Raw genomic sequence first — 55,015 nt, forward strand, 5'->3', positions numbered from 1 at the left:
GGAGATAGCTGGTTCTCCCCGAAATAGCTTTAGGGCTAGCCTCGGAATGAGAGTCTTGGAGGTAGAGCACTGATTGGGCTAGGGGCCCTCACCGGGTTACCGAACTCAGTCAAACTCCGAATGCCAATGACTTATGTCCGGGAGTCAGACGGTGAGTGCTAAGATCCATCGTCAAAAGGGAAACAGCCCAGACCATCAGCTAAGGTCCCCAAGTATACGTTAAGTGGGAAACGATGTGGACTTGCCCAGACAACCAGGATGTTCGCTTAGAAGCAGCCCAACCCTTGGGACCTACTTCAGCCCCAGGATGCGATGAGCCGACATCGAGGTGCCAAACCTCCCCGTCGATGTGGACTCTTGGGGGAGATAAGCCTGTTATCCCCAGGGTAGCTTTTATCCGTTGAGCGATGGCCCTTCCATGCGGAACCACCGGTTCACTAAGCCCGACTTTCGTCCCTGCTCGACTTGTAGGTCTCGCGGTCAAGCTCCCTTCTGCCTTTACACTCTACGAATGATTTCCGACCATTCTGAGGTAACCTTTGGGCGCCTCCGTTACCTTTTAGGAGGCGTCCGCCCCAGTCAAACTGCCCACCTGGCATGGTCCTCTCGCCCGATGAGGGCGACGAGTTAGAAACTCCGTACATCAAGGGTGGTATCCCACCGACAGCTCCACAGAGGCTGGCGCCCCTGCTTCTCAGCTTCCCACTTATCCTGTACATGATGCACAAAGTTCCAATACCAGGCTACAGTAAAGCTCCATGGGGTCTTTCCGTCTTGTCGCGGGTAACCTGCATCTTCACAGGTATTATGATTTCACCGGGTCTCTTGCCGAGACAGCGCCCAAGTCGTTACGCCTTTCGTGCGGGTCGGAACTTACCCGACAAGGAATTTCGCTACCTTAGGACCGTTATAGTTACGGCCGCCGTTTACTGGGGCTTCGGTTCAAAGCTTCGCTTGCGCTAACTCATCCCCTTAACCTTCCAGCACCGGGCAGGTTAAGGGGATGAGTTAGCGCAAGCGAAGCTTTGAACCGAAGCCCCAGTAAACGGCGGCCGTAACTATAACGGTCCTAAGGTAGCGAAATTCCTTGTCGGGTAAGTTCCGACCCGCACGAAAGGCGTAACGACTTGGGCGCTGTCTCGGCAAGAGACCCGGTGAAATCATAATACCTGTGAAGATGCAGGTTACCCGCGACAAGACGGAAAGACCCCATGGAGCTTTACTGTAGCTTGGTATTGGAACTTTGTGCATCATGTACAGGATATGTGGGAAGCTGAGAAGCAGGGGCGCCAGCCTCTGTGGAGCTGTCGGTGGGATACCACCCTTGATGTACTGAGTTTCTAACTCGTCGCCCTCATCGGGCGAGAGGACGATGCCAGGTGGGCAGTTTGACTGGGGCGGTCGCCTCCTAAAAGGTAACGGAGGCGCCCAAAGGTTCCCTCAGAATGGTCGGAAATCATTCGTAGAGTGTAAAGGCAGAAGGGAGCTTGACTGCGAGACCTACAAGTCGAGCAGGGACGAAAGTCGGGCTTAGTGATCCGGTGGTTCCGCATGGAAGGGCCATCGCTCAACGGATAAAAGCTACCCTGGGGATAACAGGCTTATCTCCCCCAAGAGTCCACATCGACGGGGAGGTTTGGCACCTCGATGTCGGCTCATCGTATCCTGGGGCTGAAGTAGGTCCCAAGGGTTGGGCTGTTCGCCCATTAAAGTGGTACGCGAGCTGGGTTCAGAACGTCGTGAGACAGTTCGGTCCCTATCTGTCGCGGGCGCAGGAAGTTTGAGGAGAGCTGTCCTTAGTACGAGAGGACCGGGATGGACGCACCTCTGGTGCACCAGTTGTCACGCCAGTGGCATAGCTGGGTAGCTATGTGCGGACGGGATAAGCGCTGAAAGCATCTAAGCGTGAAGCCCCCCTTAAGATGAGATTTCCCACAGTGTTAAGCTGGTAAGACCCCTCATAGACGATGAGGTTGATAGGTTCGGTGTGGAAGCGCGGCAACGCGTGGAGCTGACGAATACTAATCGGTCGAGGACTTATCCACACATTTCTTAGCAAACATGCGTATTCAGTTTTGAAGGAATAAGTCCTTCCATATTCCTCGGTAGCTCAGTTGGTAGAGCAATCGGCTGTTAACCGATCGGTCGGCGGTTCGAGTCCGTCCCGAGGAGCCATCCATTTGCTCCTGTAGCTCAGTCGGTAGAGCGTTTCCATGGTAAGGAAGAGGTCGCAGGTTCGATTCCTGTCGGGAGCACCAGAAATGATTATGAACATGGCCCGTTGGTGAAGCGGTTTAACACAGCAGCCTTTCACGCTGTCATACAGGGGTTCGAATCCCCTACGGGTCACTTATACACCCAACTAGTTGTTGGGGTCCCCGCAAAGTACTCGGTGTTGCTAAAACGCAATCTCTTCACTTTGTGGGGTACTTTGGAGGCTTAGCTCAGCTGGGAGAGCATCTGCCTTACAAGCAGAGGGTCGGCGGTTCGATCCCGTCAGCCTCCACCACTAATCACATATGGATGGTCAGCAAAACGCACCTCATTCTGTGGCAACGCTGACAATGGATCGTCCAAATCGTCGCGGGATGGAGCAGCTCGGTAGCTCGTCGGGCTCATAACCCGAAGGTCGCAGGTTCAAATCCTGCTCCCGCAACCAAATTTTCTCTAGTCCTACCTCCTGGTCATGTAGAAATGAAGTGTCCAGCAGGTACAACATATATGGAGCTGTGGTGAAGTTGGAGTTCACGCCGGTCTGTCACACCGGAGGTCGCGGGTTCGAGTCCCGTCAGCTCCGCCATCTTTTACAAGGTGGCCTCCTTCATGAAAATGTAAAATGTTTTAGTGGAAATAAAAAACATTGATTTTTCATGAAAGATATGCCATAATTTAATAGTATGCCGGTATAGCTCAATTGGTAGAGCACCTGACTTGTAATCAGGGGGTTGTGGGTTCAAGTCCTATTGCCGGCACCACTTACTGGGGAGATAGCGAAGTGGCTAAACGCGGCAGACTGTAAATCTGTTCCCTCAGGGTTCGGCGGTTCGAATCCGTCTCTCCCCACCAGTATTTCGAGCCATTAGCTCAGTTGGTAGAGCATCTGACTTTTAATCAGAGGGTCGAAGGTTCGAGTCCTTCATGGCTCACCAGTATTTTTGACAAGTAGATATGCGGTCGTGGCGGAATTGGCAGACGCGCTAGATTCAGGTTCTAGTGGTGGCAACACCGTGGAGGTTCAAGTCCTCTCGACCGCACCATTCAATCAAAAAACGAAGCCTTGTAGTGTATTTCAAGCATTGTACGGGGATTTCACAGCTTATCAAAATGCGGACGTAGCTCAATTGGTAGAGCGTCGCCTTGCCAAGGCGAAGGTCGCGGGTTCGAGACCCGTCGTCCGCTCCATAAATGTTCTCGGGTCTCTCACCCGTTCCGGGTTTACCCCTCACAGAACAACAAGGAAGCACGTCACAGGCTCTTCTGATCTGGCTTGGCAGGTAGCGTATCGACGCAGCAGCGCCAGGAAGAAGCGAGACTTGTCGTACATTCCGTTTACCATGTGCCCTTAGCTCAGCCGGATAGAGCGTTTGACTACGAATCAAAAGGTCGGGAGTTCGAATCTCTCAGGGCACGCTTTTTACAGTCGGGAAGTAGCTCAGCTTGGTAGAGTACTTGGCTTGGGACCAAGGGGTCGCAGGTTCGAATCCTGTCTTCCCGACCATGATTTGCCCAAAGATTCGTAACGAAATTGCCGGGGTGGCGGAATGGGCAGACGCAACAGACTTAAAATCTGTCGGGAGTTTCTCCCGTACCGGTTCAAGTCCGGTCCTCGGCACCATATAAGTCAGATGCGGGTGTAGTTCAATGGTAGAACTCCAGCCTTCCAAGCTGGTCGCGTGGGTTCGATTCCCATCACCCGCTCCATACACAAAAAGCAGGGAACCAATCGGCTCTCTGCTTTTTTGCAATAAAAAAGATGATTCAGCTCGAAACAGCGCTTGCGGCCAAGCTTGGGCAGAACCGTTTGGCCGAGGCAAAAGCGACGCAAGAACAAAAGCAAGGAGGACGCACACACAGAAAAAGACCTGTGAGACGAGGCGGCGATATCGCTTCAGCCTTGCCACAGGTCCTTTTGCACGCGGGCGCGAAAGCGAGTGTGCAAGCGTGTGCGTATAGGCCCAGCCCCAAGCTCGCTAATTCGCCCAAGCCCAATAGGAAACGCCCGCAAACGGGGCTTAAGAGCACGAACGTTTTCATCATCTATAGAGGGACAGACTGCTGCATAAAACAGATGTCGAAAGCTGTCTGACGTTTTCAGTGGTAGAAACATATGTTTTCGTGTACAGTAAGGCTAAGGTCGCTTACCGAACGAATAGGTAACGGATCTCTTGCATTGCCTCCTGAATCTCAGGAGGCTTTTTTGCGCGGAGAAGCGGAGAAAATGAATGCTTTCACGTAGATACCGCTGCCTGGACGGCTGCTTCTTCTGGCGATAAAATCGGCAGCGACACGACGAAACGGGTACGATTTTCGTTGGAATCACAATGGATGGTGCCATTATGTTTCTCGATAATGTTTTTGCAGATAGACAGACCGATGCCTGTCCCATTTTGCTTGGTCGTAAAGAACGGTTGGAACAAAATCTCGACAATGTCGGGAGGAATCATTTCTCCGTTGTTTTCCACGCTCAAATAGAGCCAGCCATCCGAAGCGGTGGCAATGACGTGGATGTACTTGTCTGTTCGATTTTGCACAGCGTCGATCGCATTGTTCAACAGATTGACGACGACCTGCTTTAAGCCTTCCTCATAACAAGCCAGGGCGCAGGAGTGGACTTGTTTTTCAAAGCGTATGTTTTCTCCTACCAGTCGCGGAGTAATGAGCGTTTCTACTTCGGCGAGCAGTTGCTCAACTTGGACAGTTTTGAAAATTTCATCTAAAATCGGTTTTTTGGAGAAGCTGAGAAAACCTGTTATTTGCCGGTGCAAATTTTCGAATTCATGCATCACGACTTGAATGTACGTCTGCAGTTGTGCCTGCTCCTGCGTAGACTCGCTAATCAGCTTGAGAAAGCCTTCAATCGCGCACAGCGGATTGCGCAGCTCATGCGCCATGTTGGCGGCGATTTTCCCCAGCATGGTCAGTTTGTCATTGTGCAGGTAGGAAATCGTTTCTTCCTTTTGCACGAGCTCCTTGTTTATCATCTGCTCGAAATGATAGACAGCCCAGAACACACTCTCATCCATCGCCTTCCCCAGTTGTCGCTCCAGATAGTGCATCTCCTGCGGAGAGAGGGACCATTGTTGCAGTTCAGGCTGAAGCACGCGCCAAAAGACATTTCGATACAACTGATACGTACGCAAAATGGAGGAAAAGGGGAACTCCTGCGAACGCAGCCACTCTCCCATATCCAGTGCCCAGTTCTGCATGTCCTGATCTACGTCTTCCACCAGATAACGGGCTAAGAGCACAGTTCGTTTCTCCGCAAAATCACGAGGAATGGTTACAGGAATTTCCATACTGCGAACAATTTCCTGTAACCATATCGTAGTAATTCTTGGAGCCAAATCTAAAATTTTCCGTGAAACGTTCAATAGATTAAGCGTCACAGTCTCCACCATCGCATTATCCACCCCACTAAAATCGTAAGGGAAAAGGGTAAGATTAGACAAGGTATAATTATCCCGATTTCGCGATAAAATGTTTTTTTGTGGGATTTTTTTATTGACAAAATCCGCTGAAATACGCCTTTATTCGGAAAAATATTCAATCATGAGTCCGATTCTAGTCGCATAAAGTAGAATGGACAAACATTTACATGGACCAGGGAGGCAGGGATGGGAGAGCATTTTTGGCTGGGTCTGGTGCATATTTTCATGATTGATCTGGTGTTGAGCAGCGACAATGCTGTCATCATAGGTATGGCTTGTCGGGGCTTGCCTCTGCGGGAGCGAAGCCGTGCTGTCCTGTATGGAACGATCGGGGCTGTTGTCCTGCGAATCGGGTTGACGGGCGTGACGACCTGGATGCTAGATATTCCGCTTGTCAAGGCGGTCGGGGGAGGACTGCTCTTATGGATTGCCATCAAGCTGATGGTGAGCAACCAGGAGGAAACGACAGAGGTAGCGCATAATCAGACAATCGGCCAGGCGGTCAGAACGATTATATTGGCGGATTTTGTAATGAGCCTGGATAATGTTTTGGCGGTTGGTGGAGCGGCGCATGGCGATATATGGCTGGTTTTGCTTGGACTGGGAATGAGCATTCCGCTGTTAATGTGGGGAAGCACATGGGTCGCCAGGCTTATGAACCGTTTTCCAGGCCTGGTCATTCTCGGCGGCGGGGTGTTGGCCTTTACAGCGGTGGACATGTGTCTCGAAGACCCGTACGTGTGGAAATGGATCAATCCGCTGATGCTTAACCACATGTGGCTCCCGGCCATTGCCTCGGCAGCGATCATGCTGTGGGGACGGATGAAAAGGGCCTGAAGAGGTAATGAAAGGAAGCGATACTGGGGAATACTACAAACAAAGTAAACATCGCTGGAAAGGAACCGTTGCACATGAACACAAATCTCTTAATGCTATGGGGATACTGGGATGAAATCTACCAACGGTGCACCAGACTTACCTACATCGAAAAAGGGAACAACATCTTCCGGGTCGTTCCCTTGCGTTATCGGGGGGAGACATTACGCACGTCAGACGAGCGGACCATTCATGACGGCGATCTGATTTTGAAAATACATATTCACAACTATTACTTTGCCACGCTCTGCCGGGGAGTGCAGGACGAGCTGCGGGTCGCCTTGCTGTTGCGCAGGCATATTTTGCAGTCGCTGCCCAGGTTGGCCGCCTTTCTGGAAGCGATGGAGGAGCGGGAGCAAATCAAAGGAATCGTAGGCACAACCATGCTGCACAAAGGAGTCGCCCCGCTGGGCTTTTCCATCTCGGACGTGCCGATGAACTGGTTTTTCCGCTACAAGCGTTGGTACTTGCGGCTCATGCTCAGGCTGGTTCATCCCAACGGCAAAAGACGGGTGCAGACGTGGAAGCACGACATGCCGCTAAAACGGGTCTACATGTCCAAGGAGCTGTTGCTTGCGCGTTACGGACAAGGCGCGTCGACAGGAGATACGCTTTGATGGCCAAACGTTTTTTACTGGTCACCGAGGAATGGGCAGGCAGTGGGCATCGGGTAGCGGCAGAGGCGCTTCAGGAGGTTTTGCAAAAAATGGACGGTGCGGAATCAGCCCGGGTGATCGGAGGCTTACAGACAGCCAGCCCGGGTTTGCGCGTGCTGTCCCGTTTTTTTTATTTCAACATGCTCAAATACGCCAAGCCCATCTGGCACAGCATGTACGAACAGGATGAGATGTGGGGAAAGTCGCTGTCTAAGCCGCTTGGCTGGTGGCTCTCGACGCGACTGCTTCGGCGGGTGCTGCAGGCGGAACAGCCGGACGTCGTAATTGCGACGCATGCCTACTGCCTGTCGGCGCTTGCCTATGCGAAGAAAAAGGCGGACAAGCCGTTTCGGTTGGTCAGTGTGCCGACTGATTTTCACATTAACCGCTTTTGGGTAGATCCGCAGATCGACGCTTATATGGTAGCGCATGAGCAGATGGCAGAGCGGCTGCAACGGCGCTACCAGATCCGCCCGGAAAAAATTCACGTCTGCGGCATTCCGATCCGCCATGCGTTCAGCCTGGCAGAGAAGACGGCCAGGCACGAGTGGAAAAAGCGGCTGGGAATTGCTCCGGAGCGCTTTACGGTGCTGATCGGCGGAGGCGAGGGCGGCTACGGTCAGATGGAAGAAGTCATTCGCGCTTTGCTCACAGAGGAGGAGCCGCTGCAGGTCGTCGCGGTAACCGGAAAAAATGCCCGCCTAAAAAAGCAGTTGGAGGCAGAGCAAGCGCACAGCGGCCAGCGGCACCAGCTTGTCGTCAAAGGCTTTGAAGACTGCATGTGGCAGTGGATTGGCGCGGCAGACGTGTACGTGACCAAGCCCGGAGGCATTACGTGCGCGGAGTCGCTCGCTTTGCGGACGCCGCTGATCCTGTACCAGCCGCTGCCCGGTCAGGAAAGGCATAACAGCGCTTTTCTCACGCAGCAAAACGCAGCCGTGCTGGCGAGTACGCCGCAGGAAATCCGGGAGATTATCAGGCGCTGGCGCCACTCCGATCAAAAGGATAGGATCGCCCGGCAGATGGACAAGCTAAGGCGTCCGGCAGCGGCTACCCATATCGCTGAGCTGCTTTTTCAACTGGAGTCTAAATTTGGAAATGAAAAAGGCGAATGAACAACGAAAACTTCACACATATTAAACCTACCAACGACGAGGAGGTGATTACAGATGGCTAACAACAACCGCTCTAGCAACAATCTGGTGGTTCCTCAAGCAAACCAAGCGCTGGACCAAATGAAGTATGAAATCGCTTCTGAATTCGGCGTTCAGCTTGGTCCGGACACCACTTCCCGTCAAAACGGTTCAGTGGGTGGCGAGATCACAAAACGTCTTGTTGCCTTCGCTGAACAACAATTGGCTGGCCGTGGCTAATTGCATAGCTGGATGAGGGAAGGCACCTGCGGGTGTCTTTCCTTTTTCATGCATATAGAATTATTTGGAAACAAGTTACAGAAAAAACGGCAAACTCGACCGCATATTTTCAGCGTGAGAGGCTGATTCTATAGGTGTTGGGAGGTGAAAGGATTATGACAGTTGGAGCACAAGTAAAACAGGCGCTTGCCAGCCTGAAGGGTGCGCAGGCAGATTTGGAGTCGTTCGCGCTTAGCACGCAAAACAAGCAAGCGAAGCAACTGTACACAGAAGCTGCCGAGCAAACCCAAACGATTGTGAACAACCTGCAGCAACGCGTGACAGAGTTGGAGAACGAAGAGCCACAGTACAAAGGCTTCTAGCCTGCTGTGAATGAGGGAGAGGGACTCCCTCTCTCTTGGCTTTTCTTTTAAGGGCTGACGGAGGTGGAGCATGCCTGACTGGTTCAATATTTTGCTACGCTCGCTGGGAGCGCTGGCATACTTGTTTATTCTGACGAAAATCATTGGAAAGCGGCAAATCAAGCAGCTTTCGCTCATTGAATACATCGTCGGCATTACGATCGGCTCCATCGCTGCCTTCATGGCGACGGAGATGGACGGACCGATTGTTCACAGTCTGATTGCCATGGGTGTTTTTGCGATTGTCCCTGTCCTGATGGAATGGCTGACGCTCAAAAGCAAGGTGCTGCGCGACTTTTTCGAGGGCAAGTCGACCGTTCTTATTAAAGAAGGGAAAATTTTGGAGGACAATCTGAAAAAGGAACGTCTCACGGGGGAAGATTTGCTGGAGCAACTGCGAATCAAAAACGTGTTCCGGGTAGCGGACGTGGAGTTCGCCCTGATGGAGACAAACGGGGAACTGAGCGTGCTCTTGAAGTCCGAGAACCAACCCGTGACGCCGCAGCAGTTGGAATTGACCGTGTCGCCGGCAGAAGAAAACCAGGTCGTCATTATGGATGGCGTCATCATGGACGAGCCGTTGGCGACAGCGGGCTACAATCGCCGTTGGGTGCGCACGCAATTGCAAAAAGCGGGCGTGGCGCTGGAGAACGTGTTTCTCGGCCAGGTCGACAAAGGCGGCGAGCTGTACCTCGATTTGTATGACGACAAAATTCAGGTGCCCGCCCCGCAAGCGATGAAGCTGACGTTTGCGACACTGAAAAAATGCCAGGCCGATCTGGAGCTGTTTGCCCTTGCGACGAAAAGCGAAGAGGCCAAACAGACTTATCAGCGTGACGCGGAGCAATTGCAGCAAGTCATCGACCAATTGAAGCCGTTTTTGATACGGTAAAAAAGGAGTGAGAGAAAAGTGGCGGATCAAAAAAAGAAGAATCTGACCCCCGTGCAGCAAGAGTATCAGCAGTTGGCGATGCGCCATGAGCCTAAGCGTCCGCTCGTGCGCAACTTCATCCGCGCCTTTTTCGTGGGGGGCCTCATCTGCCTGATTGGCCAGGGGATTACAGAGCTGTTCATCCGATACTTTGACTTTACCGAGAAAACGGCCGGAAATCCGACAGTCGCTGTCCTGATCCTGCTTTCGGCGCTGCTCACAGGGCTGGGCGTCTACGACCGGATTGCGCAATGGGCGGGGGCGGGCATGAGCGTTCCGGTGACCGGCTTTGCCAATTCGATCACCTCAGCCGCCATCGAGCACCGCAGCGAAGGACTGGTGCTGGGCGTCGGCGGCAATATGTTCAAGCTCGCTGGCTCCGTCATTGTGTTTGGTGTTGCTGCCGCATTCGTCATCGGTCTTTTAAAAAAGTTGTTTACGATGGGAGGGTGACGCATGCGCCAGGGCCATCAGTCGTGGGTGTTTCCCTCCAAGCCGGTTATTCTCGGCCACGCTGCCATCGGCGGGCCATTTGAAGCACAGGGGCCGTTGGCAGAGGATTTCGATACGCTGCACGGGGACTTGATGATCGGTCAGGAGAGCTGGGAAAAGGCGGAAAAGGTGCTGCTGGAGGAAGCGTGCTCGAAAGCCATCGAAAAAGCGGGGCTGGCGAAGGAGCAGATCAACTTTTTGCTCGCAGGCGATTTGATGAACCAGATCATTTCCGCCAGCTTTTCCGCCCGCACGCTGGCGATCCCGTTTCTCGGCATTTTCGGGGCGTGCTCGACCGCCATGGAAGGCTTGGCACTGGCTGCGCAGCTCGTGGACAGCCAGGCGGCGGACTGCGTGCTCGCGGCGACGTCCAGCCACAACGGGGCGGCAGAAAAGCAATACCGCTACCCGACAGAGTACGGCTCCCAGAAGCCGCCGACCGCCCAGTGGACGGTTACGGGAGCAGGAGCAGCGGTCGTCGGCAACAAAGGTAAAGGCTTGCGCATAGCAGGCGCCACGATTGGCCGAGTCGTGGACATGGGGATGACCGATCCGTTCAACATGGGGGCGGCGATGGCTCCGGCTGCGCTGTCGACGATCGAAACGCATTTTCGCGACTTCCAGCTCCCGCACGACCACTACGACCTGGTGGTAACGGGAGACTTGGGGAAAGTGGGGCATGCGATTTTGTCGGAACTATTGCCTAAACATAACGTGATGGTGCCGCTGCAGCGCTACATTGATTGCGGGAAGCTCATCTATGGAGACAACCCGAATGTCTGGTCCGGAGGGAGCGGCTGCGGCTGCGTTGCGACCGTTACATATGGCCACCTGCTACGGAGGATGAGCGCAGGCGAATGGAAGCGGATGCTGGTGGTGGCGACAGGCGCGCTGCTATCGCCCATCTCGTATCAGCAAGGGGAGAGCATCCCTTGTGTCGCACACGCCGTGGCCATCGAGTCCGAGTGACCTGGAGAGTGATAGCATGACGTTTTTATGGGCGTTTCTCGTAGGGGGAATCATTTGTGTGATCGGCCAGTTTCTCATGGATGTCGTCAAGCTGACACCGGCGCATACGATGTCATCTCTGGTGGTCGCCGGGGCGGTGCTGGACGGCTTCGGGCTGTATGAGCCGCTCGTCCAGTTTGCCGGGGCAGGCGCTACCGTTCCCATCACCAGCTTCGGCAATGCCCTCGTCCACGGCGCGATGGCCGAAGCAGAGCAGCACGGGCTGATCGGCATTGTGACCGGCATTTTTGAAGTGACCAGCGCAGGCATATCGGCGGCGATCGTCTTTGGCTTTTTCATGGCCCTGATCTTCCGGCCAAAAGGCTAAAAGAGGAAAAAGCGCGTCATATGTTACCTGTGCTGCCAAAATGCTTGAATTGAACCTACTTTCGCCAGCTAGTAGAATGGTGGCGTAAGGAGGGGATGTTCATGTCATGGATGAAAAAAACATTGACGACCCTGCTCGCGGCGATGCTTGCCGTCGCGTTTGTTTGCCCTGCTGAATCTTTTGCTGCGCCGCTCTTGAAGCGAGGCAGCGAGAGCGGGGATGTGTGGGATTTGCAGTATCGTCTGCAACTGTTGGGGTATTATACGGACCGGCTAGATGGCAGCTACGGAGCGAACACCGTCCAGGCAGTCAAAAAGTTTCAAAAAGCATACGGACTGCCAGTCGATGGCGTCGCTGGTACAAATACATGGCGGGCGTTAAAAAAAGTATCGGTCAATCGAAACGAGATGCAAATGCTCGCCCAGTTGGTCTATTCAGAAGCGCGGGGAGAAAGCTTTACCGGGCAGGTGGCCGTCGCGGCGGTAGCCCTGAACCGTCTGAAGTCCAAAGACTTTCCGAACACGCTCAAGGGAGTCATTTTCGAGCCGTACGCGTTTACTGCGGTCATTGATGGACAGTACTGGTTGAGCCCCAACAAGACGGCCTACCGGGCCGCATGGGAAGCAGTAAGAGGCTGGGACCCAACCAATGGTGCGCTCTATTACTTCAATCCATCGACCGCCACCTCCAAATGGATCTGGTCTCGTCCGCAAGTCGTGAAGATCGGCAAGCATATTTTCGCCAAATAACGCAGCACGGAACAAAAGGCTCTTGATTTTGGCGCACCATGCGCCGATCAGGGGCCTTTTTTCACGAAGGCAAACGGGTCCGGTGTACGGGGCTGCCCGGCCCAAAGCGCTATTTTTCTGTCCAAGCGGCCATTTGGGAACAATTGTACATTGTGTTCCCGAAATGTTTCGATAAAATGAAACGAAAGGATGGCAAATCGCTTTTTTGGAGGATGATGATGAGGAAACAACTGATCCTGGCCTCGCTGGCAGCCTTGCTGGTCATCGGCACGCCAGTCGCAGAGGCAAAGACAAACGAGACGAATGCGACACCTTATACAGACATTGCCGACCATTGGGCCAAAAAAGAAATTGAAAAACTTTACATAGCAGGGGCTGTTGGCAACGCCGAGTCGTTCCGCCCGGACGATCCTGTCACTCGCGGCGAGCTGGTGACGATGTTTGTGAAAGCAAAGGGCATTGCGCCGGGTACGACAAGTCAGTCGCCGTTTGCCGACATACCTGCAAGCAGTTGGATGGCTCCTTTTGCGGAAACAGCTTATCGGCTCGGGATCGTCCACGGAACGAAGCAAGGAAGCCAATTGTTTTTGCAGGCTGATGAGCCTGTCACCAGAGAAGAGCTTGTGTCCATTTTGATTCGCTCCAAGGGCGAAAGCGGTGCCGTCAACCAGGTGAAATGGTCGACGACGATCCAGACACTGGCCAAGTATCCCGATGGGCAAAGCGTGGGCAAGAGCTACCAGCGGGCATTCGTTTACGCGCTGGAAAAAGGCTTGGTCAGCCCGTATGCAGACGGTACCTTGAAGCCGAAAAACGCGATGACGAGAGCGGAAGCAGCCACGTATGCGGCGCTGCACCTGGTCAAAAGCGAGGCCGCGAAAAGTTCGCAGCAGCTTTTTAACGGAACCGCTTACAAGCAAGCGCTGACCGTCCAGACGACCGCGTACAGCAATCCGAACCAGCCGATCCTCTCATACCTGGAGTATCCGCTGCGCGAGGGTGTCGTCGCTGTCGATCCGTCCGTCATTCCGCTGGGAAGCCATCTGTATATCGACGGCTACGGCTATGCGGTCGCGGCCGACATCGGCGGCGCAGTCAAACAGCGCCATGTCGACCTGTATTTGCCGACCTTGCAGCAAGCCCGCAGCTACGGCATGAAGCAAGGCGTGAAAGTGTACGTGCTGGATTAACGCGAAGTTTTCGAACATATTTCCTGCTCTTTCCACTCATACTAACGGTGGAAAGGGGGGATTTTTTTGTGGGGCTGGGTATTTGCCGGATTGTTTGCCTTGCTGGCGCTGCTTGCCGTCACGCCAGTGAAAATCACTTGTTACTACAGTCGAAAAGAGGAAGACGACCAGCTAGAAGTCGAGATTACGGTATGGCACGGCTTGTTTTCCCGAAGATACGAGATCCCGATGCTGCTGTTCAAGGTGTCTCCTGCCGGCCCGGAGTTGGTAGCGCAGGTGGACACGATCCAGCAAGGAAGCAAAATACAGGAGAAGGTCAAAGACTTTACCCGCAGGCAAGTGAAAGAGTTGTATCACAACTACCGGGAGCTTGTCGATCGGGTGCGGGATTTGTTGCCGCTCATCAAAGACTTGTGCAAGCAGATTCACTGCACCAAGCTGGAGTGGCATACGCTTTTGGGCACTGGGCAGGCGGCTGAGACCGGGGCACTGACCGGGATCATCTGGGGCGTCAAAAGCGTGATTGTCGGCGTCCTGTCGCATTCCATCTCGCTGCGGGCGATGCCGGCGATGAGCGTCCAGCCAGTCTGGAACGCAGCCGTCATCCAGACGACGTTTCGCTGCGTCTTTCATTTTTATTTGGGTCATTTTCTTTTGTCCTTATTGAAAATTGCGCTGCGGATCAGAAGAAGCAACCAGCGCAAATGGCAAACGACGCCATCGCAGGCGTAAAAAAGCAGAAGTCTGCTCATAGGTTCAGCATAATAACGAAAGCCAGCAGTACATGCTCTGAAATCGTTGGGGGAATGTTAACAGATGAGACATACAGGAAGGAGGAGCAGCTTATTATGGCAGACCACCCCATTCAGGGCTTAATGCGTACAGCGATGGAAAACATCAAGCAAATGGTCGACGTCAACACGATCATTGGCGATCCGGTCGAGACACCTGACGGCAGCGTGATTCTCCCGATCTCCAAGGTAGGATTTGGCTTTGCGGCAGGGGGAAGCGAGTTTCAGTACGACCAGCATCACCAGGGAATCGCAGGCCACCCTTTTGGCGGCGGTAGCGGGGGCGGCGTCTCGATTACTCCGGTTGCCTTTTTAGTGGTCGGAAAACAAGGAATCCGCTCCATACCGCTTGAAAATACGACACATCTGTACGACCGGATTCTCGATTCGGTCCCGCAGTTTGTGGACAAGATGCAGTCGCTGTTTAAAAAGCAGGAGGAACCACCTGTTCATACCCAGCCGGTAAGGGTGAGAGTAGACGAGCACGACTTGGAAGAGCTGATAGACCGGGGATAAGAAAATAAAACAGGTATGCGGCCTATGGCCAGGGCATACCTGTTTTTTATTGGCGTGGCTCGCAAGCCTTTACCACAATTGATTGAAAAACAAGCCAGTTCGCGTGGCAAAGCGGAACTGCATGCCAGAGGCTGTCGTCTGTTCGTACGGATTGGCCGACGTCGCCGCTTCATACGAGCGGGAGAACGAGGCAAACGGCTTGCTTTGCACCCGAATGACTTCCTCGCGAAAAGAGCGGGACAGGCCCGCCATTTCCTTGGCAAACCCGGGAAAGTTCGCGGACACCGCCGCACGCCAGGCCGACTCATCCAGGGCGATCTGCCCATCCGACTGTACGCAAAGCCCATAGTTGCCGAGCGCTCCGCCGGATGCTTGCGCCATCCGCGTGAACGTGTCGAGCTTTTGTGTCGCGAGTACAGGAGACTGCTCCGCCAAAAACGCATGCAGGCGGTTGTAGCCGTTGACCAGCGTGCGGGTGTGCCGCAGCAGTTGCTCCATGTCGGGCGAGATGGTGATGGCAATCTCGTTTTCCCCCGCTTGGCGCAAGGAAAGCTGCACCGCACCGTCCGAGAGCGTTACGCGATTGGACGGGCTTGTGTGCTGCACGCCATCCCACAAGTAGACAGCGTCTGATGCTTTTTGCGTGACGCGGTCCAGCCCAAGCGAGCGAACGGTATTTCCCGTCACATCCCACAGTTCAAAAGCCGCGGCGGCTCCGCTCTGCCGCGACGATACCGTCAAGGCGATGGACTGGCCTTCGGAGACGATCCGGGCGTCGAGGCCAAGGGAACTGCCCCGCAGCGCTTCCGCAATGGAGCGGAGGCTGTCCGCGTGAGAGTCGCTGGCTTGCGAATCGTAGGAAAACAGCTCCTCTTGCTCGCCCATGCGCAGGACAAATTGCTGCGGGCCTTCCAAGACGACGGTAGGAGCGTCGCCCGGCAACGCTTTGCTTGTATGGGACTGTCCGCTCGCCAGCGAGACGATGCGCAAACGGTGCGTGCCGCTCGCTGCTTGCGAATCTGCCTGGACGGCTGCCGCTTCGGGAGCAGAGGAGGCGACAGCTCGCTGGTTGATCGCGCTGTTTGGCCGAGACGGATCAAACTCGCGCGCAGCGTTGTCCAGGTCAGCAAAAAAGCGGTACAGGCGGGACAAGGAATCGGAGAGATCAGCCATCCACTGTTGCTGTCGGGTGTAGTATGGCTGCAGGCTATAGCCAAAAATCGGTTCGACAGGTGCGCCGAGCTTCGCCTGAACCATCTGGAAATGGTAGCGGCCGACTCGCTGGCTATACGGAATATGGCTGACCCGATCCAATTTCAAGTCGATCGCCTCCTTGCGAACAATTGGAATACGATGGAAATCATCGTCTGCTACTTTCCATTATAGACGATGCCTACTCCATTTCAATGAGCAGATCGCCAGTTTCGATCGCTTCGCCCGCTTTGACGTAAACGGCCTTGACTTTTCCGTCCTGCGGCGCCTGGATGGTCGTCTCCATCTTCATCGCTTCGCTGACGAGGAGGTGTTCGCCTTTGCGTACCTTGTCCCCTTCGGACACGAGCACTTTCAACACTTTGCCCGGCATCGAGGCGCCCAGGTGAGCGGAGTTTTGCGGATCAGCCTTGCGCCGGATCGTCTCCGAGACTTTGGCCGACTGGTCGCGGACGAAAATTTCCCGCGGCTGTCCGTTCAGCTCGAAGTAAATGATGCGGCGGCCGTCCGGATGCAGTTCGCCGACGGCAACCAGCTTGATAATCAACGTTTTCCCGCGCTCGATCGTAATCGCCGTCTCTTCGCCTGGACGCAGCCCGTAGAAGAACGTAGGGGTGTTCAGGACGGACAGGTCGCCGTATTCTTTCAGGCGCTGGTCATATTGCAGGTACACTTGTGGGTACATGATGTACGACAGCACATCCAGCTCGCTCGGCTCGCGTCCGATTTTTTCCACCAGCTCAGCAGCGACCTCGTTAAAATCAATCGGCGCCAGCAGTTCGCCAGGGCGAGCGGTGAAAGCGTCGCGGCCTTTCAGCACGAGCTGTTGCAAACGTTTCGGGAAGCCGCCTGGCGGTTGGCCCAGGTAGCCTTGGAAAAACTGGATGACAGAGTCCGGGAAGTCGAGGCGTTCGCCTTTTTCCCAAATGTTTTCTTCGTTCAGGTTGTTTTGCACCATGAACAAGGCCAGGTCGCCGACGACCTTGGAGGAAGGGGTGACCTTCACGATGTCGCCGCACATCTGGTTGACGACAGCGTACATGCGCTTCACCTCGTCCCAGCGTCCTTCCAGACCGACCGCTTTAGCCTGCTGTTCCAGGTTGGTGTACTGGCCGCCCGGCATTTCGTGGACGTACACTTCTGTGTTGCTGGCCTTCATGCCGCTCTCGAAGCCTTGGTAGTACGGGCGGACGTCCTCCCAGTAATCGGACAGCTTGTTGAACGACTCAAGCGACAGGCCCGTATCGCGCTCGGTGTGGGCGAGGCTCGCGATCAAGCCGTTCAGGCTCGGTTGCGAGGTCAGGCCGGACATGGAGCTGACGCACGCGTCGACGATATCGACTCCTGCTTCGACCGCTTTGAGCAGCATCGCCGCGCCGTTGCCGGACGTATCGTGCGTGTGCAGGTGGATCGGAATGCCGATTTCCTGCTTCAAGGCGGAGACGAGCTCATAGGCAGCGTAAGGTTTTAAAAGGCCCGCCATGTCTTTGATGGCGAGGATGTGCGCCCCGGCTTTTTCCAGCTCTTTTGCCAGGTTGACGTAGTAGGACAGGGTGTATTTCGTTTTGGTCGGGTCCAAAATGTCGCCCGTGTAGCAAATCGCCGCTTCGGCCACTTTGCCTGTTTCGCGCACCGCATCAATCGCTGTCTGCATGCCCGGCAGCCAGTTCAGGCTGTCGAAGATCCGGAAGACGTCGATGCCGTTTTCCGCAGAAGCTTTGACAAACGCCTGAATGACATTGTCCGGGTAGTTCGTGTAGCCGACTGCGTTTGCCCCGCGCAAAAGCATCTGGAACAGGACGTTCGGGATGCGCTCGCGCAAAATTTGCAGCCGCTCCCACGGCGATTCCTGCAAGAAGCGCATGGACGTGTCAAACGTGGCACCGCCCCACATCTCCAGGGAGAAAAGTCCCGCGCCGAGCTTGCCTGTCGCTTCGGCAATCGAGGCGAGGTCGTAGGTGCGCACGCGTGTGGCAAACAAAGACTGGTGGGCATCGCGGAATGTCGTGTCGGTCACGAGCACCTGCTTTTGCTTCTGAATCCAGCGGACGAGGCCAGCGGCGCCTTCCTTGTCCAAAATTTGCTTCGTGCCGTCCGGATACGGCTGGGCAAACGGCGTGCGCGGAATGCGCGGAGTGTCAAAGTGCGGCTTTTTGTCCGGCTTTGCCATGCCCGGATAGCCGTTGACAATCGTGTTGCCGATGTACGATAGTAGTTTCGAACCCCTGTCCTGACGACCGGGGAACACGAACAGCTCCGGCTTTGTATCAATGAAGGAGGTGTCGTAGTTCCCGCTGAGGAAATCAGGATGCGTCACGACGTTCTCCAGGAAAGGCAGGTTGGTTTTCACACCGCGGATGCGGAATTCGCGCAGCGTTCGAAGCATTTTGCGCGCGGCCTGGTCAAAGCTGGTTCCGTACGTGGAGATTTTGACCAAAAGCGAATCGTAAAACGGTGTGATGATCGCGCCGGGATAGCCGTTTCCGCCGTCGAGACGGACGCCGAAGCCACCGCCGGAGCGCCAGGCTGACAGGCGGCCAGCATCGGGCAGGAAGTTGTTTTCCGCATCTTCGGTCGTTACGCGACACTGGATCGCATAGCCGCTCATTTGAATCTGGGACTGCGAGGCGATCCCGATTTCCGGATCGGAGAGGGCGTGTCCTTCCGCGACTCGGATTTGCGACTGCACGATGTCGATGCCGGTAATCAGCTCGGTAATCGTATGCTCCACCTGAATGCGCGGATTGACTTCAATGAAGTAAAAGCGCTTGTCCGGCGTGAGCAAAAACTCGACCGTCCCCGCGTTGGAGTAGCCAGCTTTTTTCATGAGGGTGAGAGCGGCCTGGCAAATTTCTTCCCGCAGGTTGTCGTCAAGAGAAAGGCTTGGCGCCACTTCCACGACTTTTTGGTGGCGTCTTTGGACGGAGCAGTCGCGCTCGTACAAATGCACGATGTTGCCGTGGTTGTCGCCCAGTATTTGCACTTCGATATGTTTGGGCTGTTCCAGATAGCGCTCCAAATACACTTTGGCGTTGCCAAATGATGAACGTGCTTCGGATCGGGCGCGATCAAGCGACTCCTGCAGCTCGTCTTGGCTGCGCACGATGCGCATGCCGCGGCCGCCGCCGCCGGAAACCCCTTTGATGATGATCGGATAGCCGTACTCTTTGGCAAACAGAAGAGCTTCCTGCAGCGATTCGATCGGCTCCGGCGTCCCTGGAATGACCGGAATTTGCGCTTCGATGGCAAGCTTGCGCGCTTCTACCTTGTCACCGAATTTTTCAATCAGTTCAGGAGAAGGTCCGATGAAAATGATCCCTTCCTCCTGGCAGCGCTTGGCGAAATCGGCATTTTCGGCGAGGAAGCCATACCCTGGGTGGATCGCATCGATATCGTTGCGCTTGGCGATCTCGATGATGCTGTCGATATCCAGATAGGCTTCAATCGGGCCTTTTCCGGCACCGACGAGGTAGGACTCGTCCGCTTTGAAACGATGAATCGAGACGTTGTCTTGCTCGGAGTAAATCGCGACAGTGCGAATGCCGAGCTCAGTGGCAGCGCGGAAGATGCGGATCGCGATCTCGCCGCGGTTTGCTACCAGTAACCGATTGATCTTTCTCTTTGCCAAATTTCTCTCCCCCTCCGTCTCATGACGAGACATGAAAAAATATATATAGCATAAATATACAAAATTTTCGCTATACAAGACACCCTTTTTTCTTTTTCACCATCAGCGAACAGATTGGAGTGAGTCCATGTGCAAAAGCAGCTTCCCGTTTTCGTTTACGGCACATTGCTAAAAGGTTTTCACAATCATGCGCTTTGCGTCAAGCCGTTTCCCCATACGGAAGCCAAGGCGACGATCGAAGGAGAAATCTATCATTTGCCAGAAGGCTATCCCGGCTTGCTGCTGGGGGAAGGGGCGGAAGTGACAGGCGCGATTCTTGACTTTGCCCCTGAGGTGTACGAAAAGGCATTGGCTGTCCTCGACGAGCTGGAGACGTATTATGGACAGGGGGACCCGCGCAACGAGTACGAGCGGACTGTCGTTGTTGCCCGTTTGGCCGAAACGGGGCAGGAGGTGCCCGTGTACGTCTATCGCTACCTGGACCATGACTACGTGAGACAAGCCGGGACCAAGGTAGAGCACGGCGACTGGCGGAGGTTTATGGAAGAGGCGGCTGAATAGCAGAGGCGCGTTTTGCCAAAACTGGTAGGGTAAAGGAGGGACCCTGCCATGGAATTGATGAATGCGAACCCTGCGCAAATCTGGCGCTTGCTGATTCCGCAAAGCTTCTGGATGTTTTCCGAGGAAGTTCCCGAAGACGAACTGATCTTCCATTATCGCGACCATATTTATTTTGTGAACCAGGATGGCTCGGTCTTGGCGCTGCCCAAGCCGGCCTGCTTTGAGACGCTGGATATGGGCACGCTGCTGGAGTATTTGGCTACGTCTGACGACACGATTGACTTTGACGACGAGGGCCAGTTTGACTACGGCTTTGTGCTGAAGCAGATGGGCTACATCGTCCCCGTCAGGGAGAAGCGGGAGAAGGCTACCTATCAGATCGAAATTATCAACACCGCCCTGCCAAAAGCGCACGGAACCCGCTACGAGATGAAGCATGTCGACTTCGTCTTCGCCCTCTATCACGCGCTGATGCGTTGCCACGAGCTGAACGCGAAAACCGACTGGGAGTACGAGCACGAAGTGAAGCGGATCGTGAAGGGCGATGCCAAATCGTCGGGGAAAGTGCAAGTGAATCTGTAATTTCTACTATTGGCATAGTGAAAAAAAGTGAATGATAGGGTATGATAAATGAGGTACATATGAAAGATTTGGTGAGGAGGAAGAAATCATGACAACTGCTGTTGAACGTCAAGGCGCATTTGTTTTCAAAGGGGGTCCTGTAACCCTGCTCGGTCCGGAAATCAAAGTGGGAGATACTGCTCCTAACTTCACCGTAGTAGGCGGCGACCTGTCCCCTGTTACACTGGACGATTCCAAAGGAACCGTGCGCATCATCTCTGTAATCCCGTCCATCGACACTGGCGTTTGCGACGCGCAAACTCGCCGCTTCAACGAAGAGGCTGCCGGTCTGGAAGGCGTAACTGTGCTGACTGTATCCGTTGACCTGCCATTCGCGCAAAACCGCTGGTGCGGTGCTGCTGGCATCGACAAAGTGAAAACTGTCTCTGACCACAAAGACCTGTCCTTCGGTACGGCTTACGGCGTAGCGATCAAGGAGTTCCGTCTTTTGTCCCGCGCTGTTTTCGTTGTCGATGCAAACGACAAGGTTGTCTATGCAGAATACGTGCCTGCTGCTGGCGAGCATCCAAACTACGAAGCTGCGATCGCTGCTGCGAAAGCTGCGAAGTAAGTTTCGCGCCATAAGCTGGTATTGAGGAAACCCCCTGTTCGTCCTGGAGACGAGAGGGGGTTTTTGCTTTTGCTGCGGTTGGGCCAGAGCGTTTCCTGTGTTTGGAAAAAAAGGCTTGACGATTTTGGTAACCAGTGGTTATATTATTACCAACGGTTACTAACCACTGGTTACTTCTTCGGTGGACATCAGATCAGGAGTGAAGCTTAATCATGGCAAGCAGACAGGAAGTACGTTCAGAGGAAACGAAGCGCGCCATCCTTGCTGCGGCGACAGCGCTTTTCGCGGAGCGGGGATTCGAAGCCGTCTCGATTCGCGAGATCGCCAAGGCCGCAGGCTGCTCCCATACGACGCTCTACATTTATTTCAAAGACAAGGAAGCGCTCCTGCATCAGCTCTCCAAAGGCCCGCTGCAAAGCCTGGCCGAGCAGATGGAGCGCACGCTGGCAGACGAAGCCGTACCCCCCGAGGCGAAGCTGCGCGAAATCAGCCGACAGTTCATCCGCTTTTGCCTCGGCAACCGCAACATGTACACGCTGTTTTTCATGGTGAAAGCATCCCGCATCGACGTCGAGCAGCCGGAAAAAGAGCTCCAGGCGCTGCGCACGCATTTGTTTGCGCTGCTGCGCCGGGCGATGCAGCTCTCCTTGCCCGAAGAGGTCGGGGAAGCGGAAGCGCTTGCGTTTTCACGGATTTACTTTTATACGTTGCACGGCATTGTCGGGACTTATACGCATTCAGAGGAAACGCTGGACGGTCTGCTGGAGAGATTGGCCCCGACGTTCGATCTCGCTGTCGACGTCATCCTCGCGGGCAGCAAACAACTGATGACAAGGAGTGGTTGAAGATGAAAGCAGAGCAAATCTCGGCGCATATATGGTGCATCAAGGCGTGGATGCTGATTCCCGTGCGCGTCTGGGCGGTGCTGGAGGAGGACGGCGTGACCCTGGTCGATGCGGGGATGCCGTTCATGGCAAAAGGCATTGCGGCTTTTTTGAAAAAACAGGGCGCGGGCCCGCTGAAGCGCATCTTGCTGACGCACGGCCACTCCGATCATGTCGGGGCCGTCCAAAAGCTCGTCGCGGCGGAGCAAGTGCCAGTGTATGCGCATCGGATCGAGATTCCGTACATGGAAGGCCGCGAGCTGTACCCGCGCCGCAAAAAACGGGAGTTCAACGTACAGGCTGGCCTGGCGCAGCCGCTGCCGGAAGCAGAAGGCGGAGGATTGGCCGCCATCGCCGGACTGCAGCCGTATTGGACGCCAGGCCATTCGCCAGGGCATGTCATCTACTATCACGAGCAGGATCGTGTGCTGTTGGCGGGCGACTTGTTTACGTCGAAGCGAGGCAGGCTGCATCGTCCTATGCCGATGTTCACCGCTGACATGACAGAGGCGGTGAAAAGCAGCCGGATTTTGCGGCAGCTTCAGCCGCTGCGGCTGGAAGTATGCCATGGCGATGCCGTGCACAATCCCGCCGAGCAACTCGACGGGTATTTGGCCGAAATGTCCCGCACCTTTTCCATTCCGGCGAGCACGCTACAGTAGGGACAAAAGCGCAAAGCTCAGTCGTGCGACAGTCTTTTGCTCATCAGGACGCTGCGGTAGTTGGTCGTGCTCCACTGCGCGTACGCGATGAAGCGATAGCCTTTTGCCGCGTAGTAGCGTCTGAGATGTTCCGCCCCTTCGGCCGTATCCAGCGCAAGTTCCGTGGCCCCGTCCGCGATCGCCAGCTCTTCTGCGCGCTGGATGAAGAGGCTGCCGATGCCGTGCTTGCGATAACGGTGATCGACAGCGAATTGGCCGAATTTGGCGACGAACGGCTCGTCGTACCAGGGCGTGCCTTTTGTCTTGGCTGGCGGATAGTAAGAAATGGTCGCGATGATTTGACCGTCAAGCAAGCCGACGAGACAGGTAGCGGAGGCGATTCTTTTCGCGGTAGTGGCTGCGTCCTGGCTCGCGGCGACAAAGTGGAAACCCATTTCGGCAAGCGTTTGATAAGCGGTGTTCAACAGGCGGGTCAATGCTTCCAGCGAGTCACGCTGCGGATCAAACTCGCGAATGAGCAGGCCGGAGCGTTCACTGACAGACGGTTCGGTCATCCTTATCTCTCCATTCTTTTGCGAGGCGCATGGCCGCGCCTCCAAGTGAATTTACTAGATAGAATAGCACGAATTTCCAAAAACGGTTGAAACGAATCGCTCTTTTTTTCGTCTAATGGGAGAGGTGATTGGATGAAAAAGGTAGAAAGGATAGCCGCGCTGTACGTGGCAACTGCCTTGCTCTTGGCAGGCTGCCAGATTGGCTGGGTCCATCAGCCGCATTCGCAACAGCTCGCCCAACCGCCGGAGCCTGTCATCGCGTGGCAAGGAAAAACAGCGGCGACGGTTCCGACCTCATCCTGCTGGAGCTACGAAAACGAGGCGGTCTGCAAAGATATGGCCGCTCCCCCGGAAGTGATCGGCGAACAAAAGCCCAAGCCGCTGCAGGTGAGTCCGGGAGCCGTGCTGACGGTTACGTTTTCGCCCCCGCCTACAGATGAATCGTTGACGGTTGCGCAATGGATCGGGACGAAGCGAATCGAGCAATTGCTGGAAAACGGCAACCAGTGGAAGGTGCCCGAGCAGCCAGGCTGGTATTTGTTCGACGTGCGCGGCCAGTGGAGCCAGGGAGATGCGGGACATGCCTTCGTGATTGAGGTCAGGCAAAACGGGCAGCAGCGCCCGCTGTAGCAGAAGCAGGTTGTCCTTGCGGCGGGTCTTTTTGCTATACTGGACAGCAGGGAATGCAGGGAAGACCTAAAGGAGAGACAACATGCAGGAAGAATTGATACGCTTTACGGCGGACGAGGCAGATGAGGGCCAGACGGTACGGGAAGTGCTGCAAAAGCGCTACGGTGTGTCGCGCCGCTTGCTGATCCGGGCCAAATTCAAAGGAACGATTACGCGCAACGGCACGCTCGTGTTTGTGAACGAACGGCTGCAAGCCGGGGATGAACTGGCTGTCATGGTAGACATAGAGGAAGAAGAGACGGTGGCTCCCGAAGAAATGCCGCTATGTATCCGCTACGAGGACGAGGACTTGATGGTGATCGCAAAGCCGGCCGGCCTGGTCGTGCATCCGACGGGCAACCATCCGGGAGGCACGCTTGCCAACGGCTTGATCGCCTATTGGAAAAAGCGCGGCGAAGCGAGAAGATTTCGCGCCGTCAACCGTCTGGACAAAGATACGTCTGGCTTGATGATTGTCGCGAAAAATCAGTGGGCGCACGAGCAGTTCAGCCGGATGCAGCAGGACCGGACGCTGCACCGCTATTACCAGGCGATTGCCGAGGGGATCATCGCTTCGGAGGAAGGGACGATTGATGCGCCGATCGGGCTTGCGGAAAACTCCTTTATCACGCGGCAGATTCGGCCGGATGGACAAGCGGCCGTCACGCACTATCGCGTGCTGGCTCGCGGTGACGGCATGACGTTCCTGGAGCTGAAGCTTGCGACGGGGCGCACCCATCAGATTCGGGTGCACATGCAGAGCATCGGGCATTCGCTCGCAGGCGACGACTTGTACGCAGGCGGGCGGGAGCATATCGGCAGGCAGGCGCTGCACGCTGCGCGGCTGTCTTTTGTCCACCCGCGCAGCAAGGAGACGATGGCGTTTGCAGAGCCGCTGCCAGACGACATGCAGGCGTTGTTGCAAAAGTTTTTTCCCGCGCTGCCTGTGCATGACAAGGAAGGGATGTAGCCGAAAAAATTCGGCAATTTCCTCTGGAAAGCTGAAAGCGTTTTCGATATGATAGAAGAAACAGAAAATACGCTGGTTGTCTGCGGGGAAAAATCCCGCAAGATTTTTTTCGGTAGCAGACAGACCCAGCTTGCGCCTGACGCATGTTTCGGCATAGTTGACAAGAGCTAGGGGGAACCCTCTTGTTTGTCATGCACCGGATGAGCGAACGGGGTGAGCTGGGTTTTTTTGTTGTACAGATAAGCATGGATAAGATTTTTATCCAGTAAAAGGGCAACGAAGGCTGTGCCAATCATTGACGCAGCCAGGATTGCTCACCCAAAGAAAAGGAGTGGAGCGCATGAAAGTAGTCTCCTATCGGCCAGACGAGCAAACGGCGTGGCGGGCAGGGCTGCTGCTTGGCGAAACAGTCAGGGACATCGCAAGCGCACTTCCAGGCGCGCCGAGCACGATGCAGGAGCTGCTGGAGCAGTGGGACGCGTGGAGGGAGCGGCTGGCGTCGATTTCCGAAAGCGCACCTGCTTCCGAAACAGACGTGGCGTTGCAGGGGGTGCGTCTTGGATCGCCGTTGCCGCGTCCCGCCAGCTTTCGCGATTTTTACGCCTTCGAGGCGCATGTGAAAACGGCGCGAGCACGCCGCGGGCTGGAGATGATTCCCGAATGGTACGAGTTTCCCGTCTTTTACTTTTCCAACACGGCGGCTTTTAGCGGACCGGAGGCGAGCATTCGGCGGCCGAAGACGACCCGGTGGCTGGACTACGAGCTGGAAGTGGCTTGCGTCATCGGCAAGGCGGGGACGGATATCCCTGTAGAGCGGGCGCACGAGCATATTGCGGGCTACTCGATTCTCAACGACTGGAGCGCGCGCGATATCCAGCGCGAAGAGGTCAAGGTCGGGCTGGGGCCAGCCAAAGGCAAAGACTTCGCTACCTCGATGGGGCCGTGGCTGGTGACGCCAGACGAGCTGGAAGCTGTGCGTGTGCCGGGGGAAAAAGGCGACCGCTACGATCTCGCGATGGTGGCGCGGGTGAACGGCGTGGAGTACTCCCGCGGCAATTTGCGCGACATCCACTATACGTTTGCGGAAATGATCGCGCGCGCCTCGCAGGATTGCATGCTGTATCCGGGCGATGTCATCGGCTCCGGCACGGTTGGCACCGGCTGCATTTTGGAACTGGGGCCGGAACAGCACGGCTGGCTTGCGCCGGGCGATGTGGTCGAGCTGGAAGTCGAGCGCCTCGGCGTGCTCGTCAATACGATCAGCGAATAACGATGGAAAAAAGGGGGAAGCAGGATGGCTTTTTATCACCGCATGGGAGAAGTGCCGCAAAAGCGACACACGACTTTTTACAAGCCGGATGGAGAGCTGTACCGCGAGCAGGTCATGGGCACGAAAGGCTTTTCCGGGATTCAGTCGATTCTCTATCACCACAACCCGCCGACACAGGTGCGCGAGACGCGCAAATACGCGGACGTGCGCCTGGAACTTGTGGAGCAGGCGGATTTGAAGCATCAGCATTTCAAGACGTTTGACTTGCCGCCAGGGGGCGATCCGATTTTTGGCCGCCGCTATTTGCTCGGGAACAGCGACGTGGTCATGGGCGTCTGCTCGCCGACTGAGCCGATGGACTATTTTTACCGCAATGCGGACGGGGACGAAGTCGTGTTTGTCCACGAGGGCGAGGGCGAGCTGCAGACGATCTTCGGCACGATTGCGTACAGACCTGGCGATTATCTGGTCATCCCGATCGGCACGACGTACCGGATCGTGCCTGCGGTGCAGAGCCGCTTTTTGGTGATCGAGTCGCAAAACGAAATCGTCGCCCCTAAGCGCTATCGCAACGAGCACGGGCAATTGTTGGAACATTCGCCGTTTTGCGAACGGGATATACGCGTGCCGGAAAAGCTGGTGACGCACGTGGAGAGCGGCGACTTCGAAGTGCGCGTCAAACGGCAGTCCGTCGTCTACAGCTACTTTTTCGACTTCCATCCGTTTGATGTCGTGGGCTGGGACGGTTACTTGTATCCGTATGCGCTGAGTATTCACGATTTTGAGCCGATTACCGGCCGGATTCACCAGCCGCCGCCAGTCCACCAGACGTTTGCCGGACAAAACTTCGTCATCTGCTCGTTCGTCCCGCGCCTGTACGACTACCATCCGCAGGCGATCCCCGCGCCTTACTACCACAGTAATGTCGAGAGCGACGAGGTGTTATACTACGTAGATGGCAATTTTATGAGCAGAAAAGGCGTCTACGAAGGCTCGATCACGCTGCACCCGATGGGAATCCCCCACGGGCCGCACCCGGGCAAGGTCGAGGCCAGCATCGGCAAAAAAGAAACGAAGGAGCTGGCAGTGATGCTCGATACGTTCCAGCCGCTTTACGTCACGAAAGAGGCGTTGGCGGTAGAGGACGAAGCGTACATGTCGAGCTGGCTGCCGTCCGAGTGAACGACGTAAAAAGGCGGGATAGGAATGGAAATCGCGATTCGCGAACTGGAGCGACAGGACAAATACAAGCTGTTGATCGGCTGCATCATTCCGCGGCCGATCGCATGGGTAACTTCGCACGATGACAAGGGAGTCGTCAATGCCGCTCCCTTCAGCTACTTCAATGTCGCGAGCATCGAGCCGATGATGGTTTCTGTCGCCGTCATGCGCAAGCCGGGCAGCGTCAGAAAAGATACGGCGCGAAATATTTTGCAGACAGGCGAATTTGTCGTCAATATGGTGGACATCCACAATGTCGATGCGGTCAACCAGACCTCGGCAGACTATCCGCCAGACGTAAGCGAGGTAGACGCGCTCGGGCTGGAGGTTGGCCCGTCTGCGGCGGTCAAGGTTCCAAGGCTGCTTTCGTCGCGCATTCATTTTGAATGCAGGCTGCATCAGATTGTCGAGCTTGGCACCCCCACCACCTCCGATCTCATCATCGGTGAGGTCGTGCATGTGCATGCTGCCGACGAGCTGTATCACGCGGGCAGGATTGACCCGCACGCCTTTGCGCCTGTGAGCAGGCTGGCGGGGCATTCGTATGCGACGCTGGGCGATTTGTTTGACCGTCCGCGTCCTGTCTACGATCCTTCCGCCGGGTCCAAATAGCGCAGATGTTGTGCAAACAGAGAAAAACCGTTCCGGTGTGCGGCTGGAACGGTTTTTCTCGTGTCCGCTCGCGATCGCTAGTTCAGGCCGGGATAGCGGGAAATGGCGTCCGGCCTGATCCAACTGTTGTAGTCGGAGGCGGTCCCGGCATTGGCAGGCGTGCCGTAAGGGGTGGCGTTCGGCTCCAGCCCGAGCGGATGAACCACGCTTTGCTGGTAGTACAGCTCGCGATCGCTTTGAATGTAGGAGCGGTCCTGCCAGCCAGCCGGGGAGCATCCGCCTGTGAACAGGACCAGCAACAGGAGCACAAGTAGCGGCATAGTCGATCACCTCGTATGTAGCGTGACTTTTCTGTCCCGATTTCATACGGGCGAAGCGCATATCCGTCCAGGGACGGAGGACAAATCCCTCTGCGGGCCATTTTGCCGCTGGGCGCTCTCGGGTATCCTTAAAGACATAGAAGGCAAGCGGACACTGCAGAGAGGAAGGAATGGTACGATGGAAAGACGTCTATATCGCTCTTCGCAAGATAAACGATTGTTTGGGGTTTGTGGAGGGATCGCCCAGTTTTTGCGCGTGGACTCGACGCTCGTGCGCGTAGGGGTCGTCATTTTGACCGTTTGCACGGGAATCCCGATTTTGCTCTACATCCTTTTGGCGATGATTATGCCAAAAGAACCGCACTGGGCTTACGCGGGTGACGGGTTCGGCATGTACGATGCTCCGATGGCAGGACGTGCGCGCATGAACGACCTCGATTCGGAAATCGATCGCCTGGAAAAGCGGGCGCTGGTGCAGGAAGTTTATCGCCTGCGGGAAGAACTGAGCAAGTACAAAGGCTTGTAAAAAGTCGAGGGGAGAGGCTTCCTGCCGCGTGCGGGGGGCCTTTTTCCTATGCCGACAAGGCACGTCTCTTTTTTGCCGACACAAGAAGCCCTTCCTGGCGTTGTCGGCGGCGAAAAATCAGCGGAACGAAATCGGCAACTTCTGCGCTTTTCGGCATAACTTGTAAGGTGGGAGAATGTACATAGGGAGGGAGAAGCAGTGTATCTCGGCGTGTTCGATTTGAATCAGCGTTTGGAGCAAACCCGCAAAATGCTGCGGGAAAAGCAGCACCTGAAAAAGCTGATTGAAGAAGACATCCAAGAGCTTGAGAAAGATGTCCAGGCATTGGAAGCGATGACGAACAAAGAAAAGTACGCAACCAGCGGCCAGTGATAACCGATCGCTGACAACGACAGAAGGTCCCCAAACAGCAAAAAGTGGCGACTGCGCAAAAGGCAGACGGCCACTTTTTACATTGGTCCCGGATGGGGAAAGCAAAAGCTTGCCTGTCTACAGGCTGCTGCGCAAAAGGAAGAGAGACTCGGGCAACGGAATCGAGCCTTTTTGCCCCCGAAAGCTGCCCGCCGCCGCCGCGCAAAAGCGGGACGGCGGCATCACGGCGTTTTGGCGTTTCGCTAATTCGCATCTGCACCCGCGTCCGTGCAGACAGCGGCAGCGAGCAGTTTCTCGACGATCCCGGGGAGCAACTGAATCGCGGCGCTGTCGGTTCCGTACGTCTGGCTGTCCGCATAAGTGCCTTCCATCAGCAAGATCAGCGTGTAGGCCAGCTCGCGCGGATTCGCTGCGCCGAGGGCGACAGCGCGCTCCAAAAAGGCGTCGGAAATCCGCTTTTGATGCGCGCAGACCAGCTCGCGCACAGGATGGGCAGGGTCGGGAAACTCTACGGCGACGTTGAGGAAGCAGCAGCCGCGAAACTGTTTGGAGGACGCGCGGGCCGCCAGATCGGCAAAAAATTGGACGAGCTGTTCCCGCGGCCGCTCCGGATGCTTCGCCATGCTTTCCTCCCACTCTTGCCAGAAGGCCGCCTGCTTTTTTTGCATGTAGGCGAGGATCAGCGCTGTTTTCGAGGAAAACTGGCGGTAGACGCTCATTTTGTTCATTCCGGCCCGCTCCACGATGGCGTCGACACTGACGGCGTGGATGCCTTCCTGGTAAAAAAGCTCCTCGGCCGCCTGCAAAATCATTTCCTGCGCTTTTTCGCGGGGGACCCGGACTCGCTTCGTGGACGTCATCGGCGAATCAGACCCCATTTTACGCTTTCCACACGTCTGCGACGATCTCGAAGGAGCGCACGCGATCCTCGTGGCGGTACATTTGGGTCGTAATCATCAATTCATCCGCCTGGGTCGCCTCCAGTAGCTCCTGCAGCTTTTGCTTGACGGTGTCCGGGCTGCCGATGATCGAGGAGCGAAGCTGGGCTTGCACGGACATTTTTTCAAACTCGCTCCACAGCTCATCCATATTGTCTACAGGCGGCTGGATCGGTTTCAGATCGCCGCGGATGAGGTTGAGGAACGCCTGGTAGTGCGAGGTCGCCAGCCGCTCGGCAAGCTCATCCGTGTCGGCCGCCATGACGTTGACGCCCACCATGGCATACGGCTCGGACAGCACATCGGATGGACGGAAGCTGTGGCGGTACGTTTGCAGCGCAGGCAAGGTGTAATTGGGCGAAAAATGACCGGCAAACGCGAACGGCAGTCCGAGCAGCCCTGCGAGACGCGCCGAAAAATCGCTGGAGCCAAGCAGCCAGATCGGGATGTTCAAGCCTTCGCCGGGAATAGCCCGCAGCGCGCCGGCATTGTCGCTGGTGCGCGGACGCAAATACTCGCGCAGTTCTTCCAGCAGCTCGGGAAAATCGTCTCCGCCGATCCGCAGGTCGCGCCGCAATGCCCGGGCCGTGCGCTGGTCCGCGCCGGGAGCCCGTCCCAATCCGAGGTCAATACGTCCCGGATAGAGCGACTCCAGCGTGCCGAACTGCTCAGCGATAATCAGCGGGGCGTGATTGGGCAGCATAATCCCGCCGGAGCCGACGCGCATCGTCGAGGTGCCGCCCGCGATGTGGCCGATCAGCACAGCAGTGGCTGAGCTGGCGACACTGGGCATGGCGTGGTGCTCGGCGAGCCAGTAGCGGTGAAATCCCCACTTTTCAACCTTTTGCGCCAGGTCCAGGCTGTTTTGAAACGACTGGGCAGCCGTACTGCCTTCTACGATAGGAGCGAGATCCAGAACAGACAGCGGGATGTCGCGCAATGCTTTTGTCATGAAAAGAAACCTCCTCTGAGGGTCAATTTTGTTACTGATCGGTAACAAACGTACTTGCATCTTACGAAGAGGGAAGGGGGCTGTCAATGTTTCAATCGGCTGTGGCGGCACTTTGCGTCCTTTATAAAGTTTGCCGTTAAACCATTCCTTTCTTTAGTACTATATTCCATTATTTGTAAAATAAAACGAACTCTGAGTTTTTGCTGATCTAAAAAGAATATAAAAAAAGCTAAAAGGAACTGTCTAAAGTCTTTCAACATATAAGGAAGACTTGGAGCGTTGCTGGCGAAGCCAAAGAGTTTGGTGGTAAAATTAGGAAGAATGACATTCCTGCAAGGGGCCATAGGGTAGTAATGAATAACGCAATTTCCACTATATGTGAAGAATTAGGTGAGGGAATGAAACGGACGCAACTGTTTGTAGATTTGAAAATGAACAGAAAAACGGGTCCATTTTCTGATTTGCTAAGAGAGATGATCCAAACATTCCAAGAGGATGGATACGCAGAAGTGGAGGTATCTCAAGAAGTGAAAATAGACAACAATGAGTATTTAATCATTTTTCAATGCAATGGCTAATGAACATAACGAGTGAAGGCACCCATGCGGTGCTTTTTTCTTTTACACGCGCGTATCGTCTGGGAAAACGGGCGGTCTTGTCCACCTCATCATCGGTCGATGACGGAGCAACGTTTCCGAAATACAAAAAGAGGCGTCTCAAAGTCGAAAAATCGACTGTTGAGACAGCCCCTTTCAAGCGCAAGCCAAGCTGCGCAACCGCACATTTTTGCAGGTGCCTACTGCTTGGTCAAAATAAGCGGCCCATCCGCAGTAATCGCAATCGTGTGCTCGTACTGGGCCGACAGCTTGCCGTCGCGCGTTCTCGCCGTCCAACCGTCCTCGTCGATGGTCGCATGGTAAGTGCCGATATTGAGCATCGGCTCGATGGTGATGACCATGCCTTCCTTGAGGCGCTGGCCTCTGCCCGGAGGACCGAAGTGCGGAACGAACGGCTCCTCGTGCATTTCCTGCCCGATCCCGTGGCCCGTGAAGTCGCGGACAACCGAGTAGCCTTGCGCCTGGGCGTACGTTTGGATCGCGTGGGAAATGTCCCCGATCCGGTTGCCGACAACAGCTTGTTCAATCCCCAGGTACAGCGACTTTTCCGTGACCTCAAGCAGTTTTTTCGCTTCCGGGGAGACGGTGCCCACCTCGTACGACCAGGCGGAATCGGCCAGCCAGCCGTTTTTGCGCACGACCATGTCAATGGTGACGATATCTCCGTCGCGCAGCGGCTCCTTTTTCGGGAAGCCGTGGCAAATCACGTCGTTCACCGACGCGCAGGTGGCATATGGATAGCCGTGAAAGCCTTTTTGTTCAGGAGTGGCGCCATGGCTGGCCAAAAATTCTTCTACAAATTCATCAATTTCCCAGGTCGTGATCCCGGGACGAATCATCGACGCGATTTCGCGATGGCAGGCGGCCAAAATTTTGCCTGCGGCATGCATCAGTTCGATTTCTTCGGGTGTCTTGAGGATAATCATCGACTCTCTCCTTGTCCTCGCGTTAGTTCTCTTGCTCTCTACAGTATATAGTGTAGACCTGTTTGGGGCTAATTGCCACAGGCAAAACCGCATGGTAGGATGAGGAAGAACGAAACAACCGGGGGGTAGGTAGCGTGGACAAGTTTCAAGAGTATCTGGCGAACTACCAGATTCATGTAAAAGACGATATCGAAAAACGGATTGCGTTTATTCGCGAGCAAATTGACGGAAACGGGCTCGGCGGTGTGGTTGTCGGCATTTCCGGCGGTATCGACAGCGCGGTAACGGCTGCGCTGTGTGTACGCGCTCTCGGCCGCGATCGCGTCGTTGGCGTGTGGTTGCCCGCGTACTCGCAAAACGTCCATGCGGAAGACTCGCAGCGCCTGGCGGAAGCGATCGGACTCAACCTGCACACCGTCGATGTAGGCCCTGCCTACGATGCGCTCGTGCCCGCCATTGAAGGCGTGCTTGCGCTTGGCGACAAGACAAAAGGAAATACGAAAGCCCGTCTGCGCATGACCGTGCTGTACGCGATTGCCAATCAAAAAGGCTACCTCGTCGCGGATACGTGCAACCGCAGCGAAATTCACGTCGGCTATATGACCAAAGGCGGAGACGGACTGGCCGACTTCAACCCGGTGGCAAGCCTGACGAAGCACGAAATGCGCATCCTCGCAGCCGAGCTTGGCGTGCCGGAGTCGATTATTACCAAAGCACCTTCTGCCGATCTGTGGGAAGGCCAGACAGATGAGCAGGAAATGGGTTTTACGTACGAGGACCTCGACCGCCTGCTGATTACAGGCGAGACCAGACCGGAAGCAAAAGAACGGATCGACTACCTGCACCGCATCTCGGAGCACAAGCGCAATCTGATGCCAGGTATTTAATATGGCCGACTACAAGCTGTTTACCAGTTGCCTGTGGCAGACGACCAGCGCCGTCGTTTCGACGGACGATCGGCTCTACCTGTTTGACCCGGCCTATTTTCCGCACGAGATCGAGGCGATTGCCGACTACGTGCAAAGCGTGCGAGACGGGCGGGAGCTCGTTCTCGTCCTGACGCACGGCGACTGGGATCACATCGCGGGCTACCCTCGCTTCCCGGACGCCAGGCTGATCGGGCACAAACAGATTGCGTCGCCTGAGCGGCTTGCCAAACAACTGCGGAAAACAAACCGATTTGACGGCTCGTACTATGTGCATCGCCCGTACGAGCTGGTTCCCCCTCTGTTTGACAAGCTGGTCGAGCAGACGGAAGCGTGGGAGGAAGTAAAATTTCTCCCCGTGCCCGGGCATAAGCAAGACCAGTTGGCGACGCTTTTTTGCGCGCAAAAGCTGCTCGTGGCAGGCGACATGCTCTCCAATCTCGAGTTTCCTTTTATTGCGGACAGTAGCGACTATGCAGCCAGTCTGGCCGCGATCCAGAAGCTGGTGGAGGACGGCGAGATCGCGGAGGTCGTGCCGGGGCACGGCGTCCCGGCGAAAGGGCGCGAGGAAATCATGCACCGGATCAGGCGCGACCAGCAGTATCTGCACGATACGCGAACGCTCATCTTCGAAGGGGTGGCAGCCGGACTGGACGAACAGACCTTGACCGAGTGTTTTGGGCAAATTTGTTACGACGGCCAGCCGATCAACGAACATTTGCGCGATGCCCACGAGCAGAACCGGGTGCAACTGATGAAGGAAGCCAAGTCGCTTACGGGTTGATTATTGGGTGGTTTTGTACGATAATAGAGGTTACGCACAAAACTTTCGAGGAAAGAGGTGGAACAGATGTCGACGACTGAATTGATGCTGCGAACAAGTCTGGAAGGCCGCGTGAAGCGTACGTTGCAAACGTATTTCCGCCGTCCTAACGACGTGTTGGTAAAGGAAAGCCTCGGAGCGAACGGCCTGTCCCCAGAACAAGTGGAAGTTACGATGGAGCTCTTGACACAAGGCTATACTGTTGCTGAAATCATTGAGCAACTGCGGAATAAAGGCTACTTCGCATAAGCTGCACAGGAAAAAGACCGGACTGACAAGCATTTGTCGGTACCGGCCTTTTTTATTTGTCCGAAGCGAAGCGCTGTGGCCGTCAAGGCGACGTGCGGCTTTGCGACAGCGAGCGGCGCCCTTTTTTCCGGCGATACAACTGCAAAGCTCCGTGCACCAAAAAGTAGCTGGCGAATGCGACGAAGAGGCCCATTACGGCGCTTCCCGTGAAGTAAGCCAGCCCCTTGTCCTGCATCCAGACGAGCCACTCCCGCCAGGCGGCCTGATGCGGGCCTGTGGGATGCTGTAACGGTTTGCCGACTAAAGCGTACCCAATATTGTAGTTGATGACCATGAAGATCGGCAGGACGAGCTTTCCGATGACAAACGCGATCAAGCCGGCCGGCAAGCTGGCGCGAAACAGCCTGACCAGCGGAAAGAGCAGCAAAAAGGCGAGGCCAAAGGTAGGCAAGGTGATAAACTCCACAAAAATTCCTACCGAAAAGCCGCGGGCGACAAAAGACGGGGCACCCTTCATGCGGATCAGCTTGTAGTATTCGAGTTTCAGTTTTCGATACAGTTTGGTCCACATCCGCTGTCCCTCGTTTGTCGTGTGGTCATGTGCTGCCGTTTTCGTCGGATCAACAAGAGTATGTCCAGTTTTCTATAGATTCATAGCTTTCCCCGTCCCCGCCGCCAACAAAAGCGTATCATTTGTGAATGGTACTATCTTTTGGCATAATGGAGAGGGCAGACCTGCAAGAAAAGTGGTGGACTTTCATGACAGAGGTTATGGGAACATTTGGCGACTATATTGCGCAGTACGGTTATGGAGCTCTGTTTGGCTTGTTTTTTCTGGGAATTTTGGGGATGCCGCTGCCGGAAGAGACCTTGCTCGTTTTCTCCGGGTTTTTGGTTTCGACTGGCCAACTCGCATACTGGCCTACTTTTCTGGTCTGCTTCTTGGGCTCTGTAACGGCGATGACGACGGCTTACTGGATCGGCCGGACATTGGGCTTCCCTTTTCTGGAGCGCTACGGAAAACGGCTCGGAATGGGCTACACCGTCTATAAAAAAACGGAAGAATGGTTCAACCGCGTAGGAAAATGGGCGCTGCCGCTCGGCTACTTTATTCCGGGCGTGCGCCAGTTTACTGCCTACTTTGCAGGGATTACAAGACTGCCATTTCCGACCTTCCTGCTGTACACGTATGCGGGCGGACTGTTTTGGAGCCTGCTGTTCGTCACCTTGGGATGGCAGTTGGGAGAGCGCTGGGACGAGCTGTTCAATCTCATCTCGCGCAATTTGGCGATCTTCTTTATCGCGGTGTTCGCAATCATTGCGGCCTGGTCGTACTTTCGGCATCAGGCGAGTTTGAAAAAGCAAAAACGGAGGGGAATGCAATGAGTGAAGAGAATCGGCAGGAAAACCAGCAGGCAAGCCAGCTTCCGGCAGTGCGCCAGCCGGAGCAGCTCGTTCCGATCGAATTGCCGGAGGTGCATCAGCGCTTTTACGATAAACTGCGAGCCAAGATCGAGGCATTTATTAAAGACAAGGGCGTAAACGACACGGTCGCCAGCTATATTTTGCTCGCGCCCGACCTGTTCGTGCTGCTTGCCCGCCTGCTGCTCGACAAGCGCGTCGGCGTCCAGTCCAAGGCGGTTGCCGGAGTGGCTGTTGCGTACTTCATTACGCCGATCGACTTTATTCCGGAGGCGCTTGTGGGAGGCTTTGGCCTGCTGGACGACGTCATTTTGGCCGTCTACGCCCTGCGCCGGATTTTGGTGGACGTGGACGAAAAAATCGTTCGCGAGCATTGGAACGGCAAAGATGACTTGCTCGCCGTCATTACCAAGGTCGTGAAGTCGGCGGATGACCTCGTCGGCAAAAAAATCGTGAAAAAGCTGGAAGAAACTTTGTTCCGAAAAAAATAAACAGGATGGGACACAGATGACAAAATATTTGCTTGATTATCAAGAGGGAGAGCGTGTTGTCGCTTTTTGCCTGGTGAAGAACAAGGAAGCCGGGGTCGCAAGCAACCAGAGCGAGTATTTGAATCTGGAACTGGGAGATCGCTCCGGGACGATCATGGCGAAGTTGTGGGACGTCAGCCCGGAAATGAAAGAGTGGATCGCCGTCAAATCGGTCGTAAAAATTGATGCCACCGTCCAGTTGTACCGGGGGAAAAAGCAACTGGTGATCCAGCGCATCCGCCCGGCAGCGGCATCAGACGAAGTCGCGATGGAGTCGCTCATCCCTGTGTCGCCTGTTCCGGTGGACGAGCTGTGGGCGAAGCTGGAAGCGACAGTGGACAGCTTGAAGAGCAACACGCTCAAGGCGATCATCCGGGAGGCGCTCGCCACGGAGGAGATCAGGGACCGGCTCCGCCATTACCCGGCAGGGGTGCGGATGCACCACAACTACTATCACGGGCTTTTGGAGCATATCGTCTCGTTGCTGACAGCGGCGCAAAGCTTGCTGCCGCTCTATCCGCAGGTCGACAGGGACGTCTTGTACGCGACCTGCATCCTGCACGATATCGGCAAGCTGTACGAGCTGTCTGACCCGATCGCCCCGGATTACACCACGCCAGGCCAACTGATCGGCCATCTGGTTATGGGCGTAGAGATGGTGAGCGGCATTTGCCGCAAGCTCGACATTCCGCTGGGGGATGCCGAAGTGCTGCATCTCAAGCATTGCATCCTGAGCCACCACGGGGAAGTGGAAAACGGCTGGGGAAGCGCAGTATCCGGCAAGACGCCGACTGCGGTCCTGTTCCACTACCTCGACCAGATTGACAGTAAAATGAATGCGCTCGGACAGACGCTTGCCGACATGAGCGAAGACGAAGAATGGGCGTACGCCGGAGCGCTCAGACGAAAAGTTTGGCGGGGCTATTAACGTATCCGCAGCCTTGCTAGAGAAACGAGACGAGGACAAAGGCCAACTGCGCGAATCAGACAGTTGGCCTTTTTGCTTGCCGCCGGACGGACAGGGATTTTTCCGGGAGCTTTGGCGGCGCAAGTTTTCTGAAACCTTTTCCTTGCAAGGGCGTCTTACTAGATGATTGGCTTTGCAAAGGAGGAGAATCTGTGAAAAAAAGGAGCAAAATGGCTGTGCTTTTGCTGGCAGCCAGCGTACTGGCCGCGCCGGGAGTTCCGTTTGCGCCGGCTCACGTTTACGCCTACGACGGCAAATCTGATCTCGACATCATTCCGTTGCCAGACGACATGCGCAAGCTATTGGTCGAGCTGCGGGACGATTACGTGCCAGCGCTGTCGGAGCTGCATGTCGATTCGATCGGCACAGGCAGCAAATCCGAGACGATCATTTCTCTGTCCGACAGGAAAAACGTCATTACGGCAGGGGTATCTTTGGAACTGGTCGTCGATGCTGACGGCAACATTACGTCCCTGGAGCTGAAAGGCGCAGATCGGGACAAGTCGAAAAAATGGGACAAAAAACAAAGCTATCAAAAGCTGAGCGATTTTATCCGCGAGCAGGTGCCTGTCAGCCACGTCATCGCTGCCCAACCGATGCTCTCGACGGATCGGAGGTCGCAGCTCGACCAGTTGGCCGTCGTGTCTTTTTACCCGTTGCTCAACGATGTCTGGGTGAAAAAAGAAATGGGCCGCGCGTTCATAGACGCGTCCGGGCAAATTGTCCAGTTTCATCAGGAAAAAATCAAGCTGCCGCTGGCGTCGGAGGTGGCTGACCCGAAAAAAGCGATTCCGCTGGAGAAGGCGAAACGCGAGTGGGAAAACCAGCTTCGCATGCAACTCGTGTACGACGCGGCCGCGGGCAAGCTGGTGTACGAGCCGACAGAGCTGCCGGTAATTGACGCCGTGACCGGAGAAGTCGTCCCTGCTGTGTACAGCAAAGAGAGCGAGGTTCTCAAGCTGAAAGGCTCGGCTGACAACAGCATCTGGGGCGACCGCAAAAAAATGGAGCAGTGGCTGGAGGCGACGTTCAAGCTGCGCGTGAATACGCTGACGTTCCAGGCGCCATCGGAGAAAGCGAAAAAGCGGGATACCGATCTGTACGAGTGGAACGCGAGAATGTACCAGAGCGCCTCTGTTCTGGTCGACCGCAAAACGAAGTCGCTCATCGAGTTCAGGCTCGACGGATCGGCAGAGAAAGAGCTGGAAAAGCCGTTGCAAGCCGAAGAGGCGAAGGCGCTGGCGCTCGAATTTGCCGAGAAGCATTTGCTGACCAAGGAACAGTCCTTCGTGGTGCGAAAAACCCGCCAGCTTGACAATTTGCCTGGCTGGGCAGACCAAAATCTCGTCCGGCCGATCTACAGCTACGCCTTCTTCCCGCACAGCAATGACATCCCGGCCAAAACGCCGCTGTTCACGGTCGAGGTGGACGCGAAAAAGGGAACGGTCGTGGCAGCAAAGGTGAACGAAATCCCAGCCATGCCTGCGACCATCGATCAGTCGGGCGTCATCGGCGAGGAAAAAGCGAAGCAAGCTTTTGTGCAAAGCATGGTCCTGCGCCTGGCGTACGACTACCCGAAGGTGGGGGGACAGACTGCGACCACTCCGCAGCTCGTCTATTTGCCAACGGCCGATACGGAAGCGATGCAGGTGGACGCGGCTACAGGCGAAGTCGTGGACAGTTGGATCGAGTGGACAGCATCATACTAGACAGGCAGTGGCCCGGCATCGCGACAGAGCGTGCCGGGTTCTTCTATGGCTTATTCCTTCGCAAATGGCCGGGCTTGCAGCTTTTCTTTTCAAAATAGACAAACACTTCACGGCTGGTAGGATTTTTTTTCTTTTTGTAGAATAACTTCTTGATTCCCATTTGATTTGGCAAAAATGCCGATCACGAGAAGGAGAAAGTGCATGAAACGGCCAACCTATACCCTACCAAGTATTGTCAAGAAGGTATTCCGGTCCGGTGAGCGCTCCCTCCCACGTACGGAGATTTGTTCCCGGATGGAAGCGAATGAGCTGACTGCTTTGATGGATCTGGACAGTTCGACACTACTTGATAAAGTGTTGAAGATGGAGCAGTCGCCAGTGCGGGTTGCCAGCTCGGAGGCGATTGTGGAGATCACCTACCAGCCTCATCAGGTGTACGACCTGGCGTATCGCTTTTTGCGCGACACGCAAGCGCCGAAAAAGCTGGAGCAGATCGTCGCAGAGCTGCGCCGTCAGACGCAGTTTGGCTGGAACCAGATCCTTCGCATGTTGCAACTGGAACGCGACCCTCGCTTTGTGCAGTACCAAGGTGACGACAGATGGTTTTTGGCAGAGTGGACACAAGCGAATGACCAGGTGTACGATTTTTGCCGGGACAATGGTATCACGCAAGTAGCTGCCCGCTCGCTTGTTCATTTTTTGGAGCAAGAAGTGAGGATAGCGGCAGATGCTGCTTTTCTGCCCATGCTGGACGACCGTTTCCGGATTGAGGGAGATACGCTGTATATCATTGCGCGCAGTGATGTGACCGATGAGGAGCTGGCTGCGGAAGAAATCGCAGCGGCAGACTCTTCTGAATCGATAGCCATCATCGAGAATGAAACAGAGGAAGTTGCCCCCGAATCAGTGAATCTTTTGCAGCAGGCAACCGAACAGCAGGAACCAATTTTTACCAAGGAGGAAACGAACATGACAAACGCTACGAACACGCGAGTGCTGGAGGAAGTACAACAATTGCTGCAGCAGGCGATCAGCCGCCTGGAAGGCCGCAACCAGGAGATGTCCCAGGAGGTTGTCGCCCATTTTCAACAAAGCAATATGCAAGCTATAGAAGTGCTGATGAAAGAGAAACATAAGCATGAGCAGATCGTGCTTGGCATTCAGCAAGTACTGGCGACCAGTGAGCAACAATGAGTAAGCTTGAGGCCACGATCCGGTTGGAACAGCGATTTGATTTGCTGCGCGACGTCATCGCGAGTTATCGGATTCGCCTTCAAGACATGGAGCAGGAAGTGGTGGAACTTTTTGCCGCCAACCAGCTCTCTGCTATTTCTGCATGCATGAGCGAGAAGCAGCGCATCGTCCGGTTGATGAACCGCCTGGAGCTGTTTATCAGCCAATGGGAAGGCAAAAGTGATGTGGGAATCGCTCATGAACCAAAACGAGAACACTTGAACACATGATGGAAAATGCGGTAAAATAGGGGGATTGTGCAGGATTCCCCGCGCATGCCGCGTGGGATGGAAAGGAGATCCAAACCCTCTATGTCAGTAGGAAGAAACGAACTGTGCCCTTGCGGGAGCGGAAAAAAATACAAGAAATGCTGTGGGGTAGTCACTCCGATTGCGGAGCTGCGCAGCCGTCACGAGCAAAAATTGCAGAAGGAATACGCGGGCTGGGTGGAGCGCCTGAATCATTTCGTTGGCGGCAATGTGACCAGCGAGACGATTCAGGAAGCGCGCAGCCGGTTTGCGGCAGAAGTCGGCCTGACCGAAGAAGAGGTCACGCGTCCAGAGTGGGCCGCGCATTTCTTCAACTGGTGTGTCCTGGATGTAAGAACAGGCGGAAGCACGTTGCTTGAGAACTACATCAAGCAGCACGGTCGCCGGATGGAGCCTGATCTTCGCCGTGCTTTTGCCGACTTGCATCTGAATGTGTACGAAATCATGGAGGTTGAGCGGGATGTCATGACCGTTCAACAGCCGCTCACGCTGGAGAAGCATTACATCCTGCGATCCAACAGCCTGAGCGTCATGCCTGGGCAAATCATCGTGGGACGTCTCTTGAACCTGGGGCTGCGCAACATGCTGTTTTCCGGCAGCATCATTTTGCAGCCGCACGTCAAGGACAGCTTGCTGGAATGGCTGAAGGAGCATCCGGAAGTCGAAGAAGCGGCGGTCGACACGAGCAAACGGGTGTACACCACGGCGCTGTACCGTTTTATTGTCCAGTTTGGCGGAACGGACAACGGACAGGCAGGAGCGGGCCAAAGCTCCTTGCTCCGTCGCACGTATCCGTTGCAAAATCGCGAGCAACTGCTCAAGGCGATTGAGGCAAACCCTGCTTTCGAACTGAAAAAGTCCGACGGTACAAAAGAAGTGTGGGTGTATGCCACGCGCAAGGAAGAGCACCTGTTCCCGGCTTTGAAGGATGCGCTCCTGGAGCTGTATGAAGTGCAGGCAGAGGTGCTGCTTGAGGATGACAAGCTGTATCTGGAAGGATACGCACCGGATCTGGAGGAAGTAGCGCAGTTGCTGTTGCTGCTTGCCTACGAGCAGGAGGAAGAGATTCGCGTCCTGACCTCGACCGGCTCCAAGCTGTCCAAAGGCACCTTGTTTATTACCAGCCAGCCTACGCTGCCGCCGAAGGTTTTGCAGTGGGCCGTGCAAACGTATTTTGCGGAAAAATGGCTGGTGACGCCACACGAAGCGTTGGAAGAGCTGGCCCCTGTCCTGGTTGCGGCAACCGACAGCAAAGAGCTGCACGCCAAGCTGGAGAGCCTGCTGGAGCAGTTGGAGCAAGACCATAAAGTAGGACAAGGCCTTGCGCGCTACATTCGGATGGATATGTTGCGCCCGCGTCTGTCGCTTCAAAACGACAGCCTGCACGTGAACAACCTGCTCACCCGCCCGCTGATCGAAGGCTTGCCGGAGAGCGTGTACACGGTCCACCCGGACAGGCTCGCCGACATCAACCGCTTCGTTCAGGAGATGACGGACGGCAAGTCGGAAGCAACTGTCAAAAAGTACGACGAGGTTATGAACAACTTCCGCTCTTTTGTAAGAGGCGCGTTCGGTCCTTCGTTTACATGGGAACAACTGCGCAAGGAAGATCTGGCTTACTTCCTCGTGCACGATATTTACACACGCGCGGATGCCGTGACGAAGACGTTGGCAACGAACCTGTTGTCGGTCATGACCGCTTTCTTCAAATGGCTGGACAAGCACAGCAAGACAAGCTTGCATGCGAACATGCAGTCCTTGTTTGCCGAGTTGAAAGAAAGCTTGCCGGAAGCCTACCGCATGCGCGGTCTGCTGGAAAAAGCAGCGAACCAGAATCTGTACGGCCAGGCGACTGTGCCGAAGGATGTCGCAGAAGAAGCGCTGGTCGTGCTTGGCGCCGACGCCGACGGTTTGGTAGTCAAACGCCCTGACGGCGAGAAAATGACGCTGGCTGTAGCGGCAGATGTGAAAGACGTGCTGACATCTGACTGGATCGTCTCCGGTCTGGTCGGCAAAGGCGAGGACGGCCTCTGGCGCCTGTATGGCACGCCTGAGCTGTACCCGCCCGTCATTGCCCAACTGCTGGGAGTGCGGACTGGCGTGTTGGTCTAACCAACAGCTTGATCGACAAACAAACAAAACCCGAGGAAAAGGCTCCTCGGGTTTTTTCTTTCCTTCCTGATGCCAGGACACGCTTACCGTGCCCATTCTCGCAGCGTCTTGTCTTTTGGCAGCAAAAGTCCGACGAAGCCGATCAACGGCAACGCGGAGCAGAGCGTGATGACGAAGCCAAGGCCGAAGATGTCTGCCAAATAGCCGAACACGAGCGCGCCCATGCCGCCCATCCCGAATGCCAGGCCGATAATCAGGCCGGATACGGTGCCGATTTTGCCCGGCAGAAGCTCCTGGGCGTAGACGACTGTGACCGAAAAGCTGGAAAGCATGATAAAGCCGCTTACGACCAAGAGCGGAAAGGCCCAGAACCCGGAGACGTATGGTGTCAACAAGGTGAACGGCAGCGATCCGAGCGTCGAGAGAATCAGCAGATTGCGTTTTCCGAACCGATCCGAGAGCGGGCCGCCGAAGAAGGTCCCGACGGCTCCGGCGAACAGGAAGCCGAACACGACGAGTTGGGCGCTGGAATAGTCCATGTGCTTGATGTACATCAAGTAAAACTGGTAAAAGCTCTGATAGCCTGCGTTCATCCACGAGCGGACGCTGACGATCAGAATCAGCAGCCAGAGGGCGATCAGCCGCTGCTTGCGATTCGTGTACGCGACGACGGCGGCAGCCGTTTTCTTCATTCGTTGCTGGCCGCGATACCAGAGCGCCACGTAGAGCAGGACGCAGCTTGCCAATACGGCTGGCAGCAAAAACCAGGCTGCGCCAGGCTGGCCGAGATTGGCGAACACGAGAATGGTCATCAGCGGTGCCAGCGCTTGCCCGGCGTTTCCCCCTACCTGGAAGATCGATTGCCCCAGGCCGCGGCGAGGGCCAGACGCCTGATGGGCGAAGCGGGACGCCTCCGGGTGGAAGACGGCCGAGCCGATTCCGACGCAGGCAACGGCGACGAGCACGAGGTAGTAACTGCCCGCAAACGCGAGCGCGAGCATCCCGATCCCCGAGACGAGCAAGGCGAGCGGCGGCAAAAACGGTTGCGATTTGCGATCGGAATAGTAGCCGACTACCGGCTGCAGGACGGAGGAAGTCAAGTTCATGACCAACAGGATGACCCCTACCTGCGTGAAGGTCAACGCAAGATTTTTTTCCACGATCGGAAGCAGGGCGGGAATGACCGCTTGCAGGCTGTCGTTCAGCAAATGAACGAGGCTGATGGCAAACAGCATGCGGTAGACGGTAGGTGCCGCTTTCCCCCCGCCGGATGCCTGGAGCGGCGTAGATGTGGCACTCATGTCAGTTCATCTCCATTTAGTTGTAGTGTAAAAAAACAGCGCAATTACCCATGTACCCTCTGTTCGCCCACGCACTTTTTCTCACTGTAGCACGGAATAGAGGGAGGCGTCATTACTGTCTGGACGGCATATGGCGGCAAGACATAACGGCTTTCTGGCGAGGAAGTTTTCAACCCGGTAGGTAAATGCCAGAGCGTTGTCGAAAAAGATGGGAAAGAAGATGGACTAGACCATGAGCAAAAGGCTGGGAGGAGTGCCAAAGTGCTGAAAGGGATGACCGAATACTGGCTATGCGTGGGTGGAGCCAACGTGGACGTGCAAGGAGTCACTTCTGCCAGATTGCTGCCTGGGACGAGCAATCCAGGGCATGTTCAGCAAGTGGCAGGCGGAGTAGCTCGAAATGTGGCGGAAAATCTGGGGTGGTTGGGGGAAGAAGTGCAGCTCTTCGCTCTCGTAGGGGAAGACGCTGACGGAGAATGGTTGAGACAAGTGACGGCCAAAAGCGGAGTAGCGACGCATGGAATGGTGCGAATCGCCGGCAAATCGACAGGACGGTATTTGGCGATTCGCGACCTCGATGGCGAGCTGTACACAGCCGTGGCCGATATGGAAGTCAATGAAGCGTGGACAGACGAGCTGGTTCAGCATGCCCTGGAGCGCCTGCCGCATGCAGCGGGGCTGTTTATGGATGCGAACCTGCCTGTTGCTGTCATGCGCGTTTTTGTAGACGAAGCAAACCGATTGGGAAAAATCGTGGTGGTCGATCCCGTCTCTGTGAAAAAGGCGGAAAAATGGCGGCCGTTTTTGCCGGGAGTCCGCGTGCTGATCGCGAGCATTGACGAGGTCGAGGTGCTGTGCGGCCAATCGCTCCACTCCTTTAGCGACGTGGAAGCGTGTGCAAAGCGGCTGCTCGAGCAGGGACTCCATCAGCTTATGGTGAACTGCGGCGAGGCTGGCCTGTATCTGTGCCGCCAGGAAGAGTCCATCTGGGTAACGGCTCCTCCTACGCCGATCTGCGAAGCGGCGTGTGATGCATTTGCCGCGGGGATTATTTACGCGCAGCGGATGACGCCCCTGCTCCGAGAGCAAGCGGCTTACGGAATGGCGCTCGCCGAGTTGAGCCAGCACAAAACGGGCGATTACGACCTGCGCGCGCTTTTGCAGCGAAAAGAGTTTTTTGCCGGAAAAGAAATGCAGATTTTCGAGCGGGAATGAGAATACATAAGATGACGTACACTACTTGCGTATCAGCAGCGAGGAGGAGTGTACATGGAAAAGAAATCGAACGACGTAAACGGCAAGCAGGAAAGTCACGTGCGCCAAGGCGGCGATTCTCACCGCTCCAAGCAAAAGCAGCCGGAGGGTCCCGTACAAGGTTTTAGCCAGGCGCCAAAAGGCTTGCAATAACAAACAAAAAGCCTCCCCCATCGACAAAAACGGTGGGGGAGTTTCTCTTGTAAGGAACATTTTTCTACAAATGAAGACAATCCTGTGATACAATATCTGAATCAGATGATTACCAACAGAAGAAAATATTAGTGCATCTGGTTGAGTGGCACTGTTCACAATTGTGCCTCCCTTTTCTTTTGTCAAAAAGCGTGCGCGAACAAGGAGATTGATACATATGCCAGAAACTGTTGTAAAAACACGCGCTTCTGCTCCACGCAAGAAAAAACAGCCGACCCGCAGCCGCAAGCTGCGCAGGTTCCTGATGATTTTCACATTGACGGTCCTGTTGTTGGTAGGCGGAGTTGCCGGAGCAATTTATTGGAAAATTGAAGACACTCTGGATGTAGTAACAAAGCCGGTAGAAAATGGTTTTGCTTCGGAAGCTTCGAAAAATGCGGACCCGGTTTACCACGCCGACAAGCCGATGTCCTTCATCTTGCTCGGCTCCGACTCGCGTCCCGAGACAGGCTCGATGAACACGGACGTCATGATCGTCGCGGTCGCCAATCCACAGACGAAAAAAGTGACGATGGTATCCATCCCGCGCGATACACGGGTGAAAATTCCGGGATATCGCGACTACCACAAGATCAACTCGGTTTACGCCAACGGCGAGGCAGAGCGGAGACAGGCAGAGCGCAACAACCAGACGCCGACCGAAGACGGCATTTCCTTGACGAAGAAAACGTTGAACGAAATTTTGGGGATTCCGATTGAGCATTACGTCGCTGTCGACTTTGACGGCTTCAAGGCGGTAATCGACGAGCTGGGCGGAGTCGAGGTCAACGTCGACCGCAAGCTCGTGTACGACGATCCGACCGACGACACGCACATCAATCTGAATCCGGGACTCCAGACGCTGAACGGCGAGCAGGCACTTGGCTACGTGCGCCACCGCCACGACAATCGCGGAACGAAATACTACTCTAGCGACTTCGATCGCAACCGCCGCCAGCAGGAAGTGATCCGCGCCGTTGTCGACAAAGTCGGTTCCCTGGACGGCTTGACCAAAATTTTTAACATCATGGAAGTAGGCGCGAAGCACATCCATACCGACCTGTCCAAAGAGCAGATCAAAGGGTTGGCCTATGATTTCAAAGGCTTCAACGCTTCTACCTTGACCACGCTCGACAACGGAGCGTACTGGCAGGGCGGATATACGTTCCTGGAAAAAGAAAAGCTGGAGCTGATCCGCAGCTCCTTGCAGGCGGAGATGGGCCTGTCCGGCAAAGTAGTCGCACAGTTGAACAACTCCCCGATCCTCGGAGCGGGTGAATCATCGGTTGCCTCCAGCAGCAGCAAGTCGACCAAAAATAGAACGACAGAATCAGCGGCTCCGGCGACTTCCAAGCCGAAAGCGACAGAGGAGCCGAAAAAGCAGACGGAGCCGATCGAAGTAGCGGAAGGACAGGAGCTTGCGGAAGAGGGCGCCGCTCCTCCCCCGGATGTAGTCAGTCCCGAGCAGCCTCAAGGCCAGACCACTGTGCCTGACGCGCAGACGCCAGCTTCGAATAGGAATGCGACCCAGCCGCCTTCCGCACCAGCAGGCAATACCGGAACACCGGCGCCGCCGCCAGACATCGTTTCCCCTCCTGTCACCGGGCAGGACAGCGGAGCGACGCAAGGCAGCCCGACAAGCAAATCATAAGTACGCCAAACAGGCACTCGCTTCTTTCTTTCGGAAGAGCGGGTGCTTTTTTTTCGACATAGCCAAGCATTTCTATTTTCAATAGATTTTTTTTTACGAAAAATGAAACGAAAGGTTTAGAAAACACCAATTTCGTGGTACAATAATAATATGCTGATAAGACAGATTAATCAGATAATTAAGGACCTGACTGGAGGGATTTGGATGACGATTTTCTTGGTGAACCTGTTTCTGGTGATTGCCTTTGTGTACCTCATCAGCCGCCAACAAAATGAAGAGCTTGTGTACGACGAAGATTTTTTCCTCCAGAACCCCTCAGCGCTGGAAGAATATCAGCAGATGCCGATCGATTTCCAACACGCCTTTTTCCGCAAGCACAAAGAGTGGATTAAGGAAAAATATATGCGCGGGGAAAGCTACATTTTAGGCTATTGCCCGAACAAGGAAGTAAGACGCGCGTGGCTCTCTGAATTTATGAACCAAAAAAATATGAACAATACACCGACCCCTTCCTGAGTGAAGGGGTTTTTCGTGTCCGGGGCAATCGTGCTATACTTCTAGCTGGATAAGGAATAACGCAACTAACAGGAGGAACCATTTACGTGCTGCAATTATTGGTCGAAAAACTAAATCAACTGCTGTCTGCGCGAGGAATGATTACGGATATCGTCTTGCGCTCGGACCGCTCTTTGCTCGAAGACGAGGAAATGCGTGAAGTGATGATTTCCTTCGCGGGCACCTTTGAAGAAGAACAGCCTGTAGCTACCATTCATCTGTTTTTGCTGGAAGATGAAAAAAGCTGCGAGGTAGAGGTCGAGATCGCGTATCCGTACGAGCTGGCGGCAGAACAGATCCAGGCGTTGTGGGCGCAGGCCAGAAGCCGGGTGGCGGAGTGCTCGCTGTCGGAAAAGCGCCGTTACATAGAGCCAGGCAAGCTCGCCGAGACGAGCGTGCAGGTGGACTATCACTTTGTCGTCCAGACGCCGCAGAGCGCAGCGGAAGAAGCGGACTTGAACGAGACATTGGAAAGGTTCGCGGCAGATTTGGGCGAGTTGGTCAAGCTCGGGTAGGCAGACAGGCAGGCTGCGACACACAGGCTGCGACACACAGGCTCAGGAGAAGTGCTCCTGGGCCTTTTTGGATGTTCTTCCCCCGCACGGTGAGTTTTGTTTGGTTTTGCCAGCAGAACGGGCAGGATTTGCGAGCTGGTGTGCAGAATCGAATACAATAGAAAATGAATGAGTATTCATTCGTATTGAGGGAGGGGCATATTTTGAAGCTTGCAAACGTACAGGAACCTGTCCAAATTGGGGCGATGACACTGCCGAACCGAATCATCATGGGGTCGATGCACGTCGGTTTTGAACGACTGCCGGACGGTGTGGCACGGCTCGCCGAGTTTTACGCGGAGCGGGCCAGAGGGGGAGCCGGGCTGATCGTGACGGGAGGCGCTGCTGTGCTGCCAGAGGGCGGCATGGGCGAAGTGTACTGCAACGTGTACTTGGATGAGCACATCGAGCAACTGAGGGTGATTACGGAAAAAGTTCACCAGGCCAACGGCAAAATTGCCTTGCAGCTTTTTCACGCAGGCCGCTATGCGTACAAGGAGGCAACCGGGCTTGATCCGGTAGCGCCGTCGCCGTTGCAAGCCCCGATCAATCGCTGGAAGCCGCGGGAGCTGGATGCGTCGGAGATCGAACTGACGATTGCTGCCTTTGCCGCCGGAGCGGTCCGCGCGCAAAAGGCCGGATTTGACGCGGTGGAGATCATGGGCTCGGAAGGCTATCTCATCAACCAGTTCCTCTCTCCAGTCACCAACCATCGCAAGGATGACTGGGGGGGAGACTTTTTGCGCCGGGCGCGGTTTGGCATCGAAGTGGCGAAGCGGGTGCGCGAGGCGGTTGGGCCTGATTTTCCTGTCGTGTTTCGGATGTCCGGGCTCGATCTGATTCCGGACAGCACGAGCATGGAGGAGACGTTGCAATTCGCCCGCATGCTGGAGGACGCAGGCGTGAATGCGCTCAACATCGGAATCGGCTGGCACGAGTCGAAAGTACCGACGATTTCGATGATGGTCCCGCGCGGAGCGTACGTGTGGGTCGCCCGGCAGGTCAAGCAGGCTGTCAGCATCCCGGTGATCGCCAGCAACCGGATTAACGATGTGCGCCATGCCGAAGAAATTTTGCGGGAAGGGCATTGCGATCTCGTCTCCATGGCCCGGCCTTTTTTGGCAGACCCGCAAATCGTGGCGAAGAGCGTGGAAGGACGGTATGACGAGGTCAACACGTGCATTGCCTGCAACCAGGCTTGCCTCGACCATATTTTTGACGGCAAAGTGGCTTCCTGTCTGGTCAATCCGCAGGTCGGCAGAGAGGCGGAATGGGCGATTGTTCCGGCGGGAGTTCGGAAAAAGGTGGCGGTCGTGGGCGCGGGTCCCGCGGGCTTGGAGGCGGCGCGCGTGCTGGCAGAGCGCGGGCACGAGGTCGTCCTGTTCGAAAAACAAACGCGGATTGGCGGCCAGCTCAACTACGCGCGGCAAGTGCCGGGCAAAGCGGAATTCAACGAAACGCTGCGCTACTATCGCACGCAGCTTGCGCGGCTGGGCGTAGAGATCAGGCTGGGGACGGAAGCAGAGGCGGATGCGCTGGTGGCGGAAGGCTTTGCGGAAGTTGTCATCGCCACGGGAGTCGTCCCGCGTGTGCCGGAGATTCCTGGCCGGGAGCTTGGGCATGTCGTCATGTACAACGAAGTGTTCGAGCAAAAGGCGAAGGTCGGAAACAAGGTGGCGATTGTGGGAGCAGGGGGGATCGCCTGTGACTTGTCGCATTTGCTCGTCCACAATGAAGTCATTTCCGCGCAAACGGCGGAGTATTTGCTCTCCTACCGGATCGTGGACGAACAGACGATTCACAGGTTGCAAGCGAGCAAGCGAAAAGTGTTCATGCTGCGCAGAGGCAAGCATGTCGGCAGCGGCTTGGGCAAAACGACCCGCTGGGCGACATTGGCGCAATTAAAGCAAAGAGGCGTGGAGATGCTGACCCAGATCGAGTACAAGCGAATCGCTCCGGAAGGGGTGTACATCAGCGTAAACGACGAAGAGCAGCTCGTGCCTGCCGATACGGTGATTATCGCGGCTGGCGCTACGCCGAACCAATCGCTGTATCACGCACTGACGAACCGCCTCCCGGTTCATCTGATCGGCGGGGCAAAAGAGGCGGGAGAGCTGGACGCCAAGCGGGCGATCCTGGAAGGGGCACAGGTTGGCAGAGCGATTTGATGTTCGCAAAAGATTTTCTATTCCGAAAATAGGCTGGATCGTGTATGATGAGAAAAAGATGTCGTCTTTTCGGAACTTTTGTCGAATCGCTTTTCAACATACTTAAATTCTTGCACAATGAAGGCATACTGTTTAAATTCATGTGATTGGGGGCTTTCGCCTTGATGAACCACAATAGCATTCTTTTAGGAAAGCGTTACTTCCTGTACTCCACTGCGCAGGTAGTAGAGGTGGAGGGATGGACGTTTACGATTGCCCCGGGGTTTAAGATGATTGCAGGTGGTAGTGCAAACCCACTTCAGACATTAATCAGTATGTACCGCGAAAATGAAAAGGTTGCTCAACTCGTGCTTCATCATAGACGTTCCGACTCGGATGTTACCGTTCAGGCCGTATCGAGCGAGCTCCTGCTGGAAATCGCCCCTGCGACCAGAACCGTGAGTGTGGCAGAGAAGCAGTAAGGCACCCTTGGCGGGGTGCTTTTCGCTTTTTTTCTTTACAGAAAATGCAGGCGAGGAGGCTGGATGAATTGGCAGGTAACGAATGGCAAGTAGGCGAGCTGCAATTGGCATGGCTCAAAGGCGGTCTGACACAGCTCGATGGAGGCGCGATGTTTGGGGTGGTTCCCAAGCCGCTCTGGAGCAAACGCTACCCTCCGAACGATTTGAACCAGATTCCGCTGCGAGCGGACCCGATTTTGGTACAAGCTTTCGGAAAACGCATCCTGATCGAGTCCGGTATCGGCAAAGACCGACTGACGGAGAAGCAGAAGCGCAACTTTGGGCTGGTGGAAGAATCGCAAGTCCAGGAAGGGCTGGCGGCAAAAGGCTTGACGCCTGCTGACATCGACATCGTCATCATGACGCACATGCACTACGATCATGCGAATGGCCTCGTCTCGGTGCGGGACGGCCAGCTTTTTTCCACGTTTCCGAACGCAGTGATCTACGTGCAGGAGCAGGAGTGGGCCGAGATGCGAGAGCCCAACATCCGTTCGCGCAATACATACTGGGAGGACAACTGGCGTCCCATCGAGTCGCAGGTGCAGACGTACGGCGCCACTTTCGAGGTCGTTCCCGGCATTACCCTGCACCACACAGGCGGCCACAGCCAGGGACATGCCATCGTCCGCATGGAAAGCCAAGGCCACCTGTTGTTGCACCTCGCCGATATCATGCCGACGCACGCCCACCAAAATCCGCTGTGGGTCATGGCTTACGACGACTACCCGATGACCTCGATCTTCGCCAAGGAAGAATGGATTCACGGCGGCATCCGCCAAGAGGCGTGGTTCACCTTTTACCACGATAATGTCTACCGGGCCGTGAAGTGGAACGACAAGGGAGAACTTATTGATTATAGAAAGATTGTAGAGTAAAACCGGGATGCTCCCGGTTTTTTTGCTTGCAGGCGGGAAAAAGATACTCCAGCCACGCCAAACATTTTTCAAGCTATCGAAATTTCGATAAGCCTCATAGAAATTTTTCATAATCCAAAAATTTCGAATGCTCATTGACGAACGATAGACGGCTCACTACAATAGGAACATCACAGAGCATCTGTTCTGGTAGGCAGGACGAAGCAGAACAGTTGCGGGGAGAGAGACAATGAGCTGGATCAAATCACGTATGCAAGAGTACCACCCGATCGTCTGGTCGCTGGTCGTCGGGACCGTGTTCGTCAGGGCTGCCAGCTCGATGAGCATGCCGTTTTTGTTTTTATACTTATCCAACCAAACCGATATGGACCTGGCAATGATCGGCCTGACCATCGGGGCCGGGCCGCTCGCCGGAACGATTGGCGGCTTCATTGCCGGGACGCTGTCCGACCGGATCGGCCGCAGACGGGTCATGCTGGGGGCGCTGTACGTCTGGACGCTCGTATTCGTCGGGTTTGCGCTCAGCAAAAACCCGCTGATTTTGCTTTTGCTCAACATGGCAGGCGGGCTCTGTCGTTCGTTTTACGAGCCGGTGTCGCAGGCGCTGATGGCAGACGTGACGCCGCCTGAGAAACGCTTCCGGGTATTCGGCCTGCGCTACACCGCGATCAACGTCGGGGTCGCAGTTGGCCCGATCGCAGGCGCCGTGCTGGCGAAGACGTCCGTCGCCCTGCCGTTTCTGATTACCGCGCTCATTTACCTCGTGTACGTCATCAGCTTGCAAGGGCTGTTGAACAAGTTCGGGATCAAACAAATTGAAGGGCAAAAGAAAGAGACGGTCACCTTTGGGCGGGCCTTCAGCGTGATCGTGCACGACAAGGCGTTTCGCTATTACATGGTCGCAGGCGTGCTGGGCGCGATCGGCTATTCGCAGATGTCGTCTACCCTCGCCAAGTTCACGGAAATGACCGTTGCGTCCGGCGCAGAACTGTTTGCCCTCCTGATGAGCGTCAACGCTGTCGTGGTCGTGCTCATGCAGATGCCGCTGACCCGATGGGCCGAAAAAAAGACGCCTCTCACCGCCATTGTGGTGGGAAACGTCATGTATGCGCTGGGCGACGTCGGCTTTGCCTACGCCAACTCCTGGATCGTCTTTATTATCGGGATGGTGCTGTTTACGTTTGGGGAAATCTTGACCTTTACCGCAGGTGACGTCCTGATTGACCGCATGGCCCCGGAAGGAATGCGCGGCAGCTATTACGGCGCGAAAAGCTTCAGCAACCTCGGACAGTTCATCGGCCCGTGGATGGGCGGCCTGCTGCTCGGGCTTTACGGCGGCACGACACTGTTCTTGACCGTAGCGGCGTTTTCCATGGTGAGCAGCGCATTCCAGTGGGCGGGCCAACGGGTGTACTTCGCTACCCACGGCAAGTCGCTCAATCAGAGCAGGGCAGAATCACTCTAGCGCCTGCAAAATGCGCTCCGCGATGCGGGCATAGCCCTCTGCATTCGGGTGAAAATGATCGGTGTACAAATACGCCTGCTCTTTGCGCAGGAACATGTCATACGTCGGTACGACGAACACCTGCGGATAGCGGGAGGCAATCGCGGAGGCCGTGCTGTTCCAGTCCAGAACGGGCTGCACCGTATCGACAGCCGCTTCCGTATTGCCAAAAGGGTTGTACAACGACGTGTAAACAATCGTCGCTTTGCTGTTCAACTGGCGAATTTGCCGGATGATTTCCTCGTAGTTGGTCGCAAGCCTGTCCGTGGCTGCGGCCACTTTTTCTTTGTCGATCGTGTAGAGCCCGCCCGTTTGCCTGAACAAGTCGTTGCCGCCGATGGTGAAAAGGATCAGATCGGCCTCGGCGAGCAGCGTTTTGACTTGCGCTTCGGACATTTGCTTGAGCAGGTCGGACGACTCTTGCCCGTTAATGGCGAGATTCGTAAACGTAATCGGGTGGCCCGCCTTTTTTTCCAGCGCTTGCCGGACGAGCCCGACATAGCCTTGGCCGTTCGCATCGCCAGCGCCGCGGGTGAGCGAGTCTCCGAGCGCGACGACTTTGTGGACGCCTTCTTTTGGCAAAGGGGCAGGCGGTTCCTCGGTTTCCACAGGTGGCGCTCCCGTGGTCGGGGCCAACTGCTGCGGGTTCATCGCCAGGACAAAGCCTGCGGCAAACAATAAAAAGGACAGAAGCGACAACAACCCTGTAGTGCGCCAGAGAAGTTTGCCGGATGTGCGCATCGGCTATCCTCCTATTCGATGGGAAGTGGGTAGACATGGTATAATGTGGTGGGACATCTTATGCCAGTGTACCATAAACGAATCGCTGCCGTCAGTTGCGGGAAGCGGAACAAAGACAGGAGGGCGCACCTTGGGCGACACAGTCCTCGCAGTATCGCGATTGCAAAAAACGATCGGCAAAAAGCAGATTATTCACGATATTACATTCGACGTGCTCGCTGGCGAAGTGTTTGGCTTTTTGGGGCCGAACGGCGCGGGCAAGACGACGACTATTCGCATGCTGGTCGGTCTGGCTAAAGCAGACGGGGGAGATATCCGCATCGGCGGGATATCGCTCTCGGAGAACTTCCCGGAGGCGATTGCGCAAGTCGGCTGCATCGTGGAAAATCCCGAGCTGTACAAATTTTTGACAGGCAGGGAAAACCTGGAGCA

The 55,015-nt window shown here is 55.3% G+C and carries 57 protein-coding genes, 15 tRNA genes and 2 other annotated features (2 of these 74 only partly in view); of the genes, 61 read left to right on the top strand and 11 right to left on the bottom strand.

The annotated features are described in order from the left end of the window. Nucleotides 1-2,045, top strand: a sequence feature (most likely nonfunctional fraction of RNA operon) (it extends 842 nt beyond the left edge of the window). Continuing rightward, nucleotides 854-995 (bottom strand) — a sequence feature (23S ribosomal RNA rRNA prediction is too short). Its footprint overlaps the feature before it by 142 nt. A 54-nt stretch (nt 2,046-2,099) precedes the next feature. The 15 genes from M655_RS08535 to M655_RS08605 all read left to right on the top strand — a co-directional run bounded on the left by M655_RS08535 (nt 2,100) and on the right by M655_RS08605 (nt 3,921). Next, a tRNA-Asn gene (locus M655_RS08535) sits at nt 2,100-2,175 on the top strand. A 7-nt stretch (nt 2,176-2,182) separates the two neighbouring features. Continuing rightward, nucleotides 2,183-2,258, top strand: a tRNA-Thr gene (locus M655_RS08540). A gap of 17 nt (nt 2,259-2,275) precedes the next feature. Next, nucleotides 2,276-2,349 (top strand) — tRNA-Glu (locus tag M655_RS08545). Between the two features lie 84 nt (nt 2,350-2,433). Continuing rightward, nucleotides 2,434-2,509 (top strand) — tRNA-Val (locus tag M655_RS08550). A gap of 73 nt (nt 2,510-2,582) precedes the next feature. Next, nucleotides 2,583-2,659 (top strand) — tRNA-Met (locus tag M655_RS08555). 64 nt (nt 2,660-2,723) lie between these two features. Then, nucleotides 2,724-2,800 (top strand) — tRNA-Asp (locus tag M655_RS08560). 99 nt (nt 2,801-2,899) lie between these two features. Continuing rightward, a tRNA-Thr gene (locus tag M655_RS08565) sits at nt 2,900-2,975 on the top strand. A gap of 6 nt (nt 2,976-2,981) precedes the next feature. Next, nucleotides 2,982-3,066 (top strand) — tRNA-Tyr (locus tag M655_RS08570). A 7-nt stretch (nt 3,067-3,073) separates the two neighbouring features. Beyond that, nucleotides 3,074-3,149, top strand: a tRNA-Lys gene (locus tag M655_RS08575). A gap of 21 nt (nt 3,150-3,170) precedes the next feature. Further along, a tRNA-Leu gene (locus tag M655_RS08580) sits at nt 3,171-3,257 on the top strand. 69 nt (nt 3,258-3,326) lie between these two features. Then, nucleotides 3,327-3,402: transfer RNA gene (locus M655_RS08585), tRNA-Gly, on the top strand. 154 nt (nt 3,403-3,556) lie between these two features. Next, nucleotides 3,557-3,630: transfer RNA gene (locus M655_RS08590), tRNA-Arg, on the top strand. An 11-nt stretch (nt 3,631-3,641) separates the two neighbouring features. Next, a tRNA-Pro gene (locus M655_RS08595) sits at nt 3,642-3,718 on the top strand. 29 nt (nt 3,719-3,747) lie between these two features. Continuing rightward, nucleotides 3,748-3,835 (top strand) — tRNA-Leu (locus tag M655_RS08600). Between the two features lie 12 nt (nt 3,836-3,847). Continuing rightward, nucleotides 3,848-3,921 (top strand) — tRNA-Gly (locus M655_RS08605). Nucleotides 3,922-4,448: 527 nt separating this feature from the next. On the opposite strand, the gene M655_RS08610 is transcribed toward M655_RS08605, so the two are convergent. Beyond that, nucleotides 4,449-5,618: a sensor histidine kinase gene (locus M655_RS08610; protein ID WP_025848928.1), complete on the bottom strand. Its 1,170-nt coding sequence runs from the start codon at nt 5,616-5,618 to the stop codon at nt 4,449-4,451. Nucleotides 5,619-5,834: 216 nt separating this feature from the next. On the opposite strand from M655_RS08610, the gene M655_RS08615 reads away from it, so the two are divergent. The 13 genes from M655_RS08615 to ytfJ all read left to right on the top strand — a co-directional run bounded on the left by M655_RS08615 (nt 5,835) and on the right by ytfJ (nt 14,959). After that, a complete protein-coding gene (locus M655_RS08615; RefSeq protein WP_005830914.1) occupies nt 5,835-6,485 on the top strand; it encodes a TerC family protein in 651 nt (216 codons plus the stop codon). Nucleotides 6,486-6,559: 74 nt separating this feature from the next. After that, nucleotides 6,560-7,141 carry a YkoP family protein gene (locus tag M655_RS08620; protein WP_005830916.1) on the top strand — a complete coding sequence of 194 codons (582 nt, stop codon included), beginning with the start codon at nt 6,560-6,562 and terminating at the stop codon, nt 7,139-7,141. Continuing rightward, nucleotides 7,141-8,295 (top strand): MGDG synthase family glycosyltransferase, encoded by a 1,155-nt coding sequence (locus M655_RS08625; protein WP_026557519.1) that lies wholly within the window; start codon nt 7,141-7,143, stop codon nt 8,293-8,295. The genes M655_RS08620 and M655_RS08625 overlap by 1 nt, the downstream gene beginning before the upstream one ends. A gap of 54 nt (nt 8,296-8,349) precedes the next feature. Continuing rightward, nucleotides 8,350-8,553 (top strand): alpha/beta-type small acid-soluble spore protein, encoded by a 204-nt coding sequence (locus M655_RS08630; RefSeq protein ID WP_005830919.1) that lies wholly within the window; start codon nt 8,350-8,352, stop codon nt 8,551-8,553. 155 nt (nt 8,554-8,708) lie between these two features. Next, on the top strand, nt 8,709-8,915 hold the full coding sequence (locus tag M655_RS08635; protein WP_005835427.1) for a DUF1657 domain-containing protein: 207 nt from the start codon (nt 8,709-8,711) through the stop codon (nt 8,913-8,915). A gap of 70 nt (nt 8,916-8,985) precedes the next feature. Then, a complete protein-coding gene (locus tag M655_RS08640; RefSeq protein ID WP_026557518.1) occupies nt 8,986-9,846 on the top strand; it encodes a DUF421 domain-containing protein in 861 nt (286 codons plus the stop codon). A gap of 18 nt (nt 9,847-9,864) precedes the next feature. Further along, nucleotides 9,865-10,338: a stage V sporulation protein AC gene (spoVAC, locus tag M655_RS08645; protein ID WP_025848937.1), complete on the top strand. Its 474-nt coding sequence runs from the start codon at nt 9,865-9,867 to the stop codon at nt 10,336-10,338. A 3-nt stretch (nt 10,339-10,341) separates the two neighbouring features. Continuing rightward, the gene (spoVAD, locus tag M655_RS08650; protein ID WP_025848938.1) at nt 10,342-11,346 is read left to right on the top strand and encodes a stage V sporulation protein AD; all 1,005 of its coding nucleotides are present in this window, start codon (nt 10,342-10,344) and stop codon (nt 11,344-11,346) included. Nucleotides 11,347-11,362: 16 nt separating this feature from the next. Continuing rightward, entirely contained in the window at nt 11,363-11,713 is a 351-nt protein-coding gene (gene spoVAE / locus M655_RS08655; protein WP_005835433.1) for a stage V sporulation protein AE, read from the top strand. Between the two features lie 101 nt (nt 11,714-11,814). Continuing rightward, nucleotides 11,815-12,462, top strand: a complete 648-nt coding sequence (gene sleB / locus M655_RS08660; RefSeq protein ID WP_025848941.1) for a spore cortex-lytic enzyme — start codon at nt 11,815-11,817, stop codon at nt 12,460-12,462. Between the two features lie 218 nt (nt 12,463-12,680). Continuing rightward, complete coding sequence (locus tag M655_RS08665) at nt 12,681-13,652, top strand: S-layer homology domain-containing protein (RefSeq protein ID WP_026557517.1); 972 nt, start codon at nt 12,681-12,683, stop codon at nt 13,650-13,652. Nucleotides 13,653-13,718: 66 nt separating this feature from the next. Then, the gene (locus tag M655_RS08670) at nt 13,719-14,384 is read left to right on the top strand and encodes a DUF2953 domain-containing protein (protein ID WP_026557516.1); all 666 of its coding nucleotides are present in this window, start codon (nt 13,719-13,721) and stop codon (nt 14,382-14,384) included. A 116-nt stretch (nt 14,385-14,500) separates the two neighbouring features. Beyond that, nucleotides 14,501-14,959 carry a GerW family sporulation protein gene (gene ytfJ, locus M655_RS08675; protein ID WP_005835438.1) on the top strand — a complete coding sequence of 153 codons (459 nt, stop codon included), beginning with the start codon at nt 14,501-14,503 and terminating at the stop codon, nt 14,957-14,959. A 69-nt stretch (nt 14,960-15,028) separates the two neighbouring features. On the opposite strand, the gene fliD is transcribed toward ytfJ, so the two are convergent. Both fliD and pyc read right to left on the bottom strand, forming a co-directional pair. Further along, nucleotides 15,029-16,279, bottom strand: a complete 1,251-nt coding sequence (gene fliD, locus M655_RS08680) for a flagellar filament capping protein FliD (RefSeq protein WP_026557515.1) — start codon at nt 16,277-16,279, stop codon at nt 15,029-15,031. Between the two features lie 73 nt (nt 16,280-16,352). Next, nucleotides 16,353-19,799 (bottom strand): pyruvate carboxylase, encoded by a 3,447-nt coding sequence (gene pyc / locus M655_RS08685; RefSeq protein WP_026557514.1) that lies wholly within the window; start codon nt 19,797-19,799, stop codon nt 16,353-16,355. Between the two features lie 129 nt (nt 19,800-19,928). Here pyc and M655_RS08690 point away from each other — a divergent pair, with 129 nt between their 5' ends. The 5 genes from M655_RS08690 to M655_RS08710 all read left to right on the top strand — a co-directional run bounded on the left by M655_RS08690 (nt 19,929) and on the right by M655_RS08710 (nt 23,098). Further along, nucleotides 19,929-20,360 (top strand): gamma-glutamylcyclotransferase family protein, encoded by a 432-nt coding sequence (locus tag M655_RS08690; RefSeq protein WP_005835440.1) that lies wholly within the window; start codon nt 19,929-19,931, stop codon nt 20,358-20,360. 48 nt (nt 20,361-20,408) lie between these two features. Then, nucleotides 20,409-20,942, top strand: coding sequence for a hypothetical protein (locus tag M655_RS08695; RefSeq protein WP_005835441.1), 534 nt, complete (start codon nt 20,409-20,411; stop codon nt 20,940-20,942). Nucleotides 20,943-21,030: 88 nt separating this feature from the next. Beyond that, nucleotides 21,031-21,552: a thiol peroxidase gene (gene tpx, locus M655_RS08700; RefSeq protein WP_005835444.1), complete on the top strand. Its 522-nt coding sequence runs from the start codon at nt 21,031-21,033 to the stop codon at nt 21,550-21,552. Between the two features lie 212 nt (nt 21,553-21,764). Further along, on the top strand, nt 21,765-22,397 hold the full coding sequence (locus tag M655_RS08705; RefSeq protein WP_026557513.1) for a TetR/AcrR family transcriptional regulator: 633 nt from the start codon (nt 21,765-21,767) through the stop codon (nt 22,395-22,397). 2 nt (nt 22,398-22,399) lie between these two features. Further along, a complete protein-coding gene (locus M655_RS08710; RefSeq protein WP_026557512.1) occupies nt 22,400-23,098 on the top strand; it encodes an MBL fold metallo-hydrolase in 699 nt (232 codons plus the stop codon). Between the two features lie 17 nt (nt 23,099-23,115). Here M655_RS08710 and M655_RS08715 read toward each other — a convergent pair whose 3' ends face one another. Continuing rightward, a complete protein-coding gene (locus M655_RS08715) occupies nt 23,116-23,652 on the bottom strand; it encodes a GNAT family N-acetyltransferase (protein WP_005835448.1) in 537 nt (178 codons plus the stop codon). Nucleotides 23,653-23,784: 132 nt separating this feature from the next. On the opposite strand from M655_RS08715, the gene M655_RS08720 reads away from it, so the two are divergent. The 5 genes from M655_RS08720 to M655_RS08740 all read left to right on the top strand — a co-directional run bounded on the left by M655_RS08720 (nt 23,785) and on the right by M655_RS08740 (nt 28,394). Then, nucleotides 23,785-24,282, top strand: coding sequence for a hypothetical protein (locus M655_RS08720; protein ID WP_005835450.1), 498 nt, complete (start codon nt 23,785-23,787; stop codon nt 24,280-24,282). A gap of 82 nt (nt 24,283-24,364) precedes the next feature. Beyond that, nucleotides 24,365-25,291, top strand: a complete 927-nt coding sequence (locus tag M655_RS08725; RefSeq protein ID WP_026557511.1) for an RluA family pseudouridine synthase — start codon at nt 24,365-24,367, stop codon at nt 25,289-25,291. Nucleotides 25,292-25,631: 340 nt separating this feature from the next. Beyond that, nucleotides 25,632-26,561 (top strand): fumarylacetoacetate hydrolase family protein, encoded by a 930-nt coding sequence (locus tag M655_RS08730; protein WP_005835454.1) that lies wholly within the window; start codon nt 25,632-25,634, stop codon nt 26,559-26,561. Between the two features lie 24 nt (nt 26,562-26,585). Beyond that, nucleotides 26,586-27,743 carry a homogentisate 1,2-dioxygenase gene (locus M655_RS08735; protein ID WP_026557510.1) on the top strand — a complete coding sequence of 386 codons (1,158 nt, stop codon included), beginning with the start codon at nt 26,586-26,588 and terminating at the stop codon, nt 27,741-27,743. 24 nt (nt 27,744-27,767) lie between these two features. Beyond that, a complete protein-coding gene (locus M655_RS08740; RefSeq protein ID WP_007784630.1) occupies nt 27,768-28,394 on the top strand; it encodes a flavin reductase family protein in 627 nt (208 codons plus the stop codon). Nucleotides 28,395-28,471: 77 nt separating this feature from the next. On the opposite strand, the gene M655_RS08745 is transcribed toward M655_RS08740, so the two are convergent. Continuing rightward, a complete protein-coding gene (locus tag M655_RS08745; RefSeq protein ID WP_005835460.1) occupies nt 28,472-28,714 on the bottom strand; it encodes a hypothetical protein in 243 nt (80 codons plus the stop codon). Between the two features lie 178 nt (nt 28,715-28,892). Here M655_RS08745 and M655_RS08750 point away from each other — a divergent pair, with 178 nt between their 5' ends. Together M655_RS08750 and M655_RS08755 are read left to right on the top strand one after the other, a co-directional pair. After that, nucleotides 28,893-29,240 (top strand): PspC domain-containing protein, encoded by a 348-nt coding sequence (locus M655_RS08750; protein WP_007784626.1) that lies wholly within the window; start codon nt 28,893-28,895, stop codon nt 29,238-29,240. 198 nt (nt 29,241-29,438) lie between these two features. Further along, complete coding sequence (locus tag M655_RS08755) at nt 29,439-29,612, top strand: hypothetical protein (RefSeq protein WP_005835464.1); 174 nt, start codon at nt 29,439-29,441, stop codon at nt 29,610-29,612. Between the two features lie 242 nt (nt 29,613-29,854). Here the strand turns inward: M655_RS08755 and M655_RS08760 are convergent, their stop codons facing one another. Further along, entirely contained in the window at nt 29,855-30,490 is a 636-nt protein-coding gene (locus M655_RS08760) for a TetR/AcrR family transcriptional regulator (protein WP_007784624.1), read from the bottom strand. 1 nt (nt 30,491) lies between these two features. Beyond that, on the bottom strand, nt 30,492-31,502 hold the full coding sequence (locus tag M655_RS08765) for an LLM class flavin-dependent oxidoreductase (RefSeq protein ID WP_026557509.1): 1,011 nt from the start codon (nt 31,500-31,502) through the stop codon (nt 30,492-30,494). A gap of 353 nt (nt 31,503-31,855) precedes the next feature. Here M655_RS08765 and M655_RS08770 point away from each other — a divergent pair, with 353 nt between their 5' ends. Beyond that, complete coding sequence (locus M655_RS08770) at nt 31,856-32,080, top strand: hypothetical protein (protein WP_238504162.1); 225 nt, start codon at nt 31,856-31,858, stop codon at nt 32,078-32,080. Between the two features lie 218 nt (nt 32,081-32,298). On the opposite strand, the gene map is transcribed toward M655_RS08770, so the two are convergent. Continuing rightward, on the bottom strand, nt 32,299-33,045 hold the full coding sequence (gene map / locus M655_RS08775) for a type I methionyl aminopeptidase (protein WP_005828979.1): 747 nt from the start codon (nt 33,043-33,045) through the stop codon (nt 32,299-32,301). Between the two features lie 134 nt (nt 33,046-33,179). Between map and nadE the strand changes: the two genes are divergently transcribed. The 3 genes from nadE (at nt 33,180) to M655_RS08790 (ending at nt 35,043) form a co-directional block, all read left to right on the top strand. After that, entirely contained in the window at nt 33,180-33,932 is a 753-nt protein-coding gene (nadE, locus tag M655_RS08780; protein WP_007784620.1) for an NAD(+) synthase, read from the top strand. Nucleotide 33,933: 1 nt separating this feature from the next. Then, nucleotides 33,934-34,755 (top strand): MBL fold metallo-hydrolase, encoded by an 822-nt coding sequence (locus M655_RS08785; protein WP_026557508.1) that lies wholly within the window; start codon nt 33,934-33,936, stop codon nt 34,753-34,755. 66 nt (nt 34,756-34,821) lie between these two features. Beyond that, entirely contained in the window at nt 34,822-35,043 is a 222-nt protein-coding gene (locus tag M655_RS08790; RefSeq protein WP_007784614.1) for a hypothetical protein, read from the top strand. Nucleotides 35,044-35,125: 82 nt separating this feature from the next. Here the strand turns inward: M655_RS08790 and M655_RS08795 are convergent, their stop codons facing one another. Then, nucleotides 35,126-35,614 (bottom strand): DUF2062 domain-containing protein, encoded by a 489-nt coding sequence (locus M655_RS08795; protein WP_005828972.1) that lies wholly within the window; start codon nt 35,612-35,614, stop codon nt 35,126-35,128. A 188-nt stretch (nt 35,615-35,802) separates the two neighbouring features. On the opposite strand from M655_RS08795, the gene M655_RS08800 reads away from it, so the two are divergent. From M655_RS08800 to M655_RS08830, 7 genes are all read left to right on the top strand, one after another. After that, nucleotides 35,803-36,429 carry a DedA family protein gene (locus M655_RS08800; protein WP_005828971.1) on the top strand — a complete coding sequence of 209 codons (627 nt, stop codon included), beginning with the start codon at nt 35,803-35,805 and terminating at the stop codon, nt 36,427-36,429. Continuing rightward, entirely contained in the window at nt 36,426-36,956 is a 531-nt protein-coding gene (locus M655_RS08805; protein ID WP_005828969.1) for a YkvA family protein, read from the top strand. The genes M655_RS08800 and M655_RS08805 overlap by 4 nt, the downstream gene beginning before the upstream one ends. Before the next feature lie 16 nt (nt 36,957-36,972). Then, nucleotides 36,973-37,923 (top strand): 3'-5' exoribonuclease YhaM family protein, encoded by a 951-nt coding sequence (locus tag M655_RS08810; RefSeq protein ID WP_007784610.1) that lies wholly within the window; start codon nt 36,973-36,975, stop codon nt 37,921-37,923. Between the two features lie 191 nt (nt 37,924-38,114). Further along, nucleotides 38,115-39,671, top strand: a complete 1,557-nt coding sequence (locus tag M655_RS08815) for a YcdB/YcdC domain-containing protein (protein ID WP_025848960.1) — start codon at nt 38,115-38,117, stop codon at nt 39,669-39,671. 201 nt (nt 39,672-39,872) lie between these two features. After that, nucleotides 39,873-40,865 (top strand): hypothetical protein, encoded by a 993-nt coding sequence (locus tag M655_RS08820; protein WP_007784604.1) that lies wholly within the window; start codon nt 39,873-39,875, stop codon nt 40,863-40,865. After that, nucleotides 40,862-41,134: a hypothetical protein gene (locus tag M655_RS08825; RefSeq protein WP_005828962.1), complete on the top strand. Its 273-nt coding sequence runs from the start codon at nt 40,862-40,864 to the stop codon at nt 41,132-41,134. The genes M655_RS08820 and M655_RS08825 overlap by 4 nt, the downstream gene beginning before the upstream one ends. Before the next feature lie 81 nt (nt 41,135-41,215). Then, nucleotides 41,216-43,285 carry a YecA family protein gene (locus tag M655_RS08830; RefSeq protein WP_026557507.1) on the top strand — a complete coding sequence of 690 codons (2,070 nt, stop codon included), beginning with the start codon at nt 41,216-41,218 and terminating at the stop codon, nt 43,283-43,285. Between the two features lie 83 nt (nt 43,286-43,368). Here M655_RS08830 and M655_RS08835 read toward each other — a convergent pair whose 3' ends face one another. Beyond that, nucleotides 43,369-44,586: an MFS transporter gene (locus M655_RS08835; protein WP_005828957.1), complete on the bottom strand. Its 1,218-nt coding sequence runs from the start codon at nt 44,584-44,586 to the stop codon at nt 43,369-43,371. A 261-nt stretch (nt 44,587-44,847) separates the two neighbouring features. On the opposite strand from M655_RS08835, the gene M655_RS08840 reads away from it, so the two are divergent. The 9 genes from M655_RS08840 (at nt 44,848) to M655_RS08880 (ending at nt 53,803) form a co-directional block, all read left to right on the top strand. Then, nucleotides 44,848-45,801, top strand: coding sequence for a carbohydrate kinase family protein (locus M655_RS08840; protein ID WP_026557506.1), 954 nt, complete (start codon nt 44,848-44,850; stop codon nt 45,799-45,801). A 54-nt stretch (nt 45,802-45,855) separates the two neighbouring features. Next, nucleotides 45,856-45,993, top strand: a complete 138-nt coding sequence (locus tag M655_RS08845) for a hypothetical protein (protein ID WP_005828954.1) — start codon at nt 45,856-45,858, stop codon at nt 45,991-45,993. Nucleotides 45,994-46,210: 217 nt separating this feature from the next. Next, the gene (locus tag M655_RS08850) at nt 46,211-47,683 is read left to right on the top strand and encodes an LCP family protein (RefSeq protein WP_005828952.1); all 1,473 of its coding nucleotides are present in this window, start codon (nt 46,211-46,213) and stop codon (nt 47,681-47,683) included. A 204-nt stretch (nt 47,684-47,887) separates the two neighbouring features. Then, nucleotides 47,888-48,199 (top strand): hypothetical protein, encoded by a 312-nt coding sequence (locus M655_RS08855; RefSeq protein WP_005828950.1) that lies wholly within the window; start codon nt 47,888-47,890, stop codon nt 48,197-48,199. Nucleotides 48,200-48,285: 86 nt separating this feature from the next. Next, a complete protein-coding gene (locus M655_RS08860; RefSeq protein ID WP_005828949.1) occupies nt 48,286-48,753 on the top strand; it encodes a hypothetical protein in 468 nt (155 codons plus the stop codon). A 164-nt stretch (nt 48,754-48,917) separates the two neighbouring features. Beyond that, the gene (locus M655_RS08865) at nt 48,918-50,960 is read left to right on the top strand and encodes an oxidoreductase (RefSeq protein ID WP_373926042.1); all 2,043 of its coding nucleotides are present in this window, start codon (nt 48,918-48,920) and stop codon (nt 50,958-50,960) included. A gap of 164 nt (nt 50,961-51,124) precedes the next feature. After that, entirely contained in the window at nt 51,125-51,421 is a 297-nt protein-coding gene (locus M655_RS08870) for a hypothetical protein (RefSeq protein WP_005828946.1), read from the top strand. A gap of 68 nt (nt 51,422-51,489) precedes the next feature. Beyond that, on the top strand, nt 51,490-52,338 hold the full coding sequence (locus M655_RS08875; RefSeq protein WP_005828944.1) for a YtnP family quorum-quenching lactonase: 849 nt from the start codon (nt 51,490-51,492) through the stop codon (nt 52,336-52,338). 229 nt (nt 52,339-52,567) lie between these two features. After that, entirely contained in the window at nt 52,568-53,803 is a 1,236-nt protein-coding gene (locus M655_RS08880; protein WP_026557504.1) for an MDR family MFS transporter, read from the top strand. Here M655_RS08880 and M655_RS08885 read toward each other — a convergent pair. Next, nucleotides 53,795-54,583, bottom strand: a complete 789-nt coding sequence (locus tag M655_RS08885) for a GDSL-type esterase/lipase family protein (RefSeq protein ID WP_005828940.1) — start codon at nt 54,581-54,583, stop codon at nt 53,795-53,797. The two genes, M655_RS08880 and M655_RS08885, sit on opposite strands and share 9 nt — an antisense overlap. A 130-nt stretch (nt 54,584-54,713) precedes the next feature. On the opposite strand from M655_RS08885, the gene M655_RS08890 reads away from it, so the two are divergent. After that, nucleotides 54,714-55,015 carry the beginning of an ABC transporter ATP-binding protein gene (locus tag M655_RS08890; protein WP_026557503.1) on the top strand. Its footprint extends 628 nt past the window's final position, so the window shows 302 of its 930 coding nt (coding positions 1-302); its start codon is at nt 54,714-54,716; the stop codon falls past the right edge of the window.

Source organism: Brevibacillus sp. NSP2.1 (assembly GCF_000470975.2).
Taxonomy (GTDB): Bacteria; Bacillota; Bacilli; order Brevibacillales; family Brevibacillaceae; genus Brevibacillus; species Brevibacillus agri.

What these genes read in the sequence shown, in the direction of transcription:
- M655_RS08830 (WP_026557507.1), top strand. Translation starts at nt 41,216, where the DNA reads ATGTCAGTAGGAAGAAACGAACTGTGCCCTTGCGGGAGCGGAAAAAAA.
- spoVAD (WP_025848938.1), top strand. Translation starts at nt 10,342, where the DNA reads ATGCGCCAGGGCCATCAGTCGTGGGTGTTTCCCTCCAAGCCGGTTATT.
- M655_RS08740 (WP_007784630.1), top strand. Translation starts at nt 27,768, where the DNA reads ATGGAAATCGCGATTCGCGAACTGGAGCGACAGGACAAATACAAGCTG.
- M655_RS08630 (WP_005830919.1), top strand. Translation starts at nt 8,350, where the DNA reads ATGGCTAACAACAACCGCTCTAGCAACAATCTGGTGGTTCCTCAAGCA.
- M655_RS08710 (WP_026557512.1), top strand. Translation starts at nt 22,400, where the DNA reads ATGAAAGCAGAGCAAATCTCGGCGCATATATGGTGCATCAAGGCGTGG.
- M655_RS08785 (WP_026557508.1), top strand. Translation starts at nt 33,934, where the DNA reads ATGGCCGACTACAAGCTGTTTACCAGTTGCCTGTGGCAGACGACCAGC.
- M655_RS08735 (WP_026557510.1), top strand. Translation starts at nt 26,586, where the DNA reads ATGGCTTTTTATCACCGCATGGGAGAAGTGCCGCAAAAGCGACACACG.
- M655_RS08705 (WP_026557513.1), top strand. Translation starts at nt 21,765, where the DNA reads ATGGCAAGCAGACAGGAAGTACGTTCAGAGGAAACGAAGCGCGCCATC.
- sleB (WP_025848941.1), top strand. Translation starts at nt 11,815, where the DNA reads ATGTCATGGATGAAAAAAACATTGACGACCCTGCTCGCGGCGATGCTT.
- M655_RS08800 (WP_005828971.1), top strand. Translation starts at nt 35,803, where the DNA reads ATGACAGAGGTTATGGGAACATTTGGCGACTATATTGCGCAGTACGGT.
- M655_RS08870 (WP_005828946.1), top strand. Translation starts at nt 51,125, where the DNA reads ATGAACCACAATAGCATTCTTTTAGGAAAGCGTTACTTCCTGTACTCC.
- M655_RS08885 (WP_005828940.1), bottom strand. Translation starts at nt 54,583, where the DNA reads ATGCGCACATCCGGCAAACTTCTCTGGCGCACTACAGGGTTGTTGTCG.
- M655_RS08725 (WP_026557511.1), top strand. Translation starts at nt 24,365, where the DNA reads ATGCAGGAAGAATTGATACGCTTTACGGCGGACGAGGCAGATGAGGGC.
- M655_RS08770 (WP_238504162.1), top strand. Translation starts at nt 31,856, where the DNA reads ATGAATAACGCAATTTCCACTATATGTGAAGAATTAGGTGAGGGAATG.
- M655_RS08835 (WP_005828957.1), bottom strand. Translation starts at nt 44,586, where the DNA reads ATGAGTGCCACATCTACGCCGCTCCAGGCATCCGGCGGGGGGAAAGCG.
- M655_RS08855 (WP_005828950.1), top strand. Translation starts at nt 47,888, where the DNA reads ATGACGATTTTCTTGGTGAACCTGTTTCTGGTGATTGCCTTTGTGTAC.
- M655_RS08825 (WP_005828962.1), top strand. Translation starts at nt 40,862, where the DNA reads ATGAGTAAGCTTGAGGCCACGATCCGGTTGGAACAGCGATTTGATTTG.
- M655_RS08640 (WP_026557518.1), top strand. Translation starts at nt 8,986, where the DNA reads ATGCCTGACTGGTTCAATATTTTGCTACGCTCGCTGGGAGCGCTGGCA.
- ytfJ (WP_005835438.1), top strand. Translation starts at nt 14,501, where the DNA reads ATGGCAGACCACCCCATTCAGGGCTTAATGCGTACAGCGATGGAAAAC.
- M655_RS08810 (WP_007784610.1), top strand. Translation starts at nt 36,973, where the DNA reads ATGACAAAATATTTGCTTGATTATCAAGAGGGAGAGCGTGTTGTCGCT.
- M655_RS08730 (WP_005835454.1), top strand. Translation starts at nt 25,632, where the DNA reads ATGAAAGTAGTCTCCTATCGGCCAGACGAGCAAACGGCGTGGCGGGCA.
- M655_RS08615 (WP_005830914.1), top strand. Translation starts at nt 5,835, where the DNA reads ATGGGAGAGCATTTTTGGCTGGGTCTGGTGCATATTTTCATGATTGAT.
- M655_RS08715 (WP_005835448.1), bottom strand. Translation starts at nt 23,652, where the DNA reads ATGACCGAACCGTCTGTCAGTGAACGCTCCGGCCTGCTCATTCGCGAG.
- spoVAE (WP_005835433.1), top strand. Translation starts at nt 11,363, where the DNA reads ATGACGTTTTTATGGGCGTTTCTCGTAGGGGGAATCATTTGTGTGATC.
- M655_RS08665 (WP_026557517.1), top strand. Translation starts at nt 12,681, where the DNA reads ATGAGGAAACAACTGATCCTGGCCTCGCTGGCAGCCTTGCTGGTCATC.
- tpx (WP_005835444.1), top strand. Translation starts at nt 21,031, where the DNA reads ATGACAACTGCTGTTGAACGTCAAGGCGCATTTGTTTTCAAAGGGGGT.
- M655_RS08625 (WP_026557519.1), top strand. Translation starts at nt 7,141, where the DNA reads ATGGCCAAACGTTTTTTACTGGTCACCGAGGAATGGGCAGGCAGTGGG.
- M655_RS08760 (WP_007784624.1), bottom strand. Translation starts at nt 30,490, where the DNA reads ATGGGGTCTGATTCGCCGATGACGTCCACGAAGCGAGTCCGGGTCCCC.
- M655_RS08635 (WP_005835427.1), top strand. Translation starts at nt 8,709, where the DNA reads ATGACAGTTGGAGCACAAGTAAAACAGGCGCTTGCCAGCCTGAAGGGT.
- M655_RS08880 (WP_026557504.1), top strand. Translation starts at nt 52,568, where the DNA reads ATGAGCTGGATCAAATCACGTATGCAAGAGTACCACCCGATCGTCTGG.
- M655_RS08850 (WP_005828952.1), top strand. Translation starts at nt 46,211, where the DNA reads ATGCCAGAAACTGTTGTAAAAACACGCGCTTCTGCTCCACGCAAGAAA.
- M655_RS08795 (WP_005828972.1), bottom strand. Translation starts at nt 35,614, where the DNA reads ATGTGGACCAAACTGTATCGAAAACTGAAACTCGAATACTACAAGCTG.
- M655_RS08620 (WP_005830916.1), top strand. Translation starts at nt 6,560, where the DNA reads ATGAACACAAATCTCTTAATGCTATGGGGATACTGGGATGAAATCTAC.
- M655_RS08820 (WP_007784604.1), top strand. Translation starts at nt 39,873, where the DNA reads ATGAAACGGCCAACCTATACCCTACCAAGTATTGTCAAGAAGGTATTC.
- M655_RS08805 (WP_005828969.1), top strand. Translation starts at nt 36,426, where the DNA reads ATGAGTGAAGAGAATCGGCAGGAAAACCAGCAGGCAAGCCAGCTTCCG.
- M655_RS08765 (WP_026557509.1), bottom strand. Translation starts at nt 31,502, where the DNA reads ATGACAAAAGCATTGCGCGACATCCCGCTGTCTGTTCTGGATCTCGCT.
- M655_RS08610 (WP_025848928.1), bottom strand. Translation starts at nt 5,618, where the DNA reads ATGGTGGAGACTGTGACGCTTAATCTATTGAACGTTTCACGGAAAATT.
- M655_RS08865 (WP_373926042.1), top strand. Translation starts at nt 48,918, where the DNA reads ATGAATGAGTATTCATTCGTATTGAGGGAGGGGCATATTTTGAAGCTT.
- M655_RS08720 (WP_005835450.1), top strand. Translation starts at nt 23,785, where the DNA reads ATGAAAAAGGTAGAAAGGATAGCCGCGCTGTACGTGGCAACTGCCTTG.
- M655_RS08845 (WP_005828954.1), top strand. Translation starts at nt 45,856, where the DNA reads ATGGAAAAGAAATCGAACGACGTAAACGGCAAGCAGGAAAGTCACGTG.
- M655_RS08750 (WP_007784626.1), top strand. Translation starts at nt 28,893, where the DNA reads ATGGAAAGACGTCTATATCGCTCTTCGCAAGATAAACGATTGTTTGGG.
- M655_RS08745 (WP_005835460.1), bottom strand. Translation starts at nt 28,714, where the DNA reads ATGCCGCTACTTGTGCTCCTGTTGCTGGTCCTGTTCACAGGCGGATGC.
- M655_RS08790 (WP_007784614.1), top strand. Translation starts at nt 34,822, where the DNA reads ATGTCGACGACTGAATTGATGCTGCGAACAAGTCTGGAAGGCCGCGTG.
- map (WP_005828979.1), bottom strand. Translation starts at nt 33,045, where the DNA reads ATGATTATCCTCAAGACACCCGAAGAAATCGAACTGATGCATGCCGCA.
- M655_RS08695 (WP_005835441.1), top strand. Translation starts at nt 20,409, where the DNA reads ATGGAATTGATGAATGCGAACCCTGCGCAAATCTGGCGCTTGCTGATT.